At 43.5% G+C, this 56,307-nt stretch carries 60 protein-coding genes and 3 pseudogenes (1 of these 63 only partly in view); 39 read left to right on the top strand and 24 right to left on the bottom strand.

The annotated features are described in order from the left end of the window. From AB4161_RS04090 to AB4161_RS04050, 9 genes are all read left to right on the top strand, one after another. Positions 1 to 430 carry the 3' portion of a PepSY-associated TM helix domain-containing protein gene (locus AB4161_RS04090; RefSeq protein ID WP_372082851.1) on the top strand. 200 nt of this gene lie to the left of the window's left edge, so 430 of the gene's 630 nt are visible here — the last part of the coding sequence; its start codon lies beyond the left edge, outside the window; the stop codon is at positions 428 to 430. 84 nt (positions 431 to 514) lie between these two features. Then, on the top strand, positions 515 to 1,033 hold the full coding sequence (locus tag AB4161_RS04085) for a DUF2271 domain-containing protein (RefSeq protein WP_017062545.1): 519 nt from the start codon (positions 515 to 517) through the stop codon (positions 1,031 to 1,033). 118 nt (positions 1,034 to 1,151) lie between these two features. Further along, on the top strand, positions 1,152 to 1,988 hold the full coding sequence (locus AB4161_RS04080) for a DUF4198 domain-containing protein (protein ID WP_372082850.1): 837 nt from the start codon (positions 1,152 to 1,154) through the stop codon (positions 1,986 to 1,988). 116 nt (positions 1,989 to 2,104) lie between these two features. Beyond that, the gene (locus tag AB4161_RS04075) at positions 2,105 to 2,440 is read left to right on the top strand and encodes a hypothetical protein (protein ID WP_017062543.1); all 336 of its coding nucleotides are present in this window, start codon (positions 2,105 to 2,107) and stop codon (positions 2,438 to 2,440) included. After that, positions 2,437 to 3,015 (top strand): DUF6162 family protein, encoded by a 579-nt coding sequence (locus tag AB4161_RS04070; RefSeq protein ID WP_029235381.1) that lies wholly within the window; start codon positions 2,437 to 2,439, stop codon positions 3,013 to 3,015. The genes AB4161_RS04075 and AB4161_RS04070 overlap by 4 nt, the downstream gene beginning before the upstream one ends. 16 nt (positions 3,016 to 3,031) lie before the next feature. Continuing rightward, the gene (locus AB4161_RS04065) at positions 3,032 to 3,967 is read left to right on the top strand and encodes a metal ABC transporter solute-binding protein, Zn/Mn family (RefSeq protein WP_017070976.1); all 936 of its coding nucleotides are present in this window, start codon (positions 3,032 to 3,034) and stop codon (positions 3,965 to 3,967) included. Beyond that, on the top strand, positions 3,967 to 4,701 hold the full coding sequence (locus tag AB4161_RS04060) for a metal ABC transporter ATP-binding protein (protein WP_017070975.1): 735 nt from the start codon (positions 3,967 to 3,969) through the stop codon (positions 4,699 to 4,701). The genes AB4161_RS04065 and AB4161_RS04060 overlap by 1 nt, the downstream gene beginning before the upstream one ends. Continuing rightward, positions 4,701 to 5,576: a metal ABC transporter permease gene (locus AB4161_RS04055; protein ID WP_065206162.1), complete on the top strand. Its 876-nt coding sequence runs from the start codon at positions 4,701 to 4,703 to the stop codon at positions 5,574 to 5,576. Before AB4161_RS04060 ends, AB4161_RS04055 begins: the two co-directional genes overlap by 1 nt. Positions 5,577 to 5,578: 2 nt before the next feature. Beyond that, positions 5,579 to 6,502, top strand: a complete 924-nt coding sequence (locus AB4161_RS04050) for an ABC transporter substrate-binding protein (RefSeq protein WP_017062538.1) — start codon at positions 5,579 to 5,581, stop codon at positions 6,500 to 6,502. A gap of 114 nt (positions 6,503 to 6,616) precedes the next feature. Here AB4161_RS04050 and AB4161_RS04045 read toward each other — a convergent pair whose 3' ends face one another. After that, a complete protein-coding gene (locus AB4161_RS04045) occupies positions 6,617 to 6,826 on the bottom strand; it encodes a DUF2986 domain-containing protein (protein WP_017060973.1) in 210 nt (69 codons plus the stop codon). Positions 6,827 to 6,923: 97 nt separating this feature from the next. Between AB4161_RS04045 and AB4161_RS04040 the strand changes: the two genes are divergently transcribed. Together AB4161_RS04040 and AB4161_RS04035 are read left to right on the top strand one after the other, a co-directional pair. After that, positions 6,924 to 7,439, top strand: coding sequence for a GNAT family N-acetyltransferase (locus AB4161_RS04040; RefSeq protein ID WP_017067858.1), 516 nt, complete (start codon positions 6,924 to 6,926; stop codon positions 7,437 to 7,439). A gap of 3 nt (positions 7,440 to 7,442) precedes the next feature. Beyond that, entirely contained in the window at positions 7,443 to 7,838 is a 396-nt protein-coding gene (locus tag AB4161_RS04035; protein WP_017060975.1) for a nitrous oxide-stimulated promoter family protein, read from the top strand. A 108-nt stretch (positions 7,839 to 7,946) separates the two neighbouring features. On the opposite strand, the gene AB4161_RS04030 is transcribed toward AB4161_RS04035, so the two are convergent. Further along, on the bottom strand, positions 7,947 to 9,344 hold the full coding sequence (locus AB4161_RS04030) for an MATE family efflux transporter (protein ID WP_136978233.1): 1,398 nt from the start codon (positions 9,342 to 9,344) through the stop codon (positions 7,947 to 7,949). Positions 9,345 to 9,394: 50 nt separating this feature from the next. Here AB4161_RS04030 and AB4161_RS04025 point away from each other — a divergent pair, with 50 nt between their 5' ends. Further along, on the top strand, positions 9,395 to 10,288 hold the full coding sequence (locus AB4161_RS04025; protein WP_017060977.1) for an AraC family transcriptional regulator: 894 nt from the start codon (positions 9,395 to 9,397) through the stop codon (positions 10,286 to 10,288). Positions 10,289 to 10,422: 134 nt separating this feature from the next. On the opposite strand, the gene AB4161_RS04020 is transcribed toward AB4161_RS04025, so the two are convergent. After that, complete coding sequence (locus AB4161_RS04020) at positions 10,423 to 11,574, bottom strand: MFS transporter (protein ID WP_029235229.1); 1,152 nt, start codon at positions 11,572 to 11,574, stop codon at positions 10,423 to 10,425. Between AB4161_RS04020 and AB4161_RS04015 the strand changes: the two genes are divergently transcribed. Next, positions 11,546 to 11,785 carry a hypothetical protein gene (locus AB4161_RS04015; RefSeq protein WP_017060129.1) on the top strand — a complete coding sequence of 80 codons (240 nt, stop codon included), beginning with the start codon at positions 11,546 to 11,548 and terminating at the stop codon, positions 11,783 to 11,785. The two genes, AB4161_RS04020 and AB4161_RS04015, sit on opposite strands and share 29 nt — an antisense overlap. Positions 11,786 to 11,842: 57 nt before the next feature. Here AB4161_RS04015 and AB4161_RS04010 read toward each other — a convergent pair whose 3' ends face one another. Further along, positions 11,843 to 12,868 (bottom strand): AraC family transcriptional regulator, encoded by a 1,026-nt coding sequence (locus AB4161_RS04010; protein WP_372082849.1) that lies wholly within the window; start codon positions 12,866 to 12,868, stop codon positions 11,843 to 11,845. 369 nt (positions 12,869 to 13,237) lie between these two features. On the opposite strand from AB4161_RS04010, the pseudogene AB4161_RS04005 reads away from it, so the two are divergent. Beyond that, positions 13,238 to 14,841: pseudogene (locus AB4161_RS04005) on the top strand (long-chain-fatty-acid--CoA ligase). Beyond that, a complete protein-coding gene (locus tag AB4161_RS04000) occupies positions 14,834 to 16,513 on the top strand; it encodes a GMC family oxidoreductase (RefSeq protein WP_017060126.1) in 1,680 nt (559 codons plus the stop codon). Before AB4161_RS04005 ends, AB4161_RS04000 begins: the two are co-directional and overlap by 8 nt. 102 nt (positions 16,514 to 16,615) lie before the next feature. Here the strand turns inward: AB4161_RS04000 and trxC are convergent, their stop codons facing one another. Then, positions 16,616 to 17,050, bottom strand: a complete 435-nt coding sequence (gene trxC / locus AB4161_RS03995) for a thioredoxin TrxC (protein ID WP_017060125.1) — start codon at positions 17,048 to 17,050, stop codon at positions 16,616 to 16,618. Positions 17,051 to 17,172: 122 nt separating this feature from the next. Here trxC and AB4161_RS03990 point away from each other — a divergent pair, with 122 nt between their 5' ends. The 5 genes from AB4161_RS03990 (at position 17,173) to AB4161_RS03970 (ending at position 21,182) form a co-directional block, all read left to right on the top strand. After that, entirely contained in the window at positions 17,173 to 18,270 is a 1,098-nt protein-coding gene (locus AB4161_RS03990; RefSeq protein WP_017060124.1) for a ketoacyl-ACP synthase III, read from the top strand. 22 nt (positions 18,271 to 18,292) lie between these two features. Further along, a complete protein-coding gene (locus AB4161_RS03985) occupies positions 18,293 to 18,757 on the top strand; it encodes a GNAT family N-acetyltransferase (RefSeq protein ID WP_029235379.1) in 465 nt (154 codons plus the stop codon). 97 nt (positions 18,758 to 18,854) lie between these two features. Next, entirely contained in the window at positions 18,855 to 20,087 is a 1,233-nt protein-coding gene (locus AB4161_RS03980; protein ID WP_372082848.1) for a glycosyltransferase, read from the top strand. Between the two features lie 202 nt (positions 20,088 to 20,289). After that, entirely contained in the window at positions 20,290 to 20,751 is a 462-nt protein-coding gene (locus AB4161_RS03975) for a YeeE/YedE family protein (protein ID WP_010429747.1), read from the top strand. Beyond that, positions 20,751 to 21,182 (top strand): YeeE/YedE family protein, encoded by a 432-nt coding sequence (locus tag AB4161_RS03970; protein WP_016787649.1) that lies wholly within the window; start codon positions 20,751 to 20,753, stop codon positions 21,180 to 21,182. Before AB4161_RS03975 ends, AB4161_RS03970 begins: the two co-directional genes overlap by 1 nt. A 163-nt stretch (positions 21,183 to 21,345) precedes the next feature. On the opposite strand, the gene AB4161_RS03965 is transcribed toward AB4161_RS03970, so the two are convergent. Next, complete coding sequence (locus AB4161_RS03965) at positions 21,346 to 22,221, bottom strand: endonuclease/exonuclease/phosphatase family protein (RefSeq protein WP_017064569.1); 876 nt, start codon at positions 22,219 to 22,221, stop codon at positions 21,346 to 21,348. Positions 22,222 to 22,524: 303 nt separating this feature from the next. Here AB4161_RS03965 and nrdD point away from each other — a divergent pair, with 303 nt between their 5' ends. Together nrdD and nrdG are read left to right on the top strand one after the other, a co-directional pair. Further along, on the top strand, positions 22,525 to 24,645 hold the full coding sequence (nrdD, locus tag AB4161_RS03960) for an anaerobic ribonucleoside-triphosphate reductase (protein ID WP_048613547.1): 2,121 nt from the start codon (positions 22,525 to 22,527) through the stop codon (positions 24,643 to 24,645). 155 nt (positions 24,646 to 24,800) lie between these two features. Beyond that, positions 24,801 to 25,271: an anaerobic ribonucleoside-triphosphate reductase-activating protein gene (gene nrdG / locus AB4161_RS03955; RefSeq protein WP_017069098.1), complete on the top strand. Its 471-nt coding sequence runs from the start codon at positions 24,801 to 24,803 to the stop codon at positions 25,269 to 25,271. Positions 25,272 to 25,375: 104 nt separating this feature from the next. On the opposite strand, the pseudogene AB4161_RS03950 reads toward nrdG, so the two are convergent. Further along, a pseudogene (locus AB4161_RS03950) lies at positions 25,376 to 25,525 on the bottom strand (MATE family efflux transporter); the annotation flags it as partial. Here AB4161_RS03950 and AB4161_RS03945 point away from each other — a divergent pair. From AB4161_RS03945 to AB4161_RS03930, 4 genes and pseudogenes are all read left to right on the top strand, one after another. Then, positions 25,524 to 26,243, top strand: a pseudogene (locus tag AB4161_RS03945) (AraC family transcriptional regulator); the annotation flags it as partial. The pseudogenes AB4161_RS03950 and AB4161_RS03945 overlap by 2 nt on opposite strands. A gap of 233 nt (positions 26,244 to 26,476) precedes the next feature. Further along, positions 26,477 to 27,661 carry an amino acid aminotransferase gene (locus AB4161_RS03940; protein ID WP_017060118.1) on the top strand — a complete coding sequence of 395 codons (1,185 nt, stop codon included), beginning with the start codon at positions 26,477 to 26,479 and terminating at the stop codon, positions 27,659 to 27,661. An 11-nt stretch (positions 27,662 to 27,672) separates the two neighbouring features. Beyond that, positions 27,673 to 28,359 (top strand): ATP-dependent zinc protease, encoded by a 687-nt coding sequence (locus tag AB4161_RS03935; RefSeq protein WP_017069095.1) that lies wholly within the window; start codon positions 27,673 to 27,675, stop codon positions 28,357 to 28,359. Between the two features lie 323 nt (positions 28,360 to 28,682). Further along, entirely contained in the window at positions 28,683 to 30,290 is a 1,608-nt protein-coding gene (locus tag AB4161_RS03930) for an ABC-F family ATPase (RefSeq protein WP_080582218.1), read from the top strand. Positions 30,291 to 30,458: 168 nt separating this feature from the next. Here AB4161_RS03930 and AB4161_RS03925 read toward each other — a convergent pair whose 3' ends face one another. Together AB4161_RS03925 and AB4161_RS03920 are read right to left on the bottom strand one after the other, a co-directional pair. Beyond that, positions 30,459 to 30,983, bottom strand: a complete 525-nt coding sequence (locus AB4161_RS03925; RefSeq protein WP_372082847.1) for a hypothetical protein — start codon at positions 30,981 to 30,983, stop codon at positions 30,459 to 30,461. 98 nt (positions 30,984 to 31,081) lie between these two features. Continuing rightward, the gene (locus AB4161_RS03920) at positions 31,082 to 31,459 is read right to left on the bottom strand and encodes a YgiW/YdeI family stress tolerance OB fold protein (protein ID WP_048608277.1); all 378 of its coding nucleotides are present in this window, start codon (positions 31,457 to 31,459) and stop codon (positions 31,082 to 31,084) included. 278 nt (positions 31,460 to 31,737) lie between these two features. Between AB4161_RS03920 and AB4161_RS03915 the strand changes: the two genes are divergently transcribed. The 4 genes from AB4161_RS03915 to modC are packed head-to-tail and all read left to right on the top strand — an operon-like array spanning position 31,738 to position 35,821. Next, complete coding sequence (locus AB4161_RS03915) at positions 31,738 to 33,204, top strand: cobyric acid synthase (protein WP_372082846.1); 1,467 nt, start codon at positions 31,738 to 31,740, stop codon at positions 33,202 to 33,204. Between the two features lie 56 nt (positions 33,205 to 33,260). Next, positions 33,261 to 34,019: a molybdate ABC transporter substrate-binding protein gene (gene modA / locus AB4161_RS03910; RefSeq protein ID WP_372082845.1), complete on the top strand. Its 759-nt coding sequence runs from the start codon at positions 33,261 to 33,263 to the stop codon at positions 34,017 to 34,019. Then, entirely contained in the window at positions 34,020 to 34,718 is a 699-nt protein-coding gene (gene modB, locus AB4161_RS03905; protein ID WP_017060110.1) for a molybdate ABC transporter permease subunit, read from the top strand. Continuing rightward, complete coding sequence (gene modC, locus AB4161_RS03900; protein ID WP_372082844.1) at positions 34,715 to 35,821, top strand: molybdenum ABC transporter ATP-binding protein ModC; 1,107 nt, start codon at positions 34,715 to 34,717, stop codon at positions 35,819 to 35,821. Before modB ends, modC begins: the two co-directional genes overlap by 4 nt. 311 nt (positions 35,822 to 36,132) lie before the next feature. On the opposite strand, the gene AB4161_RS03895 is transcribed toward modC, so the two are convergent. Next, positions 36,133 to 36,570 carry a DUF3069 domain-containing protein gene (locus tag AB4161_RS03895; RefSeq protein WP_017060108.1) on the bottom strand — a complete coding sequence of 146 codons (438 nt, stop codon included), beginning with the start codon at positions 36,568 to 36,570 and terminating at the stop codon, positions 36,133 to 36,135. A 131-nt stretch (positions 36,571 to 36,701) separates the two neighbouring features. Here AB4161_RS03895 and AB4161_RS03890 point away from each other — a divergent pair, with 131 nt between their 5' ends. Together AB4161_RS03890 and AB4161_RS03885 are read left to right on the top strand one after the other, a co-directional pair. After that, positions 36,702 to 37,673 (top strand): diguanylate cyclase, encoded by a 972-nt coding sequence (locus AB4161_RS03890; RefSeq protein WP_170967997.1) that lies wholly within the window; start codon positions 36,702 to 36,704, stop codon positions 37,671 to 37,673. Between the two features lie 78 nt (positions 37,674 to 37,751). Further along, on the top strand, positions 37,752 to 38,762 hold the full coding sequence (locus AB4161_RS03885) for a Solitary outer membrane autotransporter beta-barrel domain (protein WP_029235232.1): 1,011 nt from the start codon (positions 37,752 to 37,754) through the stop codon (positions 38,760 to 38,762). A 144-nt stretch (positions 38,763 to 38,906) separates the two neighbouring features. On the opposite strand, the gene AB4161_RS03880 is transcribed toward AB4161_RS03885, so the two are convergent. Beyond that, a complete protein-coding gene (locus tag AB4161_RS03880) occupies positions 38,907 to 40,148 on the bottom strand; it encodes a GGDEF domain-containing protein (protein ID WP_065584948.1) in 1,242 nt (413 codons plus the stop codon). A 476-nt stretch (positions 40,149 to 40,624) separates the two neighbouring features. On the opposite strand from AB4161_RS03880, the gene AB4161_RS03875 reads away from it, so the two are divergent. The 4 genes from AB4161_RS03875 (at position 40,625) to pntB (ending at position 44,583) form a co-directional block, all read left to right on the top strand. Next, positions 40,625 to 40,993, top strand: coding sequence for a late competence development ComFB family protein (locus AB4161_RS03875; RefSeq protein ID WP_017060104.1), 369 nt, complete (start codon positions 40,625 to 40,627; stop codon positions 40,991 to 40,993). Between the two features lie 40 nt (positions 40,994 to 41,033). Further along, on the top strand, positions 41,034 to 41,315 hold the full coding sequence (locus tag AB4161_RS03870; RefSeq protein WP_004731023.1) for an HlyU family transcriptional regulator: 282 nt from the start codon (positions 41,034 to 41,036) through the stop codon (positions 41,313 to 41,315). 300 nt (positions 41,316 to 41,615) lie between these two features. After that, positions 41,616 to 43,163, top strand: a complete 1,548-nt coding sequence (gene pntA, locus AB4161_RS03865) for a Re/Si-specific NAD(P)(+) transhydrogenase subunit alpha (protein WP_372082843.1) — start codon at positions 41,616 to 41,618, stop codon at positions 43,161 to 43,163. A gap of 10 nt (positions 43,164 to 43,173) precedes the next feature. Continuing rightward, positions 43,174 to 44,583 carry a Re/Si-specific NAD(P)(+) transhydrogenase subunit beta gene (gene pntB, locus AB4161_RS03860; protein ID WP_372082842.1) on the top strand — a complete coding sequence of 470 codons (1,410 nt, stop codon included), beginning with the start codon at positions 43,174 to 43,176 and terminating at the stop codon, positions 44,581 to 44,583. 26 nt (positions 44,584 to 44,609) lie between these two features. Here the strand turns inward: pntB and AB4161_RS03855 are convergent, their stop codons facing one another. From AB4161_RS03855 to AB4161_RS03805, 11 genes are all read right to left on the bottom strand, one after another. Continuing rightward, the gene (locus tag AB4161_RS03855) at positions 44,610 to 44,837 is read right to left on the bottom strand and encodes a hypothetical protein (protein WP_137001484.1); all 228 of its coding nucleotides are present in this window, start codon (positions 44,835 to 44,837) and stop codon (positions 44,610 to 44,612) included. After that, positions 44,824 to 45,318, bottom strand: a complete 495-nt coding sequence (locus AB4161_RS03850) for a hypothetical protein (RefSeq protein ID WP_137001483.1) — start codon at positions 45,316 to 45,318, stop codon at positions 44,824 to 44,826. Before AB4161_RS03850 ends, AB4161_RS03855 begins: the two co-directional genes overlap by 14 nt. Next, positions 45,318 to 45,449 (bottom strand): hypothetical protein, encoded by a 132-nt coding sequence (locus tag AB4161_RS03845; protein WP_372082841.1) that lies wholly within the window; start codon positions 45,447 to 45,449, stop codon positions 45,318 to 45,320. Before AB4161_RS03845 ends, AB4161_RS03850 begins: the two co-directional genes overlap by 1 nt. A gap of 41 nt (positions 45,450 to 45,490) precedes the next feature. Then, positions 45,491 to 46,219, bottom strand: a complete 729-nt coding sequence (locus AB4161_RS03840) for a glycosyltransferase (protein WP_372082840.1) — start codon at positions 46,217 to 46,219, stop codon at positions 45,491 to 45,493. Between the two features lie 29 nt (positions 46,220 to 46,248). Next, a complete protein-coding gene (locus AB4161_RS03835; protein WP_372082839.1) occupies positions 46,249 to 46,482 on the bottom strand; it encodes a hypothetical protein in 234 nt (77 codons plus the stop codon). Beyond that, positions 46,472 to 47,617: a hypothetical protein gene (locus tag AB4161_RS03830; RefSeq protein ID WP_372082838.1), complete on the bottom strand. Its 1,146-nt coding sequence runs from the start codon at positions 47,615 to 47,617 to the stop codon at positions 46,472 to 46,474. The genes AB4161_RS03835 and AB4161_RS03830 overlap by 11 nt, the downstream gene beginning before the upstream one ends. Continuing rightward, positions 47,618 to 48,031 carry a hypothetical protein gene (locus tag AB4161_RS03825; protein ID WP_372082837.1) on the bottom strand — a complete coding sequence of 138 codons (414 nt, stop codon included), beginning with the start codon at positions 48,029 to 48,031 and terminating at the stop codon, positions 47,618 to 47,620. It lies immediately after the preceding gene. Continuing rightward, the gene (locus AB4161_RS03820; RefSeq protein WP_240800821.1) at positions 47,964 to 48,281 is read right to left on the bottom strand and encodes a hypothetical protein; all 318 of its coding nucleotides are present in this window, start codon (positions 48,279 to 48,281) and stop codon (positions 47,964 to 47,966) included. The genes AB4161_RS03825 and AB4161_RS03820 overlap by 68 nt, the downstream gene beginning before the upstream one ends. A 5-nt stretch (positions 48,282 to 48,286) precedes the next feature. Next, positions 48,287 to 48,637: a hypothetical protein gene (locus AB4161_RS03815; protein WP_372082836.1), complete on the bottom strand. Its 351-nt coding sequence runs from the start codon at positions 48,635 to 48,637 to the stop codon at positions 48,287 to 48,289. A gap of 506 nt (positions 48,638 to 49,143) precedes the next feature. Continuing rightward, the gene (locus AB4161_RS03810) at positions 49,144 to 49,716 is read right to left on the bottom strand and encodes a recombinase family protein (protein WP_372082835.1); all 573 of its coding nucleotides are present in this window, start codon (positions 49,714 to 49,716) and stop codon (positions 49,144 to 49,146) included. A gap of 323 nt (positions 49,717 to 50,039) precedes the next feature. Next, positions 50,040 to 51,110 (bottom strand): TIR domain-containing protein, encoded by a 1,071-nt coding sequence (locus AB4161_RS03805; RefSeq protein ID WP_137001476.1) that lies wholly within the window; start codon positions 51,108 to 51,110, stop codon positions 50,040 to 50,042. A gap of 165 nt (positions 51,111 to 51,275) precedes the next feature. Between AB4161_RS03805 and AB4161_RS03800 the strand changes: the two genes are divergently transcribed. Together AB4161_RS03800 and AB4161_RS03795 are read left to right on the top strand one after the other, a co-directional pair. Next, positions 51,276 to 52,052 (top strand): ParB N-terminal domain-containing protein, encoded by a 777-nt coding sequence (locus AB4161_RS03800; RefSeq protein ID WP_170967995.1) that lies wholly within the window; start codon positions 51,276 to 51,278, stop codon positions 52,050 to 52,052. Beyond that, entirely contained in the window at positions 52,049 to 52,636 is a 588-nt protein-coding gene (locus AB4161_RS03795) for a hypothetical protein (protein ID WP_372082834.1), read from the top strand. Before AB4161_RS03800 ends, AB4161_RS03795 begins: the two co-directional genes overlap by 4 nt. Positions 52,637 to 53,104: 468 nt before the next feature. On the opposite strand, the gene AB4161_RS03790 is transcribed toward AB4161_RS03795, so the two are convergent. After that, positions 53,105 to 53,416, bottom strand: coding sequence for a hypothetical protein (locus tag AB4161_RS03790; protein WP_137001473.1), 312 nt, complete (start codon positions 53,414 to 53,416; stop codon positions 53,105 to 53,107). Continuing rightward, positions 53,413 to 54,882 (bottom strand): hypothetical protein, encoded by a 1,470-nt coding sequence (locus AB4161_RS03785; protein ID WP_372082833.1) that lies wholly within the window; start codon positions 54,880 to 54,882, stop codon positions 53,413 to 53,415. Before AB4161_RS03785 ends, AB4161_RS03790 begins: the two co-directional genes overlap by 4 nt. A 363-nt stretch (positions 54,883 to 55,245) precedes the next feature. On the opposite strand from AB4161_RS03785, the gene AB4161_RS03780 reads away from it, so the two are divergent. Next, positions 55,246 to 56,298, top strand: coding sequence for a hypothetical protein (locus tag AB4161_RS03780; protein ID WP_372082832.1), 1,053 nt, complete (start codon positions 55,246 to 55,248; stop codon positions 56,296 to 56,298). Positions 56,299 to 56,307: the final 9 nt, after the last annotated feature.

Here is a 56,307-nt window from a genome sequence, read left to right as displayed (position 1 = left end):
GCGATTAAAAGCCGACGAGACAGCCTTTGAAACGTTTCTGTTTGAAGAAGCCAACCTCTCCGGCGTTCCTTCAGGTTTGGACATCTATGCAGATATTGAAGGCGGTGAGTTGCTCATCGGTGAAGTGTCTATGGACTTCAAAGGACCAGGCTACAACGCTTCCGTTTTTGTTGACGTTACGTCTGAGTTTGTAGAAGTCGAAACCACTAATTACGGCGTTATCGCATTGTTGAACGATCTACATAAAGGTCGTAACAGCGGTGAAGTATGGAAATGGTTTATCGATATCACAGCGCTATTGATGATCTTCTTTGTGCTTACTGGCGTGTGCTTACTGTTACCTAAGAAAAAGACGCTTAATACTTCCATCAAATGGACGGTGTTTGGGTCTGCAATCTCACTGGTTATCTATTTTGTCGCCGTACCTTAACCCTTAATTAGCTTGATGAAGTGGGTTGATGAATCAGCTTGAAGAACGAATTAAAGGTTAAACGGATTTTAAAGGTTGTTAAAAATGAAAAAAATGAACTGGAGCAAGGCGCTTCTTGCTTTATCTCTTTTGCCAAGCCTAGGTATGGCACAAGCGATTCCTGATACGGCAAAACTGGATGTCAGCTTTGAGCTTCCAAAGATTGATACCTCTATGTATGCACGTCCTTATGTGGCGGTGTGGGTAGAGAATAGCGAACGAAAGTCAGTGAAAACCATCGAGCTTTGGGTCGGTAAAGACGAATGGCTTAAGGATCTGCGCAGCTGGTGGAGAAAGGTTGGCCGTTACGATCGTGAACTGGTTGATGCTGTGACGTCTGCAACACGTCCTGCTGGCCAGTACCGTTTCGTGTGGGATGGTAAGAGCGACAGCGGTGAAACGTTAGAACAAGGCGAGTACACGGTTCATATCGAAGTGGTTCGTGAACACGGTGGCCGTAATTACCTTCGCCAAAAAGTATCACTCGCAGATTCAAACATATCTTACGAATTAAAAGCAACGGAAGAGACGGGTGAAATCACCCTGAACTACATCGCTAAATAGTAAGTGCGAACAGTAACTAGTAAGTACGAACTAAAACCAAGCTGAACAGAATAGACAGTGGTCATCGTAGGCTCAGATAGAGCGACACGGCTAACAATTATAAATAATGGAATTGAACATGATGAAACAGACAAAAATCAAAGCACTTGCTCTAGCGGGTGTGATGGCATTCGGCCTAGCAGCAACGACAACGGCACAAGCTCACCCACGTTGGATTTTGCCATCTCACTTTACTGTATCTAAAGAAGGTGGTGATTGGCTAACGTTCGATGTTACTGCGTCTCACGGTACGTTTGTTTTTGATAAGCCTGCTGGCAGCGAAAATGCTCATGTCATCATGCCAGATGGCCGCAGCGAGCGTCCTAACTTCGTTATTCGTGGCAAGCGTCGTTCAATCTTCGACTTCTATTTTGAAGAAGAAGGTACACACAAAGTGGCGATCAACAACCAGCCGTCTTACTACACGCAATACAAAGCGGGTCGCCGTGACACGGTGAAGTGGATTAAAGCAAACAAAGCTGAGCGTGACTCAGTTCTGCCTGAAAAATCACGTGACGTGGTAACGCAGATCAGCTTCACTCGTGCAGAAAGCTACATCACGGTAGGTAAGCCAACGGATTCAGTGTTCAAAATTGAAGGCAAGCTTCTAGAAATGAAGCCTGTGACACACCCTTCAGATATCGTTGAAGGCGAACCTGTGACATTCCAGTTCTTCTACAACGGTGAAATCCAGAAAGACGTGAAAGCGGAGATTACTCGTGAAGGTACGCTTTACCGCAACCACCAAGAGCAGATTGATGTGGTGAGTGATGAGAACGGTGAAATCACGTTTACTCCAGGCGTAGCAGGTCGTTACGTAATGAAAGCGAACTACAAAGGTGAGTTGATTGACAACCCACTGGCAGACAAAGCAAGCGCGAACGTTCACCTAACGTTCGAAGCGCTGCTTCAATAGTCTGTGATATCGGGGCTAGATCCCTGATTAAGAATCAAAAAAACTTAAGGGCTCATTTGAGCCCTTTATCGCTCAGTTTACTTCTGAGAATTTGCACTGTGGCTAGGGTACGAACCATGACAATAAAAACAAAACTTAACGCTTTAATGACTCCTTGCTTAGCATTGGGACTTGGTTTCGCTGCATTACCTGCGCAAGCACACTTTCCACTGATGAGCTGCTGGTTTGAAGGTAAGACTGTTGCTTGTGAAGCGGGTTATTCGGATGGCAGCAAAGCGATTGATTACGCAGTTGAGATGTACGATTACGAAGACAACTTGATTGCAAAAGAGATGACAGATAAACGTTCTATCGTTGAATTCCCACATCCTGACACTGAGTTCTACCTTGTGTTCGATTCAGGTCATGAGTTTCCAGTTGAAGTTGATGTTGTAGAGATCAGTGAAAAATGATGATTCAAAGCGTACGTGCTGATACGGGCGGCAGAGAGGGCAAATGGGTAGGACTGATCATTGTGTTCATCCTTTGCTTTGCAACTGTCGCAATCCCATTTCATCAGGCTGAATCCCACGTTAAAGCAGTGCTTGATCATCAAATTCTAGTGACTGATGTTGAACAAGAAAACTTGGCGATGCTATCAGAGCTGCGTTTAGCGCATGAAGAAATCCGTGACCTGCGCATGGACTCAGATGGTGAATGGCCGAGTGTTGCATCACTTAAAGATGAATGGGTTGCCCCGTTTGTAGAAGATCAGAGTTGGAAGCGCAAAGGTTCTCATGCTTGGGTACTGGACGAGCGTGGTTATTACTTTTCTACTCCAAGTGAACAAGCTACGCCTACCGATCATGGTTTTGCGGATTCCTTTATTTTAAATGCGAACAGCGTTTCTCCTGAAATCTGGATCTTCTTGGGCGGTGTAGCGAAACAGCCCGCTACTTTTGACCAACACACGCTAGAGTCTACGGGTTGGAAAATGGTCGTGAACGAATCAGAAATTGAACAGCATCATGAAAGCGATGCTCACTAATAATAAGAGAATTACTATGCGAATTATGACTCTGTTCATGTCGTTATTAGCGGTGTTCATGGCACCCAATGCATTGGCAAAAGAATATAAGATCGACAGCAACAAGCTGACGATTGGTATCACACTTCAACCTTACTACAGCTACGTGAAAGCCGTGGTAGGTGACAAAGTGAACATTCTTCCTTTGGTTGACGCAGGTTTCAACCCACATAACTACTTACCACAACCCAATGATATAAAACGATTGAGCCAAATGGATGCAATCGTAGTAAACGGTATTGGTCACGATGACTTTGCGCTTAAAGTGATTTCAGCAGCGCAACGTGATGACTTAGTCGTGATCGAAGCAAACAAAGAAGTGCCTCTACTTCCTGCTCTTGGTCAGTCTGTTGGTCAAGGTGCCGTTAACCCACATACCTTTGTTGGGCTTTCGACAACAATTCAAAAGGTTTACACCATCGCGAGTGAGGTCTCTAAGCTCGACCCTGACAACGCGGCTTTTTATCGTAAGAATGCACGTAAATACGCAAAGCAATTTCGCTTTATGAAGCGCGATGCGATGTTGTCATTAGGTGAGTTAGATACTTCAGGTATGAAGGTCGCGACTACACATAATGCTTATGGCTACATCCTTCAAGAGTTTGGTGTGGATGTTGCGGCAGTAATCGAGCCTGCACACGGTGTTGAACCAAGTGCTAGTCAACTGCAAGAGACGATCGAGAAGATCCGCGCATCGGGCATTGACGTGTTGTTCTACGAGCTAAACATGCCAAACCGTTTTGTTGACACGATTGAAGCGGAAACGGGTGTTCAGCTTTACCGTTTCTCTCACATGACGCATGGCGAATATGAAGACGACAAAGTCGAAGTTGAGATGCAGAAGAATCTCGAGACATTAATCGAAGCAATGAAATTTGCGGCGGCGAACCAAGCTAAAAGCGGGAACGCATAATGTTAGGTCCATCGATTTCAATCAATCAACTCGGTCTGCAATATGACAACAACGTCATTCTTGACGATATCTCACTAGAACTTAAAGCGGGTGAGTGCCATGTAATCATGGGGCCAAACGGCGGTGGTAAAACCTCTCTGCTACGCTCTGTTCTTGGTTTGACGCCTTTCTCTGGGCAAATCAATATTCATTGGCCAGAAAAGCCAAGTATCGGTTATGTTCCACAAAAAGCGACCTTCGAATCGAGCTTGCCTTTGACGGTCATGGATTTCGTGTTGCTTAACCAAACTCGAATTCCGCTATTTTGGCGTCGTAAGTCTAAGCAATTGGATCTTGCACTCGCACAATTAGATCGCGTTGGTATGGCTACTCGTAGCGACCGCCGCATGGGACAGTTATCGGGTGGTGAGCAGCAACGCGTGCTGTTTGCCCAAGCGCTATTAGATAACCCAAGTCTACTGGTGTTGGATGAACCAACCACGGGTATGGACGAGCAGGGCGTTCGTTATCTTGAATCGTTAATTCGTGAATGTGTTAGTGAAGGTCGTACGATCCTTGCGGTACACCACGATGTCACGGCAGTGCGTCGACTCGAAGCGAACGTACATGTTGTGAATCGATTCTTGGTTGATAGTGGCCCACACGAACAAGTCTTACACCCAAGTAAAATCGAGAGCCTGTTCCAGCACTACAGCAGTGGCTCTGCGATGACCAAATCGAAGGAGGTTGCGTAATGGATTGGTTACGACAACTAGCCATTAGTGGCGTGGAAGCGGGCTGGTTATCAGACAGTTTCATGTATGCCTTCATGGTCAATGCTTTGGTTGCAGCGTTACTACTTGGTCCTCTGTTAGGTGGTCTGGGTACTTTGGTGATTGCCAAGCGTCTCGCTTTCTTCTCAGAAGCCGTCGGCCACGCAGCGTTAACCGGTATCGCTATTGGTGTTTTGCTTGGCGAGCCACCAGAAAACCCAATTATTGGTTTGTTTAGCTTCTGTATGATCTTCGCTCTGCTTCTTCACTTTGTAAGAAACAGGACCAACGTTCCATACGATACCTTAGTGGGTGTTTTCCTTGCGCTAGCGTTGGCTGTGGGTGCGGCGTTACTGATGTATGTTGCTCGTAAGATCAATATCCACATGCTTGAAAACGTACTGTTTGGCTCGATTCTTACGGTAACAGACCAAGACTTAGCGATTCTCGCAGGTAGTTGCGCGATCATCATCTTGCTCTTGATACCGACATTCAACCGCATTCTCCTGACTTGTATCAGCCCTGATATAGCTAAGGTTCGTGGTTACAACACCAGCTTTTACGATTACTTGTTTGTCATGATGATCACCTTAGTGACAATTGCGGCCGTGAAGATCGTAGGTGCAGTTCTAGTGGGTGCGTTATTGTTGATTCCAGGTGCGACCGCTCGATTGTTAACTAAACGTATGGGGAGCTTTGTTCTCTTGTCGGCATTACTCGCAACCATCGCATGTTTGGTTGGAACCGTGTTGCCTATGGAACTCAAACTGCCAGTGCCATCGGGCGCTTCAATCATCATCGTTTCTGCAACGTTTTTCCTAGCAGCAACGCTATACCGAATTGTAAGAAAGGCGTAATCATGACTTGTTTAATGAATCGTATCGCTAGCTCAGTAAAAGCAACGGCTCAAGTGAGTGTACTTGGTAGTGTATTAATGGCTGGTTCTGTGATGTCACTGAACGTGAATGCAGAAGACATCCTAACCAGTACACCTGTGACTTATGCATTGGCGACAGAGCTAACCAAAGGCACGGACATTACCACCGAATATCTACCACCTAAGCGCTACGGTATTGACCGTCTGCCGAATTGGTTTGGTACCAAGGGTGCGAGTAAAGTGCTTCAATCGGGTGAAAAGGCGACCGTTGCGGTAACGTTGTCATCGATCTGGCAAGCCGACCCTACGTTTGTATACGCAAGACAAAGCAATATCCGTTTAGTTGAGGTTGATGCCGCTCAAGCGATTACACCGCGTGCACAAGGCGTTGCTGCGCTTACATTGTCGAATGGTGATGTGTCTAAATACGCATGGTTAAACCCGACCAACTTAACACGTATGGCGGCGATTGTGGCTGACGACTTTAAGTTGTTGTGGCCTGCGCAAGCTGAAACGATTGATAGCAACTTACAACGTGTGATGTTGGATGTTCGTGAACTGATCAACAAGCAGCAAGCAGTATTGCTCGACAATGACGTAGATTCAGTATTGTTGCTTTCAGAAAGCTTGGAAGATTTCGCCTCTGGCAGCCAACTGTTTGTTGAAGAACGCATGTTCAAAGCTGAACTGGAATGGACAGAGCAGGACAAAGCCAAGCTTAAAGAGATGTTTTCGGAAGATGATGCTCTATGGTTAGTTACAGCGAAAAAGCCAAGCAACTTGATTAAATCATTGGTACCGAATGAGCGTATCTTGGTAGTGGATTCTGTTGATCGTTGGGGCAGAGCGGGAATCAACGCAAAAGCACCGTTTGCCCGTTGGGAAGTGCAGCCATTCAAAGGCTAACCAGCGCGATTAAAAATGGTAGGATCAAAAAAGCAGCCCAATTTGAGGCTGCTTTTTTGTTCTTGTCTGTTGGCTCTGAAAAGAGTGTCAGACAAGAGGACTGCGAGTATAAACTTACTCTGCAGCTTTTGTCTCTTCAGCTTCAACCGTTGCTTCTACTGAACCTTCAGCTTGCTCTTGAGCTGCTTTCGCTTGTTCTTCAGCTTCCATTTTTGCACGGTCAGCTTTAGAGATGTAGCGAGGCTTGTTGCTACTATGCAGTTTAGAATTCGCCTGTTTCTGCTTCTTTTTTAGAATTTGATTGATTTTTTTCTTACGGTTCATTGCTGCATAGCCTTGTATTTAGTTTAGGCGGTGGAGGATAATCATTTTAGCTCTAGAACTCAATATTTACATGGTATTCAGCAAGGAAAATATCACTATGCAGTCAGTCGAGACCGAACGTTTAAGATTAAGAATGATCACACCTCAAGATGCGGCGTTTATTCAACGACTATACAGCTCAGAAGATTTCCTGCGTTACATTGGTGATAAGGAAATCAACGACACTGAAAAGGCTGTCGAGTACATTGAAAACAACATTCTTAAGATGCATGAAGAGAAGGGTGTCTGTTTGTTGATGGTTGAAATCAAAGAAACTTCAACGCCAATTGGTATCTGCGGATTAATAAAAAGAGACACCTTAGCGTCGCATGATATTGGCTACGGGTTTGCTCCTGAGTTTTATGGTCAAGGCTTTGCCCAAGAAGCCGCGGAGGCGATAATTGAACAAGCTAAGCAGAATGCTGATATCGATCATTTAGTTGCCATCACTACCTCTGATAACATTCGAAGTATCACACTACTGACTAAGTTAGGCTTTGTGTTCGAGCGAGTTGAAGATGTGATAAGCGAAAGCGTTAATCTCAACCTGTACGGTTTCTCATTAGGTAATTAAAACATGTTCCAACATAACAATATTCTACAAGGTGAGCTCGCAACGGAGTACAAAACCGTTATTGCGATGGTGCACATCTATTGCAAAGATCACCACGGTGAAGTTCGTCAGAATAACGCGTTATGTGAGGAGTGTGAGCAACTGTTGCGTTACGCCGAAACACGACTGGATAGATGTCCTTATGGCGAAGCAAAACCGACCTGTAATAAGTGTCCGATTCATTGCTATAAACCAGACCCGAAAGAGCAAATGCGATTGGTGATGCGCTATGCCGGGCCAAGAATGCTACTTAAGCATCCGATATTAGCGATTCGACATCTGATTCATGAGAAACGGAAAGTGCCTGAAAAGCCGTTGCCGAATGTGTCGAACCGCCATATCCGAATGAACAAGAAGTAAGTGGCGCTTTAAAGTAATTTCTAAAGAAATGCAAAAGGTCTGATTTCTCAGACCTTTTTTATGTAGATACGTTTTATCTAAGTTTGAATATAGCCAGGTAACTGAAACTTACGCCGCTTGAGGCTCTTCGTAGGTCACCGTTAGGTTGTTGATCCAGCGTCGGCTCAAGTAACGGTGTGAACAGATGGTCAATTTCACGACTTCTTCTACCAACATTAGACCATAGATGTATTTAAAGTCCCATTCAGCGACAAACGCGCCGTAAACACATACTGGAATGCCCACCATCCACATCGCGATGAAATCCATGCGAAGGCAGAACGCATTATCACCACCAGCACGAATAATACCGTTAATGATCACCATGTTGAGCATGCGAATCACGACCGCAAAGCACATGATCATCATCGCAGGTGAAGCAAGCGGGTATAAAGCGTCTTTGGTCAGGTTTAGCCATGACAGAACGTGCTCTTTACCCATAAACAATAGCAAGCCTACAACCGCACCAAAACCAACCACGGCTTTGATGAACGTCAGACCCATACTCATAGCGTCATCAAACTCATCACGACCGAGTGAGTGACCAAGCAACACGGAACACGCTACAGAAATACCAAAGAATATCGAGTAACACAGCGACTCAAAAGGCGCGAGCATAGAGAACACAGCAAGTTCCGTTGTGCCCATGTGACCGAAGATCATTTGGTATGCCATAGTACCCATTGCCCATAACACGGCATTCATCGTTAGTGGCAAAGCAATACGACGGTAAGATAGCCACAATGATGGACGATGTGGTGAGCTAGGCGTGGTTAACAACCAATGTTTACGCATGCGCATGTAGCTATACATCAAGCCGACTTGAATTGCGCGAGCGAGTGTCGTCGCTAGTGCTGCACCTGCTACGCCCATAGCGGGAATACCAAAGGCACCTTTGATTAGAACGAAGTTAAGCGCAATGTTGAGTGCAATGGTCACCGCGCCTAATAGTAGCGGGGTTACGGTGTCACCTGATGAGCGCATGCTTGCTTCTACCACGACCACAATGTGAGTCAGCAGAAGGACAGGGAATCCATACCACAGGTAAGTCGCGCCAAGTTCAATCACGGTTTGATCGCTGGTCTGCAACATCATTAAAAACTGAGAACCAAGAGTGATGATTGCAGTAACAGGCAGCAGAACTTTTAAGCCAAACACCATTGCGATAGATGATACCGTTCGCGCGCTTTTTCGGTCGTTCTTTCCCCAGTATTGAGCGACTAATGTTCCGTTTGCTGAGGCCAACCCTGCCATAATCATAATAGCAACGAAGTGCCATTTTGATGCAATTCCCACAGCCGCAGCTGCTTCCATACCATAATCACTGACCATTAATACGTCAGCAAGGGCAAGAATAGCGACAAGCGCACTTTGTAAAGCAACAGGTAAACCCAGTTTAACGATACGAGGTAAGATGCTCTCTGGCTTGTTATTCATAGATGAGTTAGGGTTGATGTTAGTTGTCATAAGCTCTCCGATTTATGGCAGAACTATAGTGATTTGAGCGAAGTAACAACATGTTTAAAAAACAACAAAACCTGTGCGAATCCGTCATTGATTCAATGAGACCAAAATCAACTTGGCATGATGATGTTTTTCTCGCTGAACAGTGCAAAGAACGTTTTTTGACCGTTGAAGATATTCCAGAGATGAAAAGCTTTGGTGTCTATATGGGCGGCATGGCGAAGCTATATGATGGCTACTGGGTTGAGCGCGAATCCGTTAATGTTCATACGTTGATTTTCACTATGGAAGGTGGCGGCATTCTAACAACCGCAACATCGGTCCAAGCGATTACACCTTATACACTCGTGGTGCTTCCTGCTGAAACCCCATTTCGTTTTGAACTCGATCCTCAATATAATTATTGGAAAATGGCGTGGATGCTGACGCCTGACACCAAGCAATGGCAGCACATAGCAAGTTTAGGACAGGGGATTGTGCCTTTTGGAGAGTGTGAGCAGATCTGGTCATTAATGAACTTGGTTTACTTTGAGATAGGCGGTAGAGCCAGTTACCGTAAGTTACTCTTGAGTGAAATTATCCGAACATTGACGGGGTTTGAGCCTAAGTCGACCAGCACCACTGCACGTGTTCAAGCGCTCTATAACGAAATTGAAAGTAGTCTGCATCAGCCATGGACAGTGGCAGGGATGGCTGAAAGAGTGTTTATCAGTGAAGAGCAACTCAATAGAGTCACCAAGACGCTATTCAACCTCTCACCACGCAGTAAATTGATTCAATTACGCATGGACAAAGCCACCAGTCTACTGAAATATCAAGATTGGTCAGTTTCTATGATTGCTAATCGCTTAGGCTACAAAGATCCTTATAACTTTTCGCATCGTTTCAAAAAGCATTTCGGTTTGTCACCCAGTCAATATCGAAAGAGCCATCGACTTCTTGGTTAGCCTTGCGCGATGAAATGAGAAGTGTGGGAGAAGAAGGTTACATATAGGCATGAGTTGAAAAGAGCCCTTCGCTTAGACATAAAGTCTGAACTCGGAGCCCTAATGACACGCATCTAGTGTCTGTCTATTTAAGCTTACTCGCCTGCAATCTGTAGGTGAGAGCGCTTTAGGCTAGCAATCAACATGTAGATCGTTGTAGCAAGTAGAGACGCGAACAGGTAAGTGAACAATCCTGCTTGTGAATCCATAAAGCTGTCTGCAACGATTGGTCCCGCAACAGAACCGATGCTGTAGCAAAGTAGCATGATTTGAGTCACTGACACCAAGTAGCTTGGGTCAAGGTTACGGCAACCTAAGTTAATCGCGATTGGGTATAGCGCAAATGTGGCCATGCCTAATACGAACAAGCTCATGCCTAGTACGTAGAAATCGTGATTGATAGTCAGCACACCAATGCTTGCAACCCCTAGCAGGCAGAACAAAGCCATTAATAACACTTGTCCTACGTGGTGAGATAACCAAGTCACCATCGGCTGTACAGCCATACCACCCATGATAACCAAAGCCATCAAACCACCAATGTCTTCGTGTGCAATGTTACGTTGAGCAAGTTCAACTGGCATCAAGCCGTAAATCGCACCTAGCGTTAATCCGGAAACAATGCAGCCAATTAGCGCGCTGTGGCTTAATTTGCTGATCTGCTTTAAAGACAAAGATTGCGCATCGTGGATCTGTGGTGGAGTTGCTTGTCCGTACATCAGCACAATGATCGCACCAAACAGAAGGGTGAACATTGCGATGAAAGGTACGCCACCAGTAATACCTAGGTAACCGATACCAAGCTGACCAACTGCAGAACCGCCGTACAGTGAACACATGTAGATAGCGAGACGTTTTGCGCGTTGTGACTCGTCACCGCTCATTAGCCAAGACTCTACAATCACGAAGATACCTGCAACCGCCACACCAGCCACAAAGCGAGCTAGTAGCCATACTGCTTGGTGTGGGATCAATGGCAATACAAGGATCGTTGCGATGAACACACTCAATGCGATGACGAACGCATCTTTGTGGCCAACACGCGCAATGGCACGTTCAATCAATAATGTACCAGCCAGTAGACCTGCATAGAATGCACTCGCCAACCAACTCGATAGATCTTTGTCTAAGCCATACTCAGACAGCATTAATGGTAATGAACTCATTAAGTAGCCTGAAGCGATCGCGTAAAAAGACAATGCAATAACAGGAACAGTTATGCGAGTTGTTGGTTGGATGTTGTCCAATGCAGGAGCCTCTGATAGTAAAAGAAACGATGAATTTTCCGCGACTATGGGGGAGAAACTGAATTGGGTAAAACAAATAAAAATGGTCGTTAAGATAAAAGAAATTTATCGACCAACTAAACTAAAATACGGTTGCGATATTTGGTGGTTTGGCGAGATTTTATGCGGGCAAAAAGTCGTTAAGCCGTTGTTCATTGGTGGTTTAATTTAGAAAAAGATTGCAGCGTGATTGTCTTTTTATGATTTGGATTGAGTGGGATTTTAAGTGTTAGACCGTTTCTTTACGGTATTGACGTGGCGAGCTTCCACTCCACTTACGAAAGGCATGTCGAAAGTTAGCGCTGTCTGAAAACCCAACGCGCTCAGATATCTCTTCAATGCTCATTTGAGTTGAAGAAAGGTAGTGTCGAGAAAGGTGAAAACGAACGTGGTCCAGTATCTTCTGATAGTTCGTATCCGCTGCTTTCAGGTGACGACGCAGAGTTCGAGAAGACATGCCCAGTTCTGAAGAAATGGATTCTATAGAAGGGTAACATCCTGGCCTTTCAATCAGCATCTGAGAGACTTTCTCTTTGAGGCTACTGGGTGCACTGACTTTTGCCAACATGTCATCACACGATTTTAAGCACATCTGTAAAGTGATGGGGTTGGCGGTAGGAAGAGATGAATACAAGGTGGTTGCGTCGAACTCCCATTCAAGCCGGTCACTATTGAATTCAACCGGGCAGCGGAAAATCTCTGTGTATAGATCGCCGTATTCAGGTTTTGGATAGGGGAAGCGGATCACTTGAGAAGGAAAGGGCTGCTGTAAGACCTCTTCGCACAAACTGTGTATCGCTGCGAACCAGTATTCACAACAAAAGGGCAGTAAAGAATCGAGTTCGATAAGTTGCTCTGCGCGAAAGTAACCAATGTTGTCTTCTACAGACATGGTTTTCCTGAGGACAGGGCCAGCAAGTTGCAGATACTTAAACCCGATTAAAAAGGCATCGAGTAGTGTTTCGCTGCTAAACACCGCATAACCGAGCACGCCGAAATCGCTGAACCTCGCTTGTTGGCCAACTTTAAGCCCCAATCCGTCTTCGTTGGAATTCGCTAACGCATTACTGAACACAGCAAGCTTTTGCGCCAAAGTGATGTGTGTATCGGGTGTGTTGAGTTGGAGAGCATCGATGTTACTGCCTTCGAGCAACTCTTCGATACTGAGAACAGGCGACAGGTAACGATGCAGCAACTGAAGATCCAGAATGCCGAATGCTTGCATGTCGGGTTCGTAAACTGCGGTGTATTCCATAAGCTGCCTCTTGTTGAATATCGATATCTTAACCGAACTTTTAACATTTACGCCTGTTGCTTGTTCTCACTTTCGCAAGCTTGTTCCAAATTTTGGTTTATGTGTGCAAGGTTTTATTGGGCTAGCGCAGGCTGTGTCCGAATATCACCGGTTTTTGTCTTTTTGAAATCTGTTCGAAATGTTATCGAAATGTTGTAATTTATCGGGCTGCACATTGGAGCGTCTCAAACATTTTGCTCAATAACGACTCTTATCTACATGACACACCAATGTGCAGGCTCGTGATGACAAGAAAGAGACTTATTACAACGATTAGAACGTCTACGGTGACCGTCACAAACAGGTCTAAGCCGCACAAGGAGATCATGGATGCACAATCTTGCTGTTAATTTGGAGCGTAGCGCTTCGCTTTTTCCAACTAAAGCCGCTATGCGTATGGGATCGGATGAAATCAGTTTTTCTCAGTTAGAACAACTTTCTGGAAACGTGGCTGCTAACTTGAAAAGACTTGGGTTGCAGAACGGAGATAAGGTAGCGTTGTCATGCCCGAACGTGACTTACTTTCCGATAGCCTATTACGGGATTCTAAAAGCGGGTTGTGTAGTCGTGCCTTTGAACGTGCTATTCAAGGCCAGAGAGATCGCTTATCACCTTAATGACTCTAACGCGAAGGCCTATTTATGTTTTGACGGCAGTGAAGAGCTTCCAATTGGTCGCTATGGTTTACAAGGTTTTGAGCAGGCAAACCACTGTGAACACTTTGTCGAGATGCCTATCCCAACAAACACAGACACTACTTTAGAAAGTAATGAGGAGCATGAATCAATCGCTGATTGGTTGGCACAACCTTTTACTCCTTTTGAGTCTGTGGCTTGTCATGGCGATGATACCGCTGTGATCCTTTATACCTCTGGCACGACGGGTCAACCAAAAGGGGCTGAGCTTTCCCACACCAACATGCAAACCAATGCGATGTCGTCACAGTATCTAATGAGATTGGAGTACAGCGACACCACAATGGCTACACTGCCTTTATTCCATAGCTTCGGTCAGACGGTGATGATGAACGCGAGTGTGCTAACAGGGTCCACCATGGTGTTGATTCCTCGTTTTGAACCGTCATTGGTTATTGAACAGATCATTAGCCATAAAGTCAGCGTGTTTGCGGGTGTTCCTACTATGTATATCGCGCTATTAAAGGCGGGAGAAGAGTCTTCTGATAGTTTAGAAAACACAAGCAAACGCTCTGAACAGGTTAAACACAGCTTGAGGTTAGGTGTTTCTGGCGGTGCTTCTATGCCGCTTGAGGTTATACGACAGTTTGAATCTCGTTTTGAATTACCAGTCTTAGAAGGTTATGGGCTCTCGGAAACGGCGCCGGTTGCGACCTTTAATCATATTGATGGCGATCGTTTATCGGGTAGTGTCGGTCAGCCTTTATGTGGCCACCTCATCAAGATTACTGATATACAAGGCAACTCTGTCGCTATGGGTGAACTCGGCGAAGTCTGCATTAAAAGCCCAAGTGTGATGAAAGGCTATTATCAAAGGCCAGAGGCGACAGCTGAATCTATTCGTGATGGTTGGTTCTTAACGGGAGATATCGGTCGCGTCGATGAGCATGGCAATTTGTTCATTGTTGACCGTGTTAAAGACATGATTATTCGTGGTGGGTACAACGTTTATCCACGTGAAGTCGAAGAAGTGTTGATGTGTCACCCCGATGTCGAAATGGTCGCGGTGGTAGGCGAGCATCATGAACATTTAGGCGAGGAGATCCACGCGCAGTGGTTCTTCACGAACATACGCAATGTGATAGTGCCGCCTTGATAGCATGGTGTCGTGAGCAACTCGCCGACTACAAATACCCGCGTAAGGTATTCATTCGTAAAGCCTTACCCATGACAGCAACCGGAAAAATCTTGAAGCGTGAGTTACACCCACTAGAAATAGCGGAGATGGCAAATGGATAGTTATGATTTTATTATTGTTGGCGGTGGTTCAGCTGGGTGTGTGATGGCTTCTCGGCTGTCGGAAGATCCTGATGTGACGGTTTGCTTGTTAGAAGCGGGTGGTAAAGACACCAGCCCATTCATTCACACACCCGTTGGCGTGGTGGCGATGATGCCAACCAAACTCAATAATTGGGCATTCGAAACGGTTGAACAGCCGGGTTTGAACGGTCGTAAAGGCTATCAGCCTAGAGGTAAGACACTTGGCGGTTCTAGCTCTATCAATGCCATGATGTACGCTCGTGGACATCGCTATGACTACGATAGATGGGAAAGCTTGGGCAATGCTGGCTGGAACTATGAATCCTGTTTGCCTTACTTTAAGAAAGCAGAAAACAACGAAGTCCACCAAGATGAGTTCCATGGCCAAGGTGGTCCTCTTAATGTGGCCAATCTTAGATCGCCAAGCCCTATGTTGGAACGTTATTTAACGGCGTGTGAATCGATAGGTGTACCTCGCAATGAGGATATTAACGGCGCTGCTCAGTTTGGGGCGATGCCGACGCAGGTAACACAGCTGAATGGTGAACGATGCAGTGCTGCCAAGGCTTACTTAACGCCAAACCTTTCACGATCGAATCTCACGGTCGTGACTAAAGCCACCACACATAAGGTTTTGTTTGAAGGCAAGAAGGCGATTGGTGTTGAATATGGTTCTAGCGGAAAGCGTTATCAGATACGATGCAATAAAGAAGTGATTCTTTCCGCTGGCGCGTTTGGTTCTCCCCAATTGCTGTTACTGTCTGGTGTCGGTGCTCAAACTGAACTAGAGACACATGGAATCGAACAGGTTCATGAATTACCTGGAGTGGGCAAGAACCTTCAAGATCATATCGACTTAGTACATTCGTATAAATGCAGTGAAAAGCGTGAAACTTTTGGTATCTCGCTGCAAATGGCCTCTGAAATGACCAAAGCCTTACCACTATGGCACAAAGAACGCCGCGGTAAAATGAGCAGTAATTTTGCAGAGGGAATAGGCTTTCTCTGTTCCGAAGATCATATCGCTGTACCGGATTTAGAGTTTGTATTTGTGGTCGCTGTTGTAGATGACCATGCTAGAAAAATTCATACCAGTCATGGCTTTACATCTCATGTCACCTTATTGCGACCGAAGAGCTACGGCACCGTAACGCTCAATAGTAATGATCCCTATGATCCGCCTAAGATCGATCCTGCGTTTTTCAGTCATCCTGAAGACATGGAGATCATGATTAAGGGCTGGAAGAAGCAGTATCAAATGTTAGAGAGTTCCGCGTTTGATGATATCCGAGGCAATGCTTTCTACCCTGTGGACGCCAGTGATGACAAGGCTATCGAGCAAGATATTCGCAATCGTGCAGACACTCAGTATCACCCGATCGGGACCTGTAAAATGGGACCTAGTAGCGATTCTTTAGCTGTGGTAGATAAAGATCTCAAAGTTTATGGATTGGATAATTTGAGAGTCATTGATGCTTCTGTGATGCCGACACTGATTGGGGCAAACACCAATGCACCAACCATTATGATTGCTGAGAAAGTCGCAGATCAAATCAAACAGCAATACGGGTTTGGCAAGCAAGAATCTAATATTCAAGCGAAAGGCGAAGCTGTAGTTTTATTCAAGAAGTTAAGTGATAACCATAAATAAAACAGTAGGCTAGATAGTCTTGATTTGGTAAGACTCTCTAACCTATTTTTGTGTGCTTACTTAGAATTAAGTAATGCTAAATCAATAGCTTAACCAATAGTATTACTTAGTTAGTGCTTGATTAAGCCACTGATCAAATTGACCTTTTGGCAGTGCACCGTTAATCGTATCAACACGTTGACCGTTCTTGAACACCATCACCGTTGGGATGCTTCTGATTTGATACATAGCCGCCAGTTGCTGTTGAGCTTCGGTATCAATTTTAACAAATCGAACATCGCCAGCGCGCTCTTTAGCGACATCGCTGAACACAGGTGCGAAACCTACACATGGGTTGCACCATGTCGCCCAAAAATCGACAACGACAGGCTGTGAACTGTTCAAAATTGATTGGAAATTCAGTGACGTACCTTCGATTGGTGCACCGTCTAGAAGTGCGTTTTTGCACTTACCACAAGTAGGGCTTTCTGAAATTCTTTCTGAAGGAACTCGGTTTACGCCACCGCAAGAAGGGCAACGTGTGTTGAATGTAGACATAACTTTCTCTTTTTTATGCGTCTCCGTGCCTAACGCGATTTACGAATCATGTACGGAACGCTTATACTGTTTAAAACAAGAATAAGATACTCAAATAAAAACAAACAATAAGCAGGTAAATGATGACAAAATTTTACGCTGAAATTACGGGCTGGGGAAAGTGTCTGCCACCAGCCGTGCTATCCAATGATGATTTAAGCACTTTCATTGATACGTCTGACGAGTGGATTCGTACTCGAACTGGTATCGAAAATCGTCGTATCAGTCATGTAAATACCTCTGAGCTAGCGACCGTTGCTGCTCAACATGCAATGGCGTGTGCTGGTTTAACAGCCGAAGATATCGATCTTGTGATCGTAGCGACGTGCAGTCCAGACTCTCTTATTCCAAATACCGCGTCTAAAGTTCAACAGAACTTAGGCATCAAGAGCGCAGCAGCTTTTGACCTTAATGCAGCGTGTACAGGCTTTATCTACGGTGTTGAAACAGCAACTCGATTGATTCAAGCGGGCAACTACCGCAATGCGATCGTTGTGGGTGCAGAGCGTCTTTCATTCTTCATCGACTGGACCAAGCGTGATACTGCGGTTCTATTCGGTGATGGCGCTGGCGCTGTGGTTTTATCGCGTACTGAAGAACAAGTGGGTTTACAAGAAGCTCAAATCGGTTGTGACGCAGAGGGCCGTGACATTCTAGCAGTACCAAAATTCGGTACGTCTATGGACCGCTTTGCTGCTGATAACGGTTACTGGGATTTTGATTTCGTTGGTAAAGAGATCTTCAAGCGTGCAGTGAAAGGAATGGGCGCTGCAGCACATACAGTATTGAGTCGCACTGGCATCTCAACTGAAAACATCGATGTTGTGATTCCGCACCAAGCGAACATCCGAATTATTCAAACTCTGTGTGATATGGCGGGCATTGAACGTGAGAAAGCGTTTGTGAACATTCAAAACTATGGCAACACGTCGGCTGCGACTGTGCCAATTGCATTGTGTGAATCGTTAGAGCAAGGCTTTGTTAAACCGAACTCAAACATCCTTGTGGCGGCATTCGGTGCCGGTTTAACTTGGGGGGCAGGCCATATTAAGTGGGGTAGCCGTGTTGATCCGTTAGGTCAATCGGACGCTAAGCTTCCAGAAGCAGATAGCTCGGCATTAGAACTTCTAGAGAGAGCCATTTTACACTGTAAAACGCGTCCTAATTCTGAGAATGAGTAGCAGCATGGCGCAAGTTCGTTTTATGACAGAAGCCGACCTCGATGGAGCGGCTTTAGTTCACCAAGCTACTTTTGTTCGACAGCAAAACTCAAAAAATTGGTTACAATGTAACTTAAATGCTGCGCCACGCTTTCTTAACTTTGTTGCTGAAAGCGATGGCGAGATTGTCGGCTACATTATTTGGGTTCAAAAGAGTGGGTTTAGGCCTGAAGCTGTTTTGGAGCTAGAACAACTTGCTGTGTTACCGAGTGCTCAGGGGCAAGGATTGGGCAAAAAGCTGATTCTAGACTCTTTGCCTCAAGTGAAGCAGAAGCTATCAGAGCAGGGCTCGACACTAAAACATGTATTAGTGACCACCAGAGCAGATAACTTTGCACAAAAGCTCTATCAGTCGACATTGGGCGCTCAAGTCGAAACCACGATTTCAAACTTTTACTCAGCCGATGAAGTGCTTATGATAGCTCGCAATGTAGGTGAACGAATCTGATCGCTGAGTTCTTAGAACCATTATTATCAGCGGCATAACTCGATTAACGTTTTATTAGGGGCTTCTGTGGCCCTTTTGTTATTTCTTAGGAAGTATTTTGAAGAAAGTTTTAGCAATTGGCTACGTTTGGCCAGAACCGAATTCATCGGCGGCTGGCAGCCATATGATGTCTCTTTTACGTCTATTTAAGAGACAAGGTTGGTCAGTTGAATTTGCAACACCCGCTCAAGAAACCGAGCACATGATTGATCTCTCTGAAGAGGGCATCACAAGCCAATCTATACAGTTAAATTGCGATAGCTTTGACGATTACATTGAAGAGCTGCAGCCCGATGTTGTGATGTTTGACCGTTTTATGATGGAAGAACAGTTTGGTTGGCGTGTCGAGAAAGTATGCCCGAATGCCTTTAAGTTACTGGATACGGAAGACTTACAGTTTCTGCGTAATGCTCGACACGAAGCGGTTAAGAAAGAAACAGATCTGACCAAAGCACACTTGTACAGTGACTTGGCTAAACGTGAAATTGCCGCGATTTTGCGCTGTGATCTTTCGTTGATCATTTCAAGTTACGAGATGGAACTGCTTCAATCTGAGTTCAATATCGATCCCAAACTGCTTCATCATCTGCCGTTCATGGTTGATCTTAATACGCTTCCTGAAAGCACGAAAAGCTTTGAAGAACGTAAGCATTTCATGACGATAGGCAACTTTAGACACGCACCGAACTGGGATGCCGTACTTCAGCTACAGAAGATTTGGCCGAAGATTCGTAAACAGTTACCTGACACTGAACTTCATATTTATGGATCTTATCCGCCGCCGAAAGCAACCGCTTTGCATAATCCAAAAACCGGTTTCCATATCAAAGGTTGGGCTAAAGATGCTCAAGAAGTGATGGAGCAGGCTCGTGTGTGTGTTGCACCTTTACGATTTGGCGCAGGCATTAAAGGCAAGTTACTTGATGCGATGAAGCTACAGACTCCGAATGTAACCAGCGAGATCGGCAGTGAAGGCATGCTACCGCAAGGTGAACTGCAATGGCCGGGCGCAGTGTCAGATGATATTGATGAGTTTGTTGAACAAGCTGTCGCTCTTTATAAAGATGAAAAGAAATGGCTTAAAGCTCAAAGCCAATGTCATTCAATTCTTGAAGCGCACTATGAACAGAATCAACTGGGCGACAAATTGATCGAGCGACTGACTGCGCTAGGTTCTGAGCTTGATGCGCATCGACTGGATAATTTCTTTGGTTCAATGCTTAAGCACCATAGTATGGCGAGCACTAAGTACATGTCGCAATGGATTGCTGAGAAGAACAAGGTCAAATAGCTGTTCTTTACCAAAGACAGAATAAATCTTAAGCCCTTAGGTTAACACCTAGGGGCTTTTTTCATGCAGGGCGCTTGTTAATTCCAGACTTACAAAACGACACATACTCGCAGTACATTAGCATTGACTAATTTATATTTATTAGTAAACTCTAATTTATAGGTTGTTATGAGTTTATGATGTTTGTGGATAGGAGAGGTTTGTGCTTAGTTTGATTCCTTGGGATGCTTTTTTCGGCGGCATGTTGTTAGGCGTGTCGGCCATTGTTTTAATGTTGGGGATTGGTCGAGTTGCTGGCATTAGTGGCATTGTCAGCCGATTATTGCCAACTGGCACCAGCAACAAAGAACGTAAAGATGCGGATACAGCAAACACCGAAAAACACTGGCGTATCGCCTTTGTTGTGGGAATGGTCGCAAGTGGTTGGCTATTAATTCCAACGGGCTACCAACTTCCGCAGTTAGAAGAGATGAATCTCGCTTTAGTGATTATTGCTGGCCTTCTGGTGGGCTTTGGTACTAAAACAGCGAACGGTTGTACTAGCGGGCATGGCATTGTCGGAATGGCGCGTTTATCTAAACGTTCTATTGTTGCGACCTGTGTATTTATGGGTGTGGCAATCGTAACCGTGTTTATCAAGAATCTGACTGGCTTGGGGGCATAATGAAAAACGCTTCATTTACTATCGTTATCGGTTTGGTCGCAGGTATTCTTTTTGGCTCTGGCATGATCATCTCAGGGATGGTTGATCCTGAGAAGGTACTCGGCTTCTTAGACATTACCGGTAACTGGGACATTAGTTTGGCATTCGTCATGGGTGGCGCGCTATTGGTCTTTGCACCGTTTTATCATCTGGTCATTAAAAAGCGCGCTAAAGCCATCAATGGCGAGCCGTTAGATAGCCGTAACAATCCGTTGATAGACAGAAAGCTGATTCTTGGATCTACAGCGTTTGGCTTAGGCTGGGGGATTGCAGGCTTTTGCCCAGGCCCTGCGGTAACCAGCCTAAGTGGCGGCAACCCGACGGTGTGGGTGTTTATGATAAGCATGCTGGTGGGAATGTGGCTGGCGGATCGTATGAACAAAACGTGTTAGTAGCAAGCTTATAGCTGATTACATTGGCTTTGACGTTATCCGTTCTGAGCTGACCAAGCATAGAGGTTGACTCGCTTTCAGCACGAAAGTCAGTCAGCCTCTTTCTATATTTACTGTTTCTATTATTTTCAGTTATCTACAATCTGCTGTTATCTAAAATCTACTATTTAATAGTCGTTGAAACTGGACAGTGGTCGCTGAGTTTGTAGTCCAGAACATCTTGTGTTTCAAATACCTTCTGCTTTGCAGGAGAAGCATTTAGCGACTCACTCACCACAATATGATCAATAACAGAGCGGAACTGATGTGTGCGATAATTGTTGCGGTTAGAGCGTACCTTACAATCTGCACGGGTCTTTCGTGTCGCTAACTGCGCATCAGTATATTGTGATAACTCTTTCCACATCCAATCTCGTGAGTAAGCGAGGTTATGGTTAAAGTCGCCAAGAATGGCGTAGTCTTCGTTATTGCGCTCTCTTTGCTTTATCCACTTGTTCAGTTGCTGAGCTTGCTCTTTTAAACGAGAACAATCGCGGTTGGACTTATACGCTCCGCTACAACCTGCCTTTAAATGCACAGACAACATGTGAATGGGTTTAAAGTTTGTTTCTACAACGATATAGCTGGCAAACCTAAGTTTACTGTTGGATGTGGTTTCAAGCGGAAAGTCAGCGTAGTCGGTGAGGGCTACTCCTTTACGAACTGCAAATCCCGTGTATTGGTTCACTTCTTTAAATTGGCGGTTGCTGTTCTTAGATAGCGCCCGGTCAGACATCAATATCTTGTATTGATCACCAGCCACACGCTGAATGGCATTTACGTTATCGACTTCTTGAAACGCAACCACGTCTGCGTCTAAGGATTGAAAATAAGTTGCGAGTTTGTCGAAATCAGCTTGATCACGTTTGTCAGAAAACTTATTCACAGCCTCGTTGGTTGATAACCATTCGATATTCCAACTGGATATGGTCAAAGGTTCAGCAAATGTCTGGCTACTGAGTAAGCAGCCTAACATTATCCAGTTTTGAAGTCGTTTCATGCCAAATATCCCTAATTTTGTCTGCCAATATTGATGAGCCGTTATCCTACAACACTTACCAAAAATTCAACTCTTTTTAGGAGTTTTTTTATTGTTACATTGTTTCTTTTCGACTTGAGAACTAGCGTAATAATATTGAATTGATCTTAGTCAGCGTTCTCTTTTTATTGATCCAAATCAATACTCAAAGTTGGTGGTTCTCGTTAAATACGCCACAATATCTAGTGTTAGTTAAACGATAAATCGCTCTATATAGTGTGTTTGTGGATAAGTCTGTGAATACCTCAAGAGTAAGGAGAAGTGGTGAAATCAATCGTAATCAAGCGTGATGGCTCAAGAGCTCCATTCAGTAGAGATCGCATCCAAGCTGCAGTGGAAGCAGCATCAGACAAAGCCGATAAGGAAATTGCTATTTATGCACTGAATGTGGCATTAGCAGTTGAGTTGAAGCTCGAAGACTACGATGAAGTTCATATCTCTGAAATTCAAACTATGGTCGAGAACGAGCTAATGCAGGGACCTTATAAGTCTCTGGCTCGTGCCTACATTGAATATCGTCATGACCGTGACATCGCCCGTGAGAAGCAAAGCGCTTTAACTCGCGAGATCGAAGGTTTGATCGAAGAAAGCAATGTTGATCTGATCAATGAGAATGCCAACAAAGACGGTAAAGTTATCCCAACTCAGCGTGACTTGCTGGCGGGTATCGTGGCTAAACACTATGCAAAAACTCACATTTTGCCGCGTGACATCGTACAAGCTCACGAGTGTGGTGACATTCACTACCACGATCTAGATTACGCACCGTTCTTCCCAATGTTTAACTGTATGCTTATCGACTTGAAAGGCATGTTAACGCATGGCTTCAAGATGGGTAATGCGGAAATCGACACACCTAAGTCAATTTCTACAGCGACAGCGGTAACTGCGCAGATCATCGCGCAAGTGGCGAGCCACATTTATGGCGGTACAACGATTAACCGTATCGACGAGGTTCTAGAACCTTACGTGATGGCGAGTTACGAAAAGCACTTATCTTTAGCGAAAGAGTGGGACATTCATAGCCCAGAAGCTTTTGCTATCTCTCGTACCGAGAAAGAGTGTTACGACGCGTTCCAATCTTTGGAATACGAAGTAAACACGCTACACACGGCTAACGGTCAAACACCATTCGTTACGTTTGGTTTTGGTCTAGGCGAAAGTTGGGGTTCAAAACTTATCCAGCAATCTATCTTGAAGAACCGCATCGCAGGTTTGGGTAAGAACCGCAAAACAGCGGTATTCCCTAAACTGGTGTTTGCAATCAAAGATGGTTTGAACCACCAGAAGCAAGATCCAAACTACGACATCAAGCAATTAGCGCTTGAGTGTGCGTCTAAGCGTATGTACCCAGACATTCTTAACTACGACAAAGTAGTAGAAGTGACAGGGTCATTTAAAACGCCTATGGGCTGCCGTAGCTTCTTGAATACTTACGAAGAAAACGGTGAGTTGATTCATGAAGGCCGTAACAACTTAGGTGTTGTTAGCCTGAACTTGCCACGTATTGCGATTAACGCAAAACAAGATATGACTAAGTTCTACGAACTGCTTGATGAAAAACTTAAGCTAGCTCGTCGTGCGCTAGAAACTCGTATTTCTCGTCTAGAAAACGTGAAAGCGCGTGTTGCTCCAATCCTATACATGGAAGGTGCGTGTGGCGTTCGCTTAAAAGCAGACGACTCTATTGCAGACATCTTCAAGAACGGTCGTGCGTCTGTTTCTCTTGGTTACATCGGTATCCACGAAGCAATGACTGCGCTTTACGGCACAGACGTTCACTTGTACGACGACGGCGAAATGCGTGCTAAAGCGCTTGAGCTGGTGGAATACATGAAGCGTGAAGTGGAATCTTGGACGAAAGAGACAGGTTACGCATTCAGCCTATACGGCACACCAAGTGAAAACCTATGTAGCCGTTTCTGCAGCATCGACACTAAAGAATTTGGTGTGATTGATGGTGTAACAGACCGTGGTTACTACACCAACAGCTTCCACCTAGATGTGCAGAAGAAAGTGAACCCATACGACAAGATCGATTTTGAGATGCCTTATCCAGAAATCTCTAGCGGTGGTTTCATTTGTTACGGTGAATTCCCGAACATGCAGAAGAACATCGAAGCACTAGAAAACGTATGGGATTACAGCTACACACGCGTACCTTACTACGGCACGAATACACCAATTGATGAGTGTTACGAATGTGGTTACAACGGTGAGTTTGACTGTACAAGCAAGGGCTTTACGTGTCCTAAGTGTGGCAACCACGACTCAACCAAAGTATCGGTAACACGCCGTGTTTGTGGTTACCTTGGTAGTCCAGATGCACGACCATTTAACTTCGGTAAGCAAGAAGAAGTTAAACGCCGAGTGAAGCATCTTTAGTAAGCTCTAAGATTATTAGCTAGCTTACTTAGAAGAGCTACGTTTCAAGAAATATGATTGGTATCGGCGCTATGTCGATACCAATTCATTTGTTTCAACTCTCGCTACTTTTCGAGTTAAACCATTAAGCCATCACGAGTTCTCAATACTGCCTTATGAATTATCACCAATATCACCCAATCGACGTTGTAAATGGCCCAGGAACACGCTGCACTTTGTTTGTGTCGGGTTGTGTACACCAGTGTCGCGGGTGTTATAACCAATCGACGCAAAGGTTGGACTCTGGGCATTTGTTTACTCAAGAACTGCAAGACCACATTATCGCTGATCTCAATGATCCGCGAATTAAGCGTCGTGGCTTGTCACTTTCTGGTGGTGATCCTCTTCATCCTGCAAATGTATCTGAAGTGCTTAAGCTTGTTCAGCGTGTAAAAGCAGAATGTGAAGGCAAAGACATCTGGATGTGGACGGGCTACGAGCTCGACGAACTCGACGAAAAGCAGAGGCAAGTACTTGAATATGTAGATACTTTGATTGATGGTCGTTTTGAGCAAGATAAAGCGGATCCAATGTTGGATTGGCGTGGTAGTTCAAACCAAATCATCCATCGATTTACTGATATATAACTGCTGTCGTGACTTTGCACACTCGTAAACGAAAAAGGGCTTCATCGTTAGCGCAATGCTACAAATCAGCCCTTGGGTGTGAGTTCTTTGAATCTATCGCCTGTTTATATAGGAATGTGCTCAGGCTCGTCGATTAGATTGTTGATCCATTTCTTAGAGTGAATTCGCTGGCTAGTTAAAGCGATCTTCGCTAACTCCTCCAGTAACACAATCATCAACACCCATTCTAGCGGCCAACCCAACACCAGCGCAGATTTCTTTTCTGTCCATCGGAAGAATCCACAGAAACACATGCTGCTATACACGGTTAGGGGCAAAGGGTGGTTAGAAAGTGGGGCGTGTCGCTATATTCTAGAGCCGGGGTCGTGCATTACTGTGCCTGCAGGCGTTGAGAATGGCTTTGGGATTGAAGAAGAGACATGGCAAATCGCATGGATCTTTCTCTCGCCAGATAAGCAATGGGATAAAGTAGTGAGTGATGAAGTGAGTTACACGTTGTCTCCGGCCGCAGAAGTCGTCTCGTCGTGCATTCACACTCTATTGAGAAGCATTGCACTGCCTATCGATTTTGGGGGAGCGATTGCCATTCACAGCGTAGCGCAAATAGAATTCATGATTAATGCTCCCGTCCCGCAGCAACAATCTCGAAATTTGATTCGCTTGAGACGTGTGTTCAACAGCGTGCAAAAACAGCTTCATAAAGAGTGGAACGTGCATGAGCTAGCAAACCTATTTCCGTGTTCAGAGCCGCACTTCCATCGCTTGTGCCAACGTTATTATTCTCATAGCCCGATGACTCATATTATGCGTATGAGAATGGAATACGCAGCTCGTTTGTTGAAATCGAGTGATTGGTCGATTCAACATATTGGCGAGATCGTGGGTTACCCGAATGCAGCTAACTTTAGCACTCGCTTTAAGGTGTGGTCAGGAATGACACCAAGACAATTCAAACAGAGTGCTCAATCGTAATTGGGCACATGCAAACATAAGAAGATAGGAACATAAGACGCATAGAAATAAAGCGATTCGAATTGTGTAATGGGTCATTAGGTGTTTGAAATTTGCACTATTTATCCGTTTGAAACGACCAATCTCTGATTACTTATGGTAACTAAGCGCTTCTATTAAAAAATGTTTCTGATTTTAGTCCGAAAATGTTAACGTGAAATCCATTACTTGAATTTCAAAGGGTTGTGACTTTCATGTTTTCACATCTACCAAAACCAACTTTAGATCCAATTTTATCTCTTTCTGTTGCTTACCGCGGCGATACTCGTACTGATAAAGTCGACTTAGGCATTGGCGTTTACAAAAACGATCAAGGCGAAACTCCGATCATGAAAGCCGTTTCTATGGCTCAAGATATCGTTGTTGAAACGCAGAAAACCAAAGCTTACGTTGGCCTAGCAGGCTGTGAAGAGTTCAACCAGAGCATGGTTGATCTGCTGCTTAAAGGGACTTCTGCAATGGATCGCGTTGCTGCGATTCAAACACCGGGTGCAAGTGGTGCACTTCGCATGTTGGGTGACTTAATGAAAGTTTCTCAACCAGACACCACGGTTTGGATTTCAAACCCAAGCTACGTTAACCACAAACCGGTGATGGAAGCGGCAGGCTTAAAAGTTCGATATTACAATTACTTCAGTCCTGAAACGAAGCAAGTTGATACTGCAAGAATGTTGGATGACCTTTCAAAAGCGGGTCCATCAGATGTGGTACTACTGCACGGTTGCTGTCATAACCCAACGGGTGCGGATATCGACTTTGAGGCGTGGCAGGAAATTACCAAACTATCGCAGAAAAATGGCTTCTTGCCGTTCGTTGATATTGCTTACCAAGGCTTTGGTGATGGCTTAGAAGAAGACGCAAAAGGTCTTCAACACATGGCTAACAACGTCGAAGAGATGTTGATTACGACATCTTGCTCGAAGAACTTCGGTTTATACCGTGAAAGAACGGGTGCCGCTATCGTGATTGGCAAAAACAGCGAACACGTTGGCAATGCTAAAGGTAAGCTTCTAACGCTTGCTCGTTCAACTTACACAATGCCGCCAGATCATGGTGCAGCTTTGGTTAAAACAATTCTTCAGAATCAAGAGCTAACCTCGATTTGGAAGCAAGAATTGAGTGAAATGCAGCAACGTTTGTTAAATCTGCGCCAAAGTTTATGTGATGAATTGCGAAATACTTATAACACGTCACAATTTGACTTCATTGAAAGCCATAAAGGCATGTTTAGTGTACTAGGCTTTAAAGAAACTCAAATGAATCAATTACGTGAAGAATATGGAGTCTATGGTGTTGGTGATGGACGCATCAATATCGCAGGCCTTTCCGAATCTCATATTCCTTATGTAGCAAAAGCGATAGCAAACGTTTCAAAATAGAAGGTGACTGAATGTATAATTGGAAAGCGATTGTAGTTTTAATGCTAAGTGGTGGCCTGTTTGCTTGTTCGGCTACAACTCAAGCTCCTGTTGAGCCAGAGCAAAAGCCTCAAATCGAACAACCTGTTGTGGATGACTCTTCAAAAACTGACGCAACAGAAGGCGAGAAAGTAACGGAACCTACTGAGAAGCCTGAAGAAGTAAAACCAACTGAGCCGGAAGTAAAACCTGCACCTGTTGAAAAACCAGTAGAGAAGGTTAGAAAAACAAGTGACGGCAAACTGATTCTTGGTGAAGAAGAGTGGGTGTTTGTTCCTGGTTTAAAAGAAGCGTTTAAAGCACGTGTCGATACCGGTGCAACAACCTCTTCAATCAGTGCAGTTGATATTGTTGATTTTGAACGTGACGGCAAAGACTGGGTTAAGTTCAAGATTGAACACGACGGAATTACAACTGAAGAGATCAGCTTACCAGTAGAACGCTGGGTTAAGATCAAGCAATCAAGCGCAGAAGGCACACAACGACGCGCTGTGGTTGTAGCTTCGATTCAAATTGGCGATCTAAAAGACAAAACTGAATTTACGCTAGCCGACCGAACGCATCTTTCTTTCCCACTTCTGTTGGGTAGAAGCTTCTTTAGAGATGTTGCGGTTGTCGACGTGAGCAAAAAATACGTTCAGAAGAAAATTACTAAATAACAAGTTCTGCTCGTCATCAAAGCTTTTCGTTTGAAGAGCTATAGTTTCAAAGGTGACGAGCTTAAAAGACTTTTAGTGTTGATAAATGAAATCCCTACCAGTTCTGCTGGTGGGGATTTTTTTATTTACACCCCATAACGTATGAAAAGCATCTAAATGGTCTATGTTTACTATTCGTTTACTGTTTAGCCTCGACAACGTGATCGAGATCTCTATATAATCCGCGCTTCGATTTTTGTTTAATCCATACTTTCGTACTTCTTATTTAGGTTCTTGAAATAGCCTAATAATTATCTGTCAGTACACGCTTAGGAATTAGTTCTTTGATATCTACCGCGAACATCACAATGCAATTTGGCGCAGAGCCGCTGTTTGAAAACATCTCTGCTAAATTTGGTAACGGCAACCGTTATGGTTTGATCGGCGCTAATGGTTGCGGCAAATCAACGTTCATGAAAATCCTAAGTGGCGCATTAACGCCAAGCTCGGGCAACGTTTCTATCACTCCAGGAGAAAAACTGGGTGTGCTAAGCCAAGATCAGTTCGCTTTCGAACAGTACAGCGTTATCGACGTTGTGATCATGGGCGACAGAAAACTTTGGGAAGTAAAACAAGAACGTGACCGCATTTACTCTTTGCCAGAAATGAGCGAAGACGACGGCATGAAAGTCGCAGAACTTGAAAGTGAATTCGCGGAAATGGATGGCTACACAGCAGAAAGCCGTGCTGGCGACATCCTAATTCAAGCGGGTATTGAAGAAGAGTTCCATTTCGGCTTGATGCAGCAAGTAGCTCCAGGTTGGAAACTGCGTGTGCTATTGGCACAAGCTCTGTTTGCAAACCCAGATATCCTGCTTCTTGATGAACCAACCAACAACTTGGACATTCACACGATCAACTGGCTTGCTGAAGAGCTAAACCAGCGTAAATGTACAATGATCATCATTTCGCACGATAGACACTTCCTGAACTCTGTGTGTACACACATGGCAGACATCGACTACGGTGAGCTACGTGTCTACCCTGGTAACTACGAGTACTTCCTAGAAGCATCTGGCTTGATTCGTGAACAGCTTTTAGCAAGCAACGCTAAGAAAGCGGCTGAAATCAGCGAGCTTCAAGATTTCGTAAACCGTTTTGGTGCTAACGCATCTAAAGCAAAACAAGCAAGCTCTCGTGCCAAGAAAATGGATAAGATCACGCTTGATGAAGTGAAATCATCGAGCCGTATGAGCCCATCTATTGATTTTGGCGAAGGTAAGAAACTACACCGTCAAGCGCTTGAACTTCAAGACCTTGGTCACGGCTTCGATGGCGAAACATTGTTTGCCGGTGGTAACTTGCTGCTTGAAGCGGGTACTCGTCTTGCGGTTATCGGTGAGAACGGTGTAGGTAAAACCACGCTGCTACGTTGCCTAGTTCAAGAGCTAGAGCAAAACGAAGGTATCGTAAAATGGTCTGAAAACGCATCTGTAGGCTACTGCCCACAAGATAGTACGTCTGACTTTGATAACGACCTGAGCATCTTCGATTGGATCTCACAATGGCGCACAGTGAAGCACGATGACCTTATGGTACGTGGCATTCTAGGTCGCCTATTGTTTACTGCTGACGATGCGAACAAAAAAGCGCGTAACTGTTCTGGTGGTGAGAAGAACCGTCTGTTATTCGGCAAGCTAATGATGCAAGACATCAACGTGCTTGTAATGGACGAACCAACCAACCACATGGACATGGAAGCAATCCAAGCCCTGAACGACGCGTTGAAGGTTTACACTGGCACGCTTATCTTCGTAAGCCATGACCGAGAGTTCGTTTCTTCATTAGCAACACACATCATCGATGTAAAAGATCAACAGCTAGTGAGCTTCCAAGGTACTTATGAAGAGTACTTAGATCACCAGAAAAAGATGCTGATGGTTAGCTTATAAAGCAAGTCGCTGGCTCAGGTCGTGAACGACTAAAAGCCAGCGAAACTAACAAACAAAAAAGCCCCGAACATTAATATGTTCGGGGCTTTTCTATGTAATATGTTTAGCTATTTATTACTCAGTAACTAAACCTAAGCTTATCAATAAAACCTAGATACGAAATCTAGATTAGAATCCGAATCGAGCCGACATTAAGATTTGGTGGCCGTAAGTGCCGTTATTACGCAGATCTACACCAACAGACAGTTGATCTGTTGAGTGAAAACGAGCACCAAAACCAACGATAGATTTACTGTTATCGGTATCAATCAGTTGGCCAAATCGAGCATTGACTTCAACGTTAGCAACGATCCAGGCTTTGATTCCTAGGTTAACTTCAGTTTTGATATTATTTTCGTCATGACGTTCTATATTATGCAATAACATTTGGCCATAAATATCAGCAAATTGACTAACAGGGCCGTTAAAACCTACACCTGCAGCAATATCCCAATCGTTTTCAAAACCACTATCCGCACGCCCAATAAAGTGCGCATTTTGCGTGAATAGAGTGGTTATTTCTCCACCAAAAGTGCTCGGACTTGCTCCCATGCGCAGCTCGAATGTGTTGTAGTTAAAGTTGTTTGCAGACGCAGAGAATGAACACAGTGCAGCTAGCCCTAAAAGGGCAGTCTTGTTCGTACAACTTGGCATGGTGACTCCATATAAATTATATTTTTCGGCAGTATAATACAAAAAAGCCTGCAATATGCAGGCCAATTATTTGAAGTCGGTATTTTTATATTAATCGCTTATAGAACCTGGATGTGGTCCACTTCGATTTCAGGTGTCTTACCACCTTCATATTCACCGAAGATACGAACTTTTGTATCAGCGGTCAGTGGTTGTGCTAGGCGGATATCATCATCAAGTTCGATTTGAATTTCACTCTGGCCATCAGAGAAGACAAACGTGTCATTCTTAAGTTGACGAACGATCTTGCCATCCACAATTGCTTCTTGCTCTGCGAACATGCTTGTGTCGGCAAGTAGTGTCGCAACAGAAACGGTTTCAATTGGGCCAGTATAAGCAATAGCGCTTTCGTGCTTGTTGCTGTTGTGGTCACTAGCCATTGCGAAAGTAGGAGCAAGGATAATAGTAGATGCGATAGCTAATACAGTTTTTTTCATGGTGAATCCCTTAATGTTGTTTTTAGTAGAAACGTTTTTCTGAATTTGAAACGTTTCTTTTCGTTAGTACGTTTTTTGTTGAAGCGCCTGTTATCGTTCACAAGCTTCGTTTCGATGGAGCTATTAAACAACACTGGGGTTGAATCCAGAGTGAGTAACACATTCATTTTCCATTCATTTTATTGAGCATCTACTCGGCAATGACGTTAAGATGGTCGCAGAGAAATATTGCCCACAGCTATAAATTGAAAATTAAGAAATTAAGGATTTAAGTACAAATGCGAGCACCATTAAGTGCCCTTATGGTTCAAGGGACAACGTCAGATGCCGGAAAAAGTGTTTTGGTGGCAGGTTTATGCCGTGTTTTGGCAAGGAAAGGAATCAAAGTGGCACCTTTTAAGCCACAAAACATGGCGTTGAACAGTGCTGTGACAAAAGATGGTGGCGAAATTGGCCGTGCTCAAGCGGTTCAGGCGCAAGCTTGTAATATAGAGCCAACCGTTCACATGAACCCTGTATTGCTAAAGCCCAACTCAGATACCGGCGCGCAAGTGATTTTGCAAGGCCGAGCGCTGAGCAACATGGAAGCGACGGGTTATCATGATTACAAGAAAGTGGCGATGGATACAGTTATCGATTCGTTTGACCGACTTTCTGAAGAATATGAAAGCGTGATGATTGAAGGTGCGGGGAGCCCAGCCGAAATCAATCTTCGTGAAAATGATATCGCTAACATGGGATTTGCTGAGAAAGCGGACATCCCTGTGATCATCGTTGCTGATATTGACCGTGGTGGCGTTTTTGCGCATCTCTACGGGACATTAGCTCTATTGTCTGAATCTGAACAAGCTCGTGTAAAAGGCTTTGTGATAAATCGTTTTAGAGGCGATATCGCACTGCTTCAATCTGGCCTAGATTGGCTAGAGGAAAAAACCGGCAAGCCAGTCATTGGTGTTTTGCCATATCTGCATGGTTTTAACTTAGAAGCGGAAGATGCCATTACCTCTGCTCAAGAGTCTTACGGAGAAGCTAAGCTTAAGGTGGCGGTGCCAGTGCTAACCCGAATCAGCAACCATACAGACTTTGACGCGTTAAGATTGAATCCTTCGATTGATTTACGTTATGTCGGTAAAGGCGAACGTGTAAACAATGCTGATTTAATTATCTTGCCGGGTACAAAGTCGGTAAGAGCAGATTTGGATTACCTAAAAGAACAAGGCTGGGATAAAGATATTCAACGCCACCTGCGCTTAGGCGGCAAAGCGATGGGTATCTGCGGTGGCTACCAAATGTTAGGTAACATCATCCACGATCCTGATGGCGTTGAAGGGGAACCCGGCAGCAGCGAAGGGTTAGGGTATCTGGATACTGAAACGACCCTTACACAGCAGAAAACCTTAACCAACGTACGCGGCACCATGACGCTGGATGGCAAAACAGCACAAGTAAAAGGGTATGAAATCCACGTAGGTAGGACTGATGTCAAAGAAACAGCCTTACCGGTTCAGTTAGAATCTGGCAGCCTAGATGGCGCTGTGAATCAAGATAACTCGATTTTTGGTACTTACTTGCATGGCGTATTCGACAACAGTGATGCGTTGTCGCTTATTTGCGAATGGGCAGGAGCCAACGATGTGACCGCGATTGACCACGAACAGCTTAAAGAGCTGGGTATTAATCGAATCGCTGATGCCATCGAAGAGTACTTAAATCTTGATCTGCTTTGGCCAGAGTTAACAGCTTAAGCCGCCATTTAGAAGTTAGCTAAAGAACTTAAACGAACAATAGATAAGTGATAACAATGAAAAAGCGAGTCTTCCTTTTAACCATGGCTTTAACTTCGGCATTGAGTTCTAGTCATCTTTTTGCTGCGGAAAAGCTACGAGTTTACGCTGCATCGTCGATGACCAATGCGGTTAATCTGTTGGTTGAAGAGTTTGAGAAAGGCCATTCTGTCGATGTGATTCCTGTGTATGCGAGTACGTCGTCTTTGGTGCGACAAATTGAAAGAGGAGCACCAGCAGACATTTTTATCTCGGCAAATGAGAAATGGATGACACATTTAGTCGACCGTAAATTAGTTTCTAGTGACAATGTCACAAACCTATGTGAAAACGAACTGGTGCTGATTGCTCCTAAAGAGACATCGGTAACGTTAGACCTATCAAAAGGTGAACAATGGGCTGAACTGCTTACTAATGAGAGACTTGCAGTGGGTAACACCATATCGGTTCCTGCTGGTATCTATGCGAAAGAAGCGTTAGAAACGTTAGGTGTATGGGACGATGTGAAGACTCGATTAGCACCAAGTAACAATGTTCGTATGGCTTTAGCCTTAGTCGAGCGCAGTGAAGCTAAGCTTGGCATTGTCTACAAAACGGATGCGTTGCTTTCTAAAGAAGTAAACCTAGTGTCGACCTTCCCATCAGATCTGCACACGCCAATACGTTACCCTGTAGCGAAGTTGAGCGATAAAATCGTTGCAGAAGAGTTCTATACTTTCCTAAAGAGCGAAAAAGCGAAAGACACCTTGAACAGTTTTGGATTTGAAGTGCGTTAAATGATGTATTTATCGGAATACGAATACCAAGCCTTAATGCTGAGCTTAAAAGTCGCTGGGTTTGCCATCTTGTGGCTTATCCCAATCGGCATTGGTTTAGCATGGTTACTTGCTAAGAAACAATTTGTAGGCAAAAGCATTGTAGAGAGCATTGTCCATTTACCTTTGGTACTTCCACCTGTGGTTATTGGCTATTTACTGCTAGTGATGATGGGCAGGCAAGGTATCATAGGTTCGTGGCTCAATGACGTGTTTGGTATTGTATTCAGCTTTAGCTGGAAGGGCGCGGCACTCGCTTGTGTGGTTGTGGCGTTGCCGCTGATGGTTCGCTCTATTAGATTGAGCCTAGAAACCGTAGACAGTAAGCTTGAAGAGGCGGCTGCTACATTAGGCGCTTCACCTCTTCGTGTGTTTTTCACGATCACTTTACCCTTGATGATCCCAGGGGTCATTACCGGCACCATGCTTTCATTCGCAAGAAGCCTAGGGGAGTTTGGCGCGACCATCAGCTTCGTTTCAAATATTCCCGGTGAAACTCAAACCATTCCTTTGGCTATGTATACCTTTATTGAAACCCCTGGCGCTGAAATGGAAGCCGCGCGTTTGTGTGTCATTTCTATTGTGATAGCGCTGGGTTCATTGATGCTATCTGAGTGGCTCAACAAAAAGTCAGCACAACGCTTGGGAGGCAATGCATGAGTGCTTTGATCCTCCAATATCAACAACAACTTGGTGAAACCTTCTTTGATATCGACTTGGAATTACCAAGTAGCGGCATTACGGCAATTTTTGGTCGTTCTGGCGCGGGTAAAACCTCACTTATCAATGCAATCAGTGGCCTTAAACAGCCCGATAAAGGTCTGATCAGCGTATCTGGAACCACACTGTTCGATAGTGAAAATGGCATTAATTTGCCGACTCACAAACGCAACGTCGGTTATGTGTTCCAAGAGTCGCGATTGTTTCCACATATGAAGGTGGCAGCGAACCTTAAATACGGTATGAAAAGCGTCGATCAAGCGCACTTTGAGCAAATAGTCTCGCTGTTGTCTTTGGGTTCATTGCTTGACCGATACCCAGCTCGTTTGTCTGGCGGTGAGAAGCAACGTGTGGCGATTGGCCGCGCTTTGTTATCAAAGCCGAGCATTTTGTTGATGGATGAGCCTTTAGCGTCTCTCGACTTGCCTCGTAAGCGCGAAGTGATGCCATTTCTGGAAAACTTATCCGAAACCGTCCAAATACCGATCATCTATGTCACTCATAGCCTCAATGAAATTTTACGCTTGGCAAATCACCTTGTGATTATTGACCAAGGCAAAGTGATTTCGTCGGGTGTGACGGAAGAGGTTTGGGCATCGAGAGCCATGCAACCTTGGCAATCTTTCTCAGAGCAAAGCTCGTTGTTTGAAGCGACATTAGCGGAACACAATGACGATTATGCGCTGTCTCGCCTGATGCTAGGAAAGTCGACGTCGTTATGGGTTCAGAAAGTATCGAGTGAGCTTGGTACGACAGTGAGGCTGCAAGTTAGGGCAAATGATGTCTCTATCACGCTAGAATGGCCGAAAGGGACTTCTATACGTAACATCCTTCCTGTCACCATTAAAAGCGTAGAGACGCACCAACAAGGCACAAATAAGCAGAGTGTCGAGGTCGAGTTAGAGTTAGAGTCTGGGTGCTACCTATGGGCAACCATTACATTGTGGGCGCTGGATGAGTTAAATCTAGAAATCGGGCAGCGTGTTTACGCTCAAATTAAAGGTGTGAGTGTCGCTCAAAGAGATATCGTGGTAACGCATTAAACCTGACAAGGTCAGTTTTTCGATATTGCCGCGATACTGCCTGTTATAGGTTCTGAAAATTCGGTCTTGATTCCATGAATGGATACATGCGTCATTTTTATACGGTATAACTGCCAGTTTTGCGCCACACTATATGAGTGTTGAAGCATATGATTTGTCGAATCATATGAACATTAGCAACAAGAACATACAGACGTAACGATCGACGAACAGAAAATAGCGGATATAAAAAAGCCGCGTGTTTAAAGAAACATGCGGCTTAATTCTAAGTAGTACTGATAGCGCTTAGCCTAGTTTAGGCGACTAGCGACTTACTTAGTAAAAACTTCTTTGAAATCACGCTTCAAGATTGCATCACGACGAGCTTTCTTGATTTGTTTAACCATGTCTTTTACACAGTTGTGTAGAACTTGGTCTAGCAGTTGAGCACGGTACTCTTCTTTTTCTTCGTCAGACATGTCTTCTGGAAGTTTAAGAGTAGGGAACTCTTCCATCACGTTAACACCAGCGAAAGCTTGGCTAACTGAGATTAGAGCGTGGAACTGCTCGAAGTTGTCTAAAACATTTTGTGCGCTTGCTGGAAGACTATCCCAAGCTTCGCGTACTGCTTCTTCAGACACTTCGTGAATAGAAGTAACCATAAAGTGCATCTCTTTTGGTACGCCATCAAATTCGATAACTTGACGAAGTTCTGGTGAGATGGTGGTTAAATCGATTTCTTGTTGTTCGTTGTTTGTAGCGTCTGACATAGTATTTCTCTTTAAAAAGAAACAATGCTAAAAAGATCTGTAAAAAAGTCAATATAATATAGAGATTAGGGCATGATTTAAGCCCAAATTTGAGCTACTTTGAATATTCAACACTAGATAAAGGTGATGTGATGATAGAAAAGGGATCTTCAATGCGCATATTGCTGGTTGATGACGTTCAACTAGACAGGATGCAACTTGCTATCCGACTCAAGCAACTGGGTCATATTGTAGAAGCTGTCGGTAGCGGAAAAGAAGCCCTGAGTGTTTATTCTGATTTTGATCCTGAACTCGTGTTACTTGATATCAGCATGCCTGATATGGATGGTTTTGAAGTGGCGAATGAGGTTCGAAGCCGATTCCCAGAATGGGTTCCCATCATCTTTCTTAGTGGTCACGAAGAACCTGAGATGATCGCAAAAGCGATTGACGCTGGTGGCGATGATTACCTGATCAAGCCAGTAAACAAGGTTGTTTTGAATTCTAAGCTGATTGCGATGCAACGTATCGCGCACATGAGACGAGAGCTAAAACAAAGCACAGCCAAACTCGAAGAACTGAACATCCTTCTGCAGCAACAAGCCAACGAAGATGGCCTGACCAAATTGTATAACCGTCGATATATGGATACTAAGCTTGAAGAGAGCATAGCGTGGCACGGAAGACGTAATATATCCATGACAGTCATACTTCTAGATGTAGACTTCTTTAAGCCTTACAACGATAATTATGGTCATATTCAAGGGGATAAGTGCTTACAAGGGCTTGCTAATACCTTGAAACAGCTGTTTGTTCGTGCGGGAGAGTTTGTCGGTCGTTATGGCGGTGAAGAGTTTGTTCTGATTCTTAGCGACACAGACAGTGAAGGCGCTAAGGTACACGCGACTCGAGTTAAAGAGGCATTGCATGAGATGAACTACGCTCATGACCACTCAACGGTATCGGATAGAGTGACAGTGTCACAAGGTGTGTTGTCATTTGTACCAGAAGGTGGCGAATCTATTGCGTCTATTTACGAAAAGGTCGATCAAGCGCTTTATCAAGCGAAGCAAAGTGGTAGAAATACCTTTGTACAACGTAACATTTTGGAGCTTGCGCGTTAGTTGGCGAGCTCTTTTAGATATTTGAATTTATACTTCTAATAGCGTTTGAGCTAGGAAGTGCTTTAAGTGATAAAAGAAATGCCACATTCGAAGTCATTTTCTATGACTAACACATCTTGGACGCTTGCGGTTCCTCTATTTTTTACCGCTTTGGCGACCACTGTTAATGCCAATACGCTATCTGATCTTTTTCGAAAGGATCTAGAGCAGAGCTTTGCCACCAGTGTATTGCTCAACGACACCGATGTTTTCACTTTTGGTATCAATAACTTTGACCCCAATAAAGTGTTTAGTTTGGACAATGAAGACATCGGTTCGAATGATTCGGTAAGTCGTCGCCAAAACATCACCTCCCTGAGTTTGCCTTACACATTTGAATTACCAAGTTACATCGAAGACAACCATCAAGAGGTGACGCTACGCTTGTCTGCATTGCGAATCGAGAACGATGTAGAGTACGCGGCAGCAAACAGAAACGATTTTCAAAAAGAGTCGGTAGTGTCTGGCTACGTCGAATTCGCGAATGTGTCCCAGCTAGACGAATATTGGAGCTTCAGCTCTGCAATCGGTAACCACATCTCTTACTACCGCAATGATTATGAATATCGCGCTTCGTTGCTAAAGCCTATTCAAGACCAACTGGATGGCGTATATCTCAATACTGATGCTTGGGCTTACATCATCGAGCCTAAAATCAAGCTGATGTACGAAGATAAGAATGACTGGGGAAAGTATAAATTGAGCACCAGTTGGCATTACTTTAATGGCATCGGCTGGGGCGAGGCGAATAATGGCAATGTCGGTCATCCTGAAGGGTGGTATATCGCCAATGAAGCCAAGGTTTTCTATGATCTCGTGCGTTGGGATAAGAACATCACTTCGATGTACTCGAGTATAAGACGAATTGATATTGGTGGTGACACCGTGGCATCTATGGGCACCACATCTTACTACGAGGGCAGTGTTGGTTGGTTGCTTAACCCAAACCTGTTTAATGAGTGGGTCGATAACGTGGGAATAGGTTTTACGATTAACTACGGAAGTAGCTTAAAAGGTGGCAGCTTGGTTATATTCTTCAACCAAGATTAAGCTCTTTTTTCCAGTTAAGCCCATACGGTCTCAAATCAATGAGGCTCGTTGAACTTGGAAGTGATAGTTATTGAAGCAGTTCGCTATTAATGGCTTAAGCTATTTAGATCTCTAGTACTTAATATCTTTAGCTTTTAACCATCGTTAACGGTCAATACATAATTTGTTTCGACCGGTTTCTTTCGCTTTATACAGCGCTTGGTCAGCAAGCTTCAATACCTCTTCAGGATGTCTGGTGGTTGTACTATCAGACAATCCAATACTCACCGTCACATTCACCACTTCCGATGGTTTACCGTTCTTGCCACGCTTTTTCATACCCACTTCATGATCGTCGGGGCGCTCATGGCTATTCCGAATCGTCATGTCGTAGTTTTGAACTTCGGAAATCAGAGCTTGAAGGTGCTCTTTAACTTGTTCCGAATGTTTGCCTTTGAAGATAATCGTGAACTCTTCTCCACCATAGCGATAAGCTTTAGCGCCGCCTGTGGTTTCCCTCAGAATACGCGCCACCAGTTTTAACACATCGTCGCCAATGTCATGGCCGTAGGTGTCGTTGAATTGCTTAAAGTGATCGATATCGACCATCGCCATCGAATACTTACGCCCTAAGTGCTTCATATCGACTTCTAAGGCGTGTCGACCTGGAATGTTAGTCAGTTGGTCGTTAAAGGCCATATCATGACTAGCAGACATCACATAGACGATGATCAGTGTGCCTGACAGCGAGAACATGGTGCTCGAGATGTACTGAATATCGAAGAAGATGAACGTGCAAGAAGAAAGCAGGATAGCGCTATAAACCACAACATCGATAGAGCGGTTATACACCAACACGAGAATGGCAGTAAGGCCAAGTAAGCAAAGGCTATACAACACCAAAACAAAAGGCAGTTTGGAGAAGTCTCTGACAATAAATAGAAGACCATCACTCCATGATTCAAAACCGCCGGCATGGAAGTGAGAGACGATCAATTGTGCCCACACCATAAACAGAACAAGAACGATGGCGTAGAGCAGCATCGACTTTGAGTTTACGCCGTTATCAGGGAAGGCATAAACAAGTAAGCAAGTGACAGGTACTAATGCCGCAAGTAACGAGAGCTCTAATAGCGTTGTGCCAGTATTGAGAGGCGTTTGTAAGCGAACTTGGATGATCAGATAAGCGACAAGCATGGTCACCGATACCATCGCCATTCGACCTTGTCTGAACGTATGGCATAGCAGAACCGCAACGCTCAATAAAATGTAAGGGAGGTTGCTAGCAAACCCTAAATTTGAGTCCGTCACGAGAATGACGTTGTCCATACCAACGAGCAAAATTGTTAACAGGACTAAAGGGAAGCAAAATCGAAACATGCTCGACGTTACAAAAGATGATGCCATTTATGTGGTGAGCCTAACTATATTGATGATCTTATTATTTAATACTATGCGTAGGATACGGTTAAACAAGCGATTGCCAAGCTTTTTGCCTAAATTAGAGCAAAAACATAGTCATAGGTCGCTATTGGTGCAATCATTTTTATATGTATTTTGAGTTGCTATTAACCTTAGAACGAACTACACAGTATATATGAGAAATTAATTAGTCGTTATAGATACTTAATAAAATCTGCTCTGCTGCTCTTACGTTGGCGCTGTCACTTAAAGGGCTTGATGATCAGTTATCATTGAGTGACCTTTTCATTAAGCGACGAAGATCTGTAATGAAGTCAGAGTAAGATTAAATAATGCCTAAGTTTCAACTATGGACAGTAAAACCTATAACTGAGTTATAGAAAGCTATTTGGAATTGCATGGTTTCAAGTGACTTTAGAAACGACTGCGACTAGAAAAATCGCTACAAATGGAGGTGTGGTATGCAAATTAGTGTTGATGTACATAACTATATGGAAACTCTGGTCGGTCATGTATTGGCTACCGAGGAATATGTGTCTAGTTATACCAACGAACAGTTGGCCGATCTCGCGTGCTTGGCTTTGGGCCAGCTAAAACCTATCTATATTCGTTTTGATATCGATTTTCTGTCAGCATTGCCAGAAGACAAATTGGTGCTCTATAAACGCAATAGTGAGATCGCGGTCAAAAATGCAGAAAGTATGATTATTGACGATCGAAGACGTGAACGTGACGACAATGTGCCTGTTATATTTAGTCAACACAATTTTGACGATGACGTAGAATTGCAATGGTATGAAAAGCCGTTGTTGAACCGTAAACAGTCATGATAGTTTAGGGTGAATACGGTCATTTAAGGAGTAAAAAAACGTGGGATTCTTTTCTAGATTATTTGGTGGCAAAGAAAAAACCGAACAAAAAGTAGAGATTGAGCCAGTCGAATATAAGGGTTTCAATATCTATCAAGATGCCATTGCAGAATCTGGTCAATACCGTGTTGCTGGGCGAATCGAGAAAGAATTCGATGGTGAAATCAAAACTCACCGTTTTATTCGTTCAGATGTTGTTTCAAACAAACAAGATGCCGATGAATTGATGCTCAAAAAATCGCAGATGTTCATCGACCAAATGGGCGACAATATATTTAGCTAACCAATTAGGGTTAGAATTGATGTTGGTCATAATTTAGAGAGCTTTCAGTGTATATGCTGAAAGCTCTTTTTAGTTTTATGGATAAAGAACAGCTAGTGAGTTGTTATTAAAAGGATTATTTGCAAGTGGTTTGACCTCTTGGTTCGAGACGGTCGTCATTTATCCGAATGAAGCGCTCAAATTCCGTCCAAATCGTTATAAGTAATAACTTTTCCTGTTCTTTGAACAAAACGCTTGAAGTATTAGTTGTCGTTAGATACAAACGAATAAGTCATTCGTGCCAATAGTCAAGGAATAGCTATGCAAATTGGTGTACCAAGAGAAACGCTCGCATGTGAAACGCGAGTCGCTGCTTCGCCGAAATCGGTAGAACAGCTTCTAAAATTAGGATTTGAAGTTTGTGTTGAATCACAAGCAGGTGCGTTAGCAAGTTTTGAAGATGCAGCTTATGAACAAGCTGGAGCAAAAGTTGTCACCGCAGATGAAGCTTGGAAATCCGATATTATCTTTAAAGTTAACGCTCCGATCGTTGACGAGTCTAAAAATGAAATCGATCTTCTTAAAGATGGCGCAACATTGGTCAGCTTTATTTGGCCTGCTCAAAATCCAGAGTTAATGGAACAATTGTCCAGTCGTAACATCAACGTGATGGCGATGGATTCTGTACCACGAATTTCAAGAGCTCAGGCGTTAGATGCATTGAGTTCTATGGCAAACATCGCGGGTTATCGTGCTGTTGTTGAAGCGGCGCATGAGTTTGGTCGATTCTTCACGGGCCAGATTACGGCTGCGGGTAAAGTTCCACCAGCAAAAGTACTGGTTGCAGGTGCTGGTGTTGCTGGACTAGCGGCAATCGGCGCTGCGGGTAGCTTAGGTGCGATCGTTCGTTCATTCGATGTTCGTCCTGAAGTTAAAGAACAAGTTGAGTCGATGGGCGCTGAATTCTTGGAAGTGGATTTCAAGGAAGACACCAGTGCTGGTGACGGCTACGCAAAAGAGATGTCTGAAGCATTCAATAAGAAAGCGGAAGAGCTTTATGCAGCTCAAGCAAAAGACGTTGATATCATCATTACTACGGCGCTGATTCCAGGTCGCCCGGCTCCGAAGCTGATTACCAAAGAGATGGTAGACAGCATGAGTGCAGGTAGTGTGATTGTAGACCTTGCGGCGGCCAATGGCGGTAACTGTGAATACACGGTTGCGGATCAAGTCATTACAACGGCTAATGGTGTGAAGGTGGTTGGTTACACTGATATGGTTGGTCGACTGCCGACTCAATCATCTCAACTGTATGCAACGAACCTAGTTAACCTTCTGAAACTGCTTTGCAAAGAGAAAGATGGCAACATCAAAATCGACTTTGAAGATGTTGTTCTGCGTGGTGTTACTGTGGTTAAAGAGGGCGAGGTCACTTGGCCAGCTCCACCAATTCAAGTTTCAGCTCAACCACAACAAGCTAAGCCAAAAGCGGCCAAACCAGAGCCTAAAGTTGAAGAACCTGTTTCTCCAATTAAGAAAGTGGCGGGTATGGCGGTAGCTGTTGGTGCATTCGCTTGGGTAGCTTCGGTTGCTCCAGCTGCGTTCTTATCTCACTTTACCGTTTTTGTTCTCGCTTGTGTGGTGGGTTATTACGTAGTTTGGAATGTAAGCCATTCTCTGCATACGCCTTTGATGTCCGTGACTAACGCGATTTCAGGCATCATTGTAGTAGGTGCACTGTTACAGATCGGACAAGGAAGTGGCGTCGTCACGTTCTTATCATTTATTGCCGTATTAATTGCAAGTATCAATATCTTTGGTGGCTTTACCGTGACCAAACGTATGCTTGAAATGTTCCGTAAAGACTAAGGAGTAACAGATGTCTGAAGGATTAGTACAAGCAGCTTATATTGTTGCTGCTGTATTTTTTATTATGAGCTTGGCTGGGTTATCGAAACAGGAATCTGCGCGTGCAGGTAACTATTACGGTATCACGGGTATGGCAATCGCGTTGATCGCAACGATCTTTGGCCCTCACTCTGCTGGTATTGTGTGGATCATCATTGCTATGGTGATCGGTGGTGGTATTGGTATCCACTACGCAAGAAAAGTAGAAATGACTGAAATGCCAGAGCTGGTTGCAATTCTGCACAGCTTCGTAGGTATGGCTGCAGTACTTGTAGGTTACAACAGCTACATCGATCCACCTGCTGCTGTTTCTATCAACCCTGCAGATATTCATGCAGAGCACGTTATCCATCTAGTGGAAGTGTTCCTTGGCGTGTTTATCGGTGCGGTGACGTTCACGGGTTCTATTGTTGCGTTTGGTAAGCTTCGTGGCGTTATCTCTTCGTCTGCATTGAACATCCCTCATAAGCACAAGTGGAATCTAGCGGCTATCGTAGTTTCTACACTGCTGATGATCATGTTCGTTAAAGCAGACGGCAGCATGTTCGCACTAATGGTGATGACACTTATCGCATTCGCATTCGGTTACCACCTAGTGGCATCGATTGGCGGTGCAGATATGCCAGTAGTTGTCTCTATGCTGAACTCGTACTCTGGTTGGGCAGCAGCAGCGGCAGGTTTCATGCTTGCAAACGATCTGCTTATCGTAACTGGTGCATTGGTTGGTTCGTCGGGTGCGATTCTGTCTTACATTATGTGTAAGGCGATGAACCGCTCTTTCATCAGCGTTATTGCTGGTGGATTCGGCCAAGAAGTGGTTGTGTCTGATGGCGATGAAGAGCAAGGTGAACACCGCGAAACATCAGCTGAAGATGTGGCTGATATGCTGAAAAACTCTAAGTCAGTAATCATCACTCCTGGATACGGCATGGCAGTAGCTCAAGCACAATACCCAGTGCATGAAATCACTGAGAAGCTACGAGCGCAGGGCATTAATGTTCGATTTGGTATCCACCCAGTTGCTGGTAGGTTACCGGGTCACATGAACGTACTGCTTGCTGAAGCGAAAGTGCCTTACGATATCGTTCTAGAAATGGACGAAATCAACGATGACTTCGATGAGACAGATACTGTATTGGTAATTGGTGCGAATGACACCGTAAACCCTGCAGCACTTGAAGATCCAAACAGCCCAATTGCTGGTATGCCAGTACTTGAAGTTTGGAACGCTCAGAATGTTATCGTATTCAAGCGTTCGATGAACACAGGTTACGCCGGTGTGCAAAACCCACTGTTCTTCAAAGAGAACACGCAGATGCTGTTTGGCGATGCAAAGCAAAGTTGCTCTGATATTATCTCTGAACTTGATAAAATTCTTTAATATCATTTAGATATGACAAAGCCCAGCTAAATGCTGGGCTTTTCTCTCTTACGTTGAGCCTGTGTCTCTTCAGCAGAGCCATATTGTTTAAGTAGTTCGTTCACTGTTCCAACAAACTCAATATCACTCAACTCTTCTTGAGCAACATATTCTTCAGAGCCTTGTTCTAGCCAATATCCCTCAGAAGCTCTCTTCAATGACTCGTGATAAAGAAGCTCTTCTTGCTCGTCTACTTCACTTTTAAGCTTTCCCATTTACAAGCCTCCAAACCATTAACAATCTGTTTTGCTCATCTGGATTAGGTTGCTCATTTTTGTTTTGCTCGAATAGCTCCAAAAGCTTATGAGTGTCTATAGAAGTCAGTAGCTCACCATTTACCAAATCAGTGAATCTCCAGACTTTCTTCTTATCACTAATGTCTGTAACAGCACGTTCAACATCAATATCACCGGACTTTAGTCTCTTCTGGAAAAGTTGTTGTTCCATTCTGTGCGAGTGCTTTTGCTCAGCAGAAATAAGCTCTTTATAGAGATATACACCGATATCTTTCTTGTCTTGAGCAGTCAGCTTTACATCAATGTTGTAGTCTTCCAGTATCTCAGTCACAGACTTACTGTTAATGAAGTCTGCTATTTCAGCTTTTCGTGCTTTGTTTTTCAAACGACTGGCAACTGACTTTGCTTGACACTCAACAGCATTTTCAGGAGTTATATTTGGTATACCGTTAGTTGCCATTACATCACCCCCAGACACTCAGCAAGCATCTTGCGTTGTGCTTCTGTTACGCTGTTTTTCTTTAGCCATTCGACAAGACTTTTCACAAGATAAACCTCGTGTGCAGTCCATGCTCTTGTTTTATTTTTCATTTGTTCTCTTTTTGTTACCTAGCTAAATGCTTGGTTTTTATTTACTCGAAGTACTTCTGATAGAGGTTAGCCATGATTCCTTTTCTGTCATGCCACTTTGGACTCATGAAGTGTAGTATCTTGGCTTTTGGCAGCATCTTGAGTGCTTGCTTGTAATGCGCTGAATCCATGAATCTATCGTCAATATAAAAGTTGTAAATGGTATTAAATCGACCAATCTTTCCAGTTAAGTGGCCGCCTTGATTGAGGTTATGGCTAACGAAATACTGCTCATCATCGCGGGCTGTTAATACCTCATGAAACTGAAGAGGTACATCAAGTCTAAGATTGACAAGATTAAACAAATAAACACCACCATTAATACCGTAATAAGACGGTGATTCTGTTTGTTCAAGCCAGTTGCCAGCATTGCTACACATCACTTGATAGTTATTACAATCAATCTCAAATAGCTCTTCGACTCCACCAAGGTTAATCACGTCTGGGTCAACGTAGACAGCCTTATCATAAAGGTTTTCACTTATTAAATGGTGCATGGCATAGATAACCATATTGACTCCCGCATACCTAAATGGGTTTGGTTCAAATATTGCAAAATCGTCCCACTCGCCAAGTAGAATCTCAACGTCCAGATTATGCTGTTCCTTTATCTCGTTAGCATACTGGACGTCATCGACATACCATCGAATAGGTTGCGGTAGTGTTTTAATGGTGGGTAGCACTTTGTCGTGGTATTCCTTCCCATAAGTAGTAATGAAAGTAACGTTCATGAATCTCCTACACCTTTAGATAAGAGCTGTCATAGCTCAATCACCTCATACAAAGCAAGCTCACTGCCTTTAGTGATTGTCTCTAAAATAAGAACATCAGTAGGCTGTAAGTCAGTAGTAATAAGCTTGTAAGCGTGTTCTGGTAACTGACTAAGAGCAGTATGTTCAAAGCGCGTGTAAAGCGTGTTTGATTTGAAGTTAATGCCATTGAGTTTATACGCCTTATGACTCTGCTTATTAATAATGTATCTGTTAGACAACATACTGTGTGCTCACTTGCTGTTGCCCTCTGATTTGCACACCAGATTCAGCCAAGATTGACTCTGCAAGACGTGCTTTTTTAGCATCAGCTTTTAGCTTGTCGTCTAAGCTCTCGCGCTTAGTCACTGCCTTTGCTAGCTTCTTAACAGCTTTCTTTACTGAGTTACCAGACTTTAGTTTCGACTTAGACTTTTGTGTATTAGGGGTGCTCTGTGTTTGCTTTTGACGTGAATGCGTATACGCATTGCCATTAGCATCTGTTGAGCTTTCTTTTTTGGTTAGAATGTCGTCACGTTCTTGCTCAACCTTATCAATGCCAGTAGCTGGTGGATTGCTCTCACTGTATTGCTTGATAAGTTCGTTAAGTTCGATTTCTGCGTCGTCTGATTCTTCTTGTTCACCATGTTTCTGAGCTAATGACATTCTGCGTAATAAGCTCTTAACAATAGGCAGACTGTCAAAGCTAACCTTATTACTGTCTAAGGCTTCTTGTAGCTCGTCCTCGTCAGCTTGTTCTTGCTTTTTAAGTAGGTTGACAAGTTTTAGTAACTTACGTGCATTGATAGACTCTGGCGCGATTCGAGCAATAACACCTTCTTCGTTTTCGTCAATGTTAAACTCAAACTCGTCAAGCAAGTCTTTTAGTTCTTCACGTAGGGTGTAGCTGTTTGCATCTTCGTTATACAGTCCAACTCGGTGCTCATAGTTCAGGTTCTCAGTTGTAAAATCTAAGTCCATTGCATCATCAATGTCCTGCTTCATAAAATCAGATTCTTCTTTAAACACGATTTCTGGACGGTCTGAACTGTTGCCTTCGTCATCTTTAAAGTTGTCGGTTTTCTCAATATCTACTGACTCACTTTCATGAATGCCAGACTTAGAAATGTTGTCTAACAAGTCAGTAATGAAATAGTTGTTTCGGTCGTCTTTGGCTAGGTGGATTTGAAAGCCTCCGTCCATAAGTGCCTTCCACTTATCTCCGTTCGGTGTTCCTTTAAGAAAGGCAATAGCCTTTCGAGTTTCATCAAAGCGACCGATTGTGTTTTGCATGTCTTTCTTGTCTGACGCTTCTTTGTTCAAGAACACTACACCATTATGCGCAGGTGTTATTTCGTTTGTTTGTTGTTCTACTTTCATTTAAAAAATAATGCTTCTATCAAAGCATTCTCCGTTGTTATTTCGTTGTTTGTCCTCAGCTAATGCATTCATTTTGCTGATTAACATCTGTCTTATTAGTGAGTTGACTACGTGCGTGTTTAAGCCAGTGATTGAGGCTAATGTCACGTTTGTCTCTGTCTTACTGTCATTGCTTTTTAGCAACTGGTTGACGTAGTGCATGCCAGCTCTTTCAACTCTGTATTCATAAGCATGTTCAATAAAGTTAGTGAAAGCGCGTTCAAGCTCTTCTGGTATTACATGGTCGTCTGGCTTAGTGATTAAGCTCAGTGTGTTGAGTTCGTCAAACTGCCCTAAGCTTGGTGTCTCAGACTTTGTAAAGCTCCCCAAATAGCTCAACAGCTCTTTTCTTTGGTGCTCTTTTGTTTGCTTCATTTACTGTCTCTGTGATTTGTTCATCGAATAAAGTCTTTAATGCCTCAAACGACTTATTGTTATTGCTCACTTTTACATAGTCATTGTGCTTATCTGTAGCGACTAACAGCGTGTTTTCATGCACTGCGTCATTACAAATGACAAAGTAAATGTCGTTATCGGTGTGTATCTCCACAAAGTCACGCTCTGCTTTGTCATTGTGCTGAACACTTGTCTTATAGAGCTGTGCAAGTTTCTGTAATGTAGTCATGCCTCTCATAGCAACTCACTCACTTGTTGTTGCTGTTCAAGTCGTTGACGTAACAGTTTTTTAAGTGGAATGTTATTGTGAATGTGTAAGCGTTGGTGCTCAGACAGTTTCATGTCTTCACGTAGTTTCTTGTAGATTACAGAGAGCTTGTAAGGGCTAATGGCAGTTTCATCAATAACAGTTTGTAAGTAGTTTGTTTCCGCTAACTGAATATTGTTTGCAAACTCTTTTAGTAGTTCAGAGAATGTCTTTTCTTGCTTGGCTTCCACTCTTCGTAGGCGTGCTTTTTCTTTCAGCTCATCGCTGTTTTTCTCGTAATGAGCTTGGTTATATTCTTTGCGTTTGGTTTTGTTCATATGTCCTCTTAAAGCCGACTTTACCCGTATGTTGTAAACAGCTATAGAGCAGGGAAAGTGTCGGCAGACTTATTGGAATGAGTGCTCAGTTAAAGTGTGAGCACACTTGCTTGTCGCTATTGCATTGACTACAAGCTCACTTTGGCAAGTGAATAAGGAATAGGTGCTCAGTTAAAGTGTGAGCGCACTAGGAATGTTACAGCCTGTCTAGGGGCTGAGCTTAGTTTGAGTGAAAGCCAACACTGAATAAGAGTGCTTTTTTGAGTGAGCACAACACTGAGCGTAAGCTGACAACTCGACTGCTCATACTTGTATTTAGTGCAGTGATTTTTGAACGTTCAAATAATGGATTGGGGTAGGGTTCTAGGGTGTAATGGGTAGTTAAGTGGATTTACTTGCTGACCGTTAGCTGTTAAATGTTGGTTTTCAATGCGCCTGTCTTTTACTGTTAATCTGTAATGGCGCTGACATAGGGGGGAGTTAGCACTTCAGCACCACAATATAGTTCAACTTTCATTTAGTTCCTTTATGTATCTGTAGAGCGTAGCAACCCCAATGCCGCAAGCATTTGAAGCATCTTTTTTGGAAAGTCCATTTTCAGTTACCAGCCTATAAGCTTTTTCGGTCTGTTTTAGCTTGTATGGCACTCCACCTTTCATCTTACCCTCAGCTTTAGCTCTATCTACACCAAGCTGTATTTTTTCATTCTGTAAGTCTTTTTGCATTTGGCCCACAGCGGAGAGAATAGTAAAAAGCATGTAGCCAGTGGCGCTTGACGTATCTACTACATCACCACCAAGGTTATGCACGATTAGGTTAACGCTTCTCGCTCTCCATTCATCTACAAGAGCAAGCAGGTGCTGTGTGTTTCTGCCCAATCGAGACAGGTCATAGACAACAATAGTATCACCAGGCTTTAGGTTGCTATTAAGGCTGTCAAACATAGGGCGCTCATCGAAAGCCACGGCACCACTTATCTTTTCTTCGATAAGCTTGGCATCTGTGTATATTTTTGTTAGGTCGGTTTGTGTGCCTAAGTTTTGCTTCTTGGTGCTAACTCTTGTGTATATATATTTCATAATATCCTCTCATCTGACATCAAGAATGATAAACGTATCATCTGACTATGCCAAGGAAAGCAATGAGAGGTTTTTATCAGGTATTATCAGACTACTGTCTGTTGAGGGGCCGTTTTGCTTTGAGCTAATATCTTATGTTGCTATTGAATGTTAAAAAGCCCCACTTGAGCAGGGCTTATCGTTTCTGTTTATTCTTGTAGTAGCTCAGTAGCTTCTTCGATAGGCTTGATTAAGTCTTGTGTGCTCTACTTGAAGTTTCACTGCATAGCAAGTTCTTGGAGTAAGCCAGTGCCAGAATGCCTTCAATGGTCAGTGTCTGGAAATTAGGTATAAAGACCACTTGGATTGAAGCTCAGCCCAACAGCATGGAACTCTTTAAGCAACCTTGTTTGCCAGTCAAGCTCAGCGCCAATGTAGACAACGCCTTGAATGTCGTTTTGGATTTCCACGCCTTGCTTAACAATGGCAGCCACTTTATCTCTACCTAGTCTTGCAATGAAATAGCCATGCTCAAACACAACGTTTTGACGTGCTCGACCATTAAGCTCTGTGGCATTTTTGTGCCTACCAACATCACATGGTGTGTATAAAACAATAGCAAAGTCGGCTTTACCATATTTTTCAATCTTTTCTATGATAGTGCTGCTGCCACTGGCTTGGTCCATAAGCACCACAGGTATCATACCAATCTTTCTAATAAAGTTTTCTACCTCAAGCCTGAGTACCTCATCATGCCCATGCACTATAAAGACTTTCTGTGGTTCGGGAGGTTGCTGTATTGGCTGCTGCACAGGTTGGTGTGCTGATTGATTCCAGCCTTGACTAGGTTGTTGAATGCTCTGTAGTGGTTGCGGTGTGGTTTGCTGTGGTTTGCTCATCCAATCTGGAGTGCTCACTTGTGGGATTGGGTTCGCTTGGCTTGTTGTTTGAGCAACTGGCTCAGTAGGTAGGGCAAATATGCTTTCTAGTTCAGCTTGACTACGTTTTGAAACTGTCTTGCGTACTGGCTGAGCAAGTCTAGCACCAAGCTTAGCATCTGGATTGTAAGTGCCATTGATTAACTCGTTAGCCAATCTCAAGCAAGTAGCACGCAGTTCATCACTGTGTCCTTTATAGCCATTGTAGCCAGTTTCTCTTTTCTCATCATAGTACTCAACAAGCCCTAATAGTACCTTGCCTACAGTGGCGTCATCTTCAGTATCCCAAAAGCCTTTCATTCGGTTGCCTTTGGAGTTGGAAGTATAGCCAAGAGAGTACTTCTCGTCGTCGATATCAATATTGAAATCTTCAAAGAAAATGGTAAATGTTCGATTGGAAAAATCTAGGACGTAACCACCGTCCATCTGCAAGTATTTGGTTAATGTTGCTCTGTCTTTGCGTGATAATGTTGCCATAAACTCTCCTTATTACAGTATTTTACCACATAGTGCTAATCAAGCTAGGTAGTGGTTGGCAATAAACCAACGTAGTGAATGATTTAGAAGTGTGTCACTGTTCGCACGTTTATGAGCTTTCTGATATCGTTGAAAAGTACGCTACGTTTATTTCAACGAGGTCTTATGAAGTCAGCCAAAATCAAAATAAACAAAATCACGGTTCCTGCAACAAGGATGAGGCCAGTCAGTAAAGTCAAAATCAGTGAGTTGATGAAATCCATTCATACCATTGGACTTATCAGCCCAATAGTACTTGCTAGTGATAGAGCCACATTGATTGCTGGCGCTCATAGGCTTGAAGCTTGTCGTGAGCTAGGACTAGAAGAAATTGATGCTCGAATAGTGCTGACTGATGAAGATGCTCGATTAATCGAGTTAGATGAGAATCTAAAACGAAACGACCTAAAACCAGCACAGAAGAAAGAACATGCCTTGAAACGAATAGATGAAATCATGTTGAGAATGCGTGATGAAGTTTATGAGCAAGCCATCAGTGGAAGCATACAGAATGGCAACCTTAGCAAGAAAGATGCACCAGAAGCGCTTCTTATTGCTCGCGGTCAATCCTCACTAGAGAGTGCTAGTAATAACAAAGTTAAAGAAGCAGCTAAGAAGGCGTTAAACCTTATTCAGAAGAAAGCCATTGAAGTGGCTGAGGGTGAATTTGAGCTAAGTCAGAGGTATCTGCGTGATGCTCTCAGGGCGCGTAAGAAAGAGGTTGAGTTAGAGATTACTTTCGATGATGAGCCACCAGCGAAAAGTGCTGATGAGTTCAAAGTGCAGTTCAGTAAGCGTGCTAGAAAGCTCGCTAAAGAGTTCAGGGCTGACTTGAAAGTGTATGAAACTCATGAGTCATATGGCGAGCTTTTGAAGCTTGTAGAGAGATTGGAGAGCTTATGATACTGACTAAGAGAATAGCTGACGTACTCAGGCGAATGAGTCAGGTCAAAGCTGAGGTATTGCTGGACAATGGCGTTATCCATGTTAAGTCTTATGGTAATCAGGTTTACGTCAAATCAAACTTTGAGATAGAGATTGAGAGACCTCAATACATAGATGATATTCAGGGTATGCTCAAGATGGTGGACGTTGGCTCAGAGGTCTCTTGTCATGAAGAAGATGGCCTTATGAGGGGTGACTCACCAAAGAGTGTCATGGACCTTACTAAAGAAGGTATAGATTACTCGTTTACCATTAACAAAGGTATCGTGGATAGTATAATTGGCACTGACTCAGTGCTGATTAAAAGTGATGGGGCAGAGTTAAGTTTCTGGACTAAAATTGGTAATGATGATTACGTCAAACTGGTTGGAGTGAAGAAGGATTTCGATTCGTTTAGTGCCTTTATTGAGGTGCGTAACATCAAACACCTCGAAAGAAGTAAGACGCTCGTTCAAATTTGCCATAAAGGTGCAGTGCAATTCACTAGCGCTAACATTACGACCATCGTCGCACTAGAATCTAATAGCGCGTTTAATGCCTAGGCCGGTAAGTAGGTAAACGCACCTATAAGTTTACTCGCAATAAACCAACGTAGCGAGTAAACAGTGGGTCAGGGTGGCATTACCAGTATTACCAAAATGGCAGCTTATTATCTCTATAGAGGAAGGGGTTAAGCTGCCACCTAACCAATTAAGAAGTTAGAAGGTTGACAAAATGCGTAGCATTTTGTGTAAGCGAAGCTCACTCAGTATTGCTATCCAATAACTTTACGGGAAGGTATCTTTCCAGAATGGGTATTAGTGAAATACTACTTATGGGGAAGTACGTACTGAATTATTGCCACGTTGGGAAGAGATTGTGTCAGACAGCAAGCTGTCTTCCCATTTGCTGCGCAAATGTATCGGTTAGTTCCTTTAAAAGTGTTACTGAACTACTCCTTTATAGGTTCCTTAATAGAGGTAGATGAGTAACGCTTTCCTGCTTATAGATGCGCCAATTACACTCTAGCCTTAGTTTCTATTTCTTTGGTCAAGACACTTAATCGATTCCTGATTATAAGTCATGCTCAGGGTGACATTGGTGGATCCAGAAGCTAAACAGCCTGATAATTCTTGCCCTTCAGTGATGAGCCTTTGAGCATCCTTGTTGCTGGTGGTGTAGTACATCCATGGGCTAACATCACCATCTTTAGTCCAATATTTCATTATGCCAATGTAGTAGTAATCAATATCTGGAAACCACACATAGTAAAGAAAACCCTCGTAGTCGCGAGGGTCGAAGCCTTTAAGTGCATCCTTGATATCCCATATTTCCACGCTCATTTCGACAACCCTACGTTAAACTCAAAGTCCTTTGGCACGCGCTTCATTGCATTCGCTTTGTATAGTCGAAGCATGTGTTTAGGTTCATTGATATCTGGATAAATCCCATTTGCTTTAACGAACCTGTCCACCAGCCTTTTAGCCTTTGGTTTTGTAGCATACTTCTCGATTAAGGATTTAATAACGGGACACCCCCTTGCTTTGGTATTTCCTTTGTTGCCAAGCTGACCACCACCTTTATCCTCTTTGACCACAACAGCTTGTGTAGTATCAATTACTGCATTAGGTAGCTTTTTCATGAGCCAGCTAGCCGCTCTCATGTCAGGAACAAAGAACTTACATGGCCTGTTGTCGTCTGGTACTCGAATCGCTGTTCTAGTAACGGCTTGATAAACAACGTCTAGCACATTCTGATTTATATAAGCATCAGTTAGATAATTCTTGTCATAGCCAAGAGCCTTTGAGCACTTTTCCATGAATGGAATTTGGTAAGGATTTGGATTGGCAGAGTAGATAACAGCGGCTTCTGTCTTGTGTTTGTATGCATTCAGGCCGTGCGCTTTTGTTGGTATTAGTTCCAGTGGTTCTCTAAGTGCTTTTTGTCGCTCTTTGTTGGTAATAGTAATAATGTTTTGGTCAGTATTTTTCTGAACAATATCAACCATTTCATCAAAGTGTCTCTCAAGAACCTCTCTGCTAATAAAATCTCGCTCAGAGTCGTCAAACACAGCCAGTGGATATATAGTGACATTGTTCGTCATTTCATTACCACGAACTTTGAACTCAGTATTACAAGATACACCAGCTTGATAGTCACATAGCTTGGTAAAGTACATGAAGGGCATGGTGTCTTTAACCGTTGCTGCCATTAAGTGAATCTGCTCAAAGTTCTCAAACTTCTTTGGGTCGGTGTAGTAAGCATAATGAAACCCATATTTTTCCTTGCCTTGATGCTCTTCAATAGCAAACTCTTGAGACAAAGCAGCTTCTAGCATTTCAGCTTTGTCGTCAGATAGCTCGCTACTACCTTGTCTATGAGATTTCAATCGCTTCTTGATTTGCTCTTCACTGCTCATGATTAGTCGCAACATTGCAGCATCCTCCAAGCTAGTCCAAATGCTTTTGAACTGGAGGATTTCAAGCGGTAGCTCATCTATAATCAATGTTCTTTCACCAAAGAAATCAGCATGACGCAATAGCGTTGCATGTGTAGTCAAAATTACTCTTGTATCATTGATTTCGTCTTTGTTGTTAGCTAGATACTCTGAAACAGTTTGACCTCTTGGTGGTGTCTCACCAGTAATCACAAAGCAATCATCGAACTGCTTTTCTATCTCATAGATTAACTTCAGAGTTGGCGCTGCAAATACAACTCTACAATCACTTTCAATTACAGACTGAACCATTGAGTGAGTCTTACCTGAGCCTGGTGGGTATTCATGAATGAATAGTTTATTGGTTTTCATTATCTTTCCTTAGATGTGCGCAATCGAACCTATATAGATAGATTTCTGTCTGGAAAGTATTTCTTAAAGGGGAATTACTTAATGCTTTGAGGTGCCGATTGCCGTCGGTTTGTAAAAATAGAGATGCTCACTACTCGGCAAAGTGAGTGAGCTAAGCATTAAGTTGATGCTAGTAAGCATCTCTATTTTCACATCTGTATTTAGTGTCGAAGTTCGCAAAAGTAAACAAACTGTCATACCTCACACAATCAGTACTTTGCGTTTAATAATCGATACTTGAAAACCAAAACAATGAGCTAGTCTGCATATCATTCTGGTACAATCCACGAAAGAAAAAGAAACTACAACAGAGAGATGGCTACGGTGAAGTTTGAAAACAAAAACTTGAATGAACAAGAGCTAAAAGAGTTGTTTAGCACGATAGATGTAAACAAAATCAGGAAGCCATTCAATGAATATCTTGATGCTCTAGACACTTTGTTCACTGAATATCGAATTGAGCAAAGTAGCCCACAATTTCGTTATTACAAAAGCTTTGATGCAGAAGGGCTAATTGAGAGTGACGCCAAATTCGCTCTTAAAGCCTTAGCATTAGCTAGTCATGATGAAAACTCATTACAGGGTGAAAACGTAATTCTCTTTCGAGAACCTGTTATTGTTTCAGAGCTGAAGTCCTCTAGCTATCCTCACGATGAGAACAGTGGCGCATTGGAGCTGATTTCTTATAAGGGAATGGACAAGAAATTTATTATCAAACGCCAAACATCAACTATTGATGATGAACTCGTGACAACATATCAAGTTCATGAAATGGCTCTCGGTATCATTCTGCCAAAAAATGTTGATTTGAAATCACTTAAATTCACTAGCTACCAAAGATTATTACAAGAACCAAAAAAGCTTGAACTCGCACAAAAAGCACTAAAAAAAGCTCAAGAGCAACCATACATAGAGATTCAAAACATCATCAAGAAGTTTGCTGACATTAACCTGATGATTGGTCGTGCTTCTGGACAGGTGGAATCTTTACTAGATAATATCCACCGACTGGAACAAGAGAGGCTTAACAACGAAACAAACATTGAAAACACTAGAAAGTCTTTAGAAAAAGTGCAAAAAGAGTTCGATTCTGTAAGCCGCAATTATCAACAAATCAACAATGAGATTGCTAGCAAAGAAGATAAACTTGAAGGCGTAGAATCTGATTACAACACTATGAAATCAATTCATGAAGAACAGAAAGCTAAGTTGAAAATTACAGAATCTGAGGTTGTTCAGGAAAATGAAAAGCTGATGGCTCTGAAAAAGGAACTCGCAGACACCCAAAGAGAAACTAATCGAACAACTTTAGACACTGCTGGTCACTCTAAAGAAACAGCACGTCAATTAGTTGCTTACTATTGCTTGACCCTGTAAATAATTTTG

The organism is Vibrio sp. 10N.286.51.E5 (genome assembly GCF_041469125.1).
GTDB lineage: Bacteria > Pseudomonadota > Gammaproteobacteria > Enterobacterales > Vibrionaceae > Vibrio > Vibrio crassostreae_C.
The sequence above is the reverse complement of the archived record's forward strand: the minus strand, read 5'-3'. Positions and strand labels throughout refer to the sequence as shown.

Bases quoted from the DNA above. Each gene is read 5' to 3' on its own strand.
- AB4161_RS03875 (WP_017060104.1), top strand. From the start codon at position 40,625: ATGCAAATTAGTGTTGATGTACATAACTATATGGAAACTCTGGTCGGT.
- AB4161_RS03935 (WP_017069095.1), top strand. From the start codon at position 27,673: ATGTATAATTGGAAAGCGATTGTAGTTTTAATGCTAAGTGGTGGCCTG.
- AB4161_RS03800 (WP_170967995.1), top strand. From the start codon at position 51,276: ATGAAGTCAGCCAAAATCAAAATAAACAAAATCACGGTTCCTGCAACA.
- AB4161_RS04065 (WP_017070976.1), top strand. From the start codon at position 3,032: ATGCGAATTATGACTCTGTTCATGTCGTTATTAGCGGTGTTCATGGCA.
- AB4161_RS03790 (WP_137001473.1), bottom strand. From the start codon at position 53,416: ATGAGCGTGGAAATATGGGATATCAAGGATGCACTTAAAGGCTTCGAC.
- nrdG (WP_017069098.1), top strand. From the start codon at position 24,801: ATGAATTATCACCAATATCACCCAATCGACGTTGTAAATGGCCCAGGA.
- AB4161_RS04040 (WP_017067858.1), top strand. From the start codon at position 6,924: ATGCAGTCAGTCGAGACCGAACGTTTAAGATTAAGAATGATCACACCT.
- modB (WP_017060110.1), top strand. From the start codon at position 34,020: ATGATGTATTTATCGGAATACGAATACCAAGCCTTAATGCTGAGCTTA.
- AB4161_RS03885 (WP_029235232.1), top strand. From the start codon at position 37,752: ATGCCACATTCGAAGTCATTTTCTATGACTAACACATCTTGGACGCTT.
- AB4161_RS03920 (WP_048608277.1), bottom strand. From the start codon at position 31,459: ATGAAAAAAACTGTATTAGCTATCGCATCTACTATTATCCTTGCTCCT.
- AB4161_RS04080 (WP_372082850.1), top strand. From the start codon at position 1,152: ATGATGAAACAGACAAAAATCAAAGCACTTGCTCTAGCGGGTGTGATG.
- pntB (WP_372082842.1), top strand. From the start codon at position 43,174: ATGTCTGAAGGATTAGTACAAGCAGCTTATATTGTTGCTGCTGTATTT.
- AB4161_RS03990 (WP_017060124.1), top strand. From the start codon at position 17,173: ATGACAAAATTTTACGCTGAAATTACGGGCTGGGGAAAGTGTCTGCCA.
- AB4161_RS03835 (WP_372082839.1), bottom strand. From the start codon at position 46,482: ATGTTGTCTAACAGATACATTATTAATAAGCAGAGTCATAAGGCGTAT.
- AB4161_RS04010 (WP_372082849.1), bottom strand. From the start codon at position 12,868: ATGGAATACACCGCAGTTTACGAACCCGACATGCAAGCATTCGGCATT.
- AB4161_RS04070 (WP_029235381.1), top strand. From the start codon at position 2,437: ATGATGATTCAAAGCGTACGTGCTGATACGGGCGGCAGAGAGGGCAAA.
- AB4161_RS03810 (WP_372082835.1), bottom strand. From the start codon at position 49,716: ATGAAATATATATACACAAGAGTTAGCACCAAGAAGCAAAACTTAGGC.
- AB4161_RS04085 (WP_017062545.1), top strand. From the start codon at position 515: ATGAAAAAAATGAACTGGAGCAAGGCGCTTCTTGCTTTATCTCTTTTG.
- AB4161_RS04030 (WP_136978233.1), bottom strand. From the start codon at position 9,344: ATGACAACTAACATCAACCCTAACTCATCTATGAATAACAAGCCAGAG.
- AB4161_RS03805 (WP_137001476.1), bottom strand. From the start codon at position 51,110: ATGGCAACATTATCACGCAAAGACAGAGCAACATTAACCAAATACTTG.
- AB4161_RS04060 (WP_017070975.1), top strand. From the start codon at position 3,967: ATGTTAGGTCCATCGATTTCAATCAATCAACTCGGTCTGCAATATGAC.
- AB4161_RS03970 (WP_016787649.1), top strand. From the start codon at position 20,751: ATGAAAAACGCTTCATTTACTATCGTTATCGGTTTGGTCGCAGGTATT.
- AB4161_RS03825 (WP_372082837.1), bottom strand. From the start codon at position 48,031: ATGAAGCAAACAAAAGAGCACCAAAGAAAAGAGCTGTTGAGCTATTTG.
- AB4161_RS03940 (WP_017060118.1), top strand. From the start codon at position 26,477: ATGTTTTCACATCTACCAAAACCAACTTTAGATCCAATTTTATCTCTT.
- AB4161_RS03830 (WP_372082838.1), bottom strand. From the start codon at position 47,617: ATGAAAGTAGAACAACAAACAAACGAAATAACACCTGCGCATAATGGT.
- AB4161_RS04025 (WP_017060977.1), top strand. From the start codon at position 9,395: ATGTTTAAAAAACAACAAAACCTGTGCGAATCCGTCATTGATTCAATG.
- trxC (WP_017060125.1), bottom strand. From the start codon at position 17,050: ATGTCTACATTCAACACACGTTGCCCTTCTTGCGGTGGCGTAAACCGA.
- AB4161_RS03845 (WP_372082841.1), bottom strand. From the start codon at position 45,449: ATGAAAAATAAAACAAGAGCATGGACTGCACACGAGGTTTATCTTGTG.
- AB4161_RS03880 (WP_065584948.1), bottom strand. From the start codon at position 40,148: ATGGCATCATCTTTTGTAACGTCGAGCATGTTTCGATTTTGCTTCCCT.
- AB4161_RS04050 (WP_017062538.1), top strand. From the start codon at position 5,579: ATGACTTGTTTAATGAATCGTATCGCTAGCTCAGTAAAAGCAACGGCT.
- AB4161_RS03785 (WP_372082833.1), bottom strand. From the start codon at position 54,882: ATGAAAACCAATAAACTATTCATTCATGAATACCCACCAGGCTCAGGT.
- AB4161_RS04000 (WP_017060126.1), top strand. From the start codon at position 14,834: ATGGATAGTTATGATTTTATTATTGTTGGCGGTGGTTCAGCTGGGTGT.
- AB4161_RS03890 (WP_170967997.1), top strand. From the start codon at position 36,702: ATGATAGAAAAGGGATCTTCAATGCGCATATTGCTGGTTGATGACGTT.
- AB4161_RS04075 (WP_017062543.1), top strand. From the start codon at position 2,105: ATGACAATAAAAACAAAACTTAACGCTTTAATGACTCCTTGCTTAGCA.
- AB4161_RS03985 (WP_029235379.1), top strand. From the start codon at position 18,293: ATGACAGAAGCCGACCTCGATGGAGCGGCTTTAGTTCACCAAGCTACT.
- AB4161_RS03895 (WP_017060108.1), bottom strand. From the start codon at position 36,570: ATGTCAGACGCTACAAACAACGAACAACAAGAAATCGATTTAACCACC.
- AB4161_RS04015 (WP_017060129.1), top strand. From the start codon at position 11,546: ATGCGAGTTGTTGGTTGGATGTTGTCCAATGCAGGAGCCTCTGATAGT.
- AB4161_RS04055 (WP_065206162.1), top strand. From the start codon at position 4,701: ATGGATTGGTTACGACAACTAGCCATTAGTGGCGTGGAAGCGGGCTGG.
- AB4161_RS03855 (WP_137001484.1), bottom strand. From the start codon at position 44,837: ATGGGAAAGCTTAAAAGTGAAGTAGACGAGCAAGAAGAGCTTCTTTAT.
- AB4161_RS03820 (WP_240800821.1), bottom strand. From the start codon at position 48,281: ATGACTACATTACAGAAACTTGCACAGCTCTATAAGACAAGTGTTCAG.
- AB4161_RS04045 (WP_017060973.1), bottom strand. From the start codon at position 6,826: ATGAACCGTAAGAAAAAAATCAATCAAATTCTAAAAAAGAAGCAGAAA.
- AB4161_RS04035 (WP_017060975.1), top strand. From the start codon at position 7,443: ATGTTCCAACATAACAATATTCTACAAGGTGAGCTCGCAACGGAGTAC.
- AB4161_RS03815 (WP_372082836.1), bottom strand. From the start codon at position 48,637: ATGAACAAAACCAAACGCAAAGAATATAACCAAGCTCATTACGAGAAA.
- AB4161_RS03915 (WP_372082846.1), top strand. From the start codon at position 31,738: ATGCGAGCACCATTAAGTGCCCTTATGGTTCAAGGGACAACGTCAGAT.
- modA (WP_372082845.1), top strand. From the start codon at position 33,261: ATGAAAAAGCGAGTCTTCCTTTTAACCATGGCTTTAACTTCGGCATTG.
- AB4161_RS03965 (WP_017064569.1), bottom strand. From the start codon at position 22,221: ATGAAACGACTTCAAAACTGGATAATGTTAGGCTGCTTACTCAGTAGC.
- pntA (WP_372082843.1), top strand. From the start codon at position 41,616: ATGCAAATTGGTGTACCAAGAGAAACGCTCGCATGTGAAACGCGAGTC.
- AB4161_RS03925 (WP_372082847.1), bottom strand. From the start codon at position 30,983: ATGCCAAGTTGTACGAACAAGACTGCCCTTTTAGGGCTAGCTGCACTG.
- modC (WP_372082844.1), top strand. From the start codon at position 34,715: ATGAGTGCTTTGATCCTCCAATATCAACAACAACTTGGTGAAACCTTC.
- AB4161_RS03850 (WP_137001483.1), bottom strand. From the start codon at position 45,318: ATGGCAACTAACGGTATACCAAATATAACTCCTGAAAATGCTGTTGAG.
- AB4161_RS03840 (WP_372082840.1), bottom strand. From the start codon at position 46,219: ATGAACGTTACTTTCATTACTACTTATGGGAAGGAATACCACGACAAA.
- AB4161_RS03795 (WP_372082834.1), top strand. From the start codon at position 52,049: ATGATACTGACTAAGAGAATAGCTGACGTACTCAGGCGAATGAGTCAG.